This window comes from Thiomonas bhubaneswarensis (assembly GCF_001418255.1).
In the GTDB taxonomy this organism is placed as follows: Bacteria; Pseudomonadota; Gammaproteobacteria; order Burkholderiales; family Burkholderiaceae_C; genus Thiomonas; species Thiomonas bhubaneswarensis.
The window spans coordinates 219,591-276,811 of record NZ_LIPV01000003.1 but is presented as its reverse complement, the minus strand read 5'-3'; the positions used below and the strand labels follow the sequence as shown (position 1 = coordinate 276,811).

Below are 57,221 nucleotides of genomic sequence, written 5' to 3'. Positions count from 1 at the left end.
CAAAGCGAGCCGCCATAGCTGCTGTAGCGACCACGCTCGCGCGCCAGTTCGCTCGACGCCCAGTAAGCCTCAAAGCACACCGCCTCCATCGAACGGTCGGCAAACTCCATCGCTTTCTGCGAGCCGTAGGGGATGCGCAGTTGGTACAGGCAGTCCTGAAAGCCCATGATGCCCAGGCCCACCGGACGGTGCTTCATGTTGGCGTTGCGCGCCTTCGCCACGGCGTAGTAGTTGATGTCGATGACGTTGTCGAGCATACGCATGGCGGTCTGCACGGTACGCTTGAGCTTGGCCTGATCGATGACCTTGGCACCGCCCTCGCCATCCTTCAGGTGGGCGACGAGGTTGACCGAGCCGAGGTTGCATACCGCGATCTCGTGCTCGTTGGTGTTGAGCGTGATCTCGGTGCAGAGGTTGCTCGAGTGCACCACGCCGACATGCTGCTGAGGGCTTCGCACATTGCACGCATCCTTGAAGGTGATCCAGGGATGGCCGGTTTCGAACAGCATCGACAGCATCTTGCGCCACAGTTGCACGGCGGGCACGGTCTTGAACAGCTTGAGCTCGCCCAATGCGGCCTTCTGCTCATAGCGGGCGTAGGCCTGCTCGAACGCCTTGCCGAACTTGTCGTGCAGATCGGGCACGTCGGAGGGGCTGAACAGCGTCCAGTCACCGCCCTCCATCACCCGCTTCATGAACAGATCGGGCACCCAGTTGGCGGTGTTCATGTCGTGCGTGCGGCGGCGGTCGTCGCCGGTGTTCTTGCGCAGCTCCAGAAACTCTTCGATGTCCAGATGCCAGGTCTCCAGATAGGCGCAGACCGCGCCCTTGCGCTTGCCGCCCTGGTTCACCGCCACGGCGGTATCGTTGACCACCTTGAGGAAGGGCACCACCCCCTGGCTCTTGCCATTGGTGCCCTTGATGTGGCTGCCCAGCGCGCGCACGCGGGTCCAGTCGTTGCCCAGCCCGCCGGCGAACTTGGACAGCAGGGCGTTTTCCTTAATGGCTTCATAGATGCCGTCGAGGTCGTCGGCCACGGTGGTCAGGTAGCAGCTCGAGAGTTGCGAGCGGCGGGTGCCGGAATTGAACAGCGTGGGCGTGCTCGACATGAAGTCGAAACTCGACAGCAATTCGTAGAACTCGATGGCGCGCGCCTCGCGGTCGATTTCATTGAGCGCCAGGCCCATGGCCACGCGCATGAAAAAGGCCTGCGGCAACTCGATGCGGCGGCCGTCCTTGTTGACGCGGGTGTCGGCACGATTGGCGAGGAAGTAACGGTCGTACAGAGTTTGCAGGCCGAGGTAGTCGAACTGCAGATCGCGCTCGGCCTTGAGCGCCGAGCCCAGGCGAGCGAGATCGAACTGGGCCAGCCGGTCGTCGAGCAGTTCAAGCTCGACCCCTTCCTTGATGCATTGCGGGAAATACTCGGCATAGCGCTGGCTCATCTGCGCCTGGGAAATGTCTTCGTGCAGGGTTTCGCGGCGCATGGTGTGCAGCAGCAGCCGCGCAGTGACCTTGGAGTAATCGGGGTCGCGCTCGATCAGGGTGCGCGCGGCGAGGATGGCGGCCTTGTAGACCTCCAGCATGGGCACGCCGTCGTAGAGGTTGCGCAGCGTTTCGGCCACGATGGGCGCCGCCTTCACGTCGGCGCTCAGATTGGCGCAGGCCGACTCGATAAGGCCGACGAGCGCGGCTTGATCGAGAGGTTTGCGCACACCATCGTCGACCACATGCAGCACGGGCGCGGCGGTCTGTTCGGCAACGGTCGCCTTCTGCTTGGCACGCTCCTGCGCGCGGCGCTCACGGTAGAGCACGTAGGCCCGGGCCACTTCATGCTGGCCGGTGCGCATCAACGACAGTTCGACCTGGTCCTGAATATCCTCGATATGAAAGGTGCCGCCGCTGGGCCGACTGCGGAGCAGCGCGCGCACGACGTTTTCGGTCAGCGCATTCACGGTCTCGCGCATGCTTGCCGAGACAGCCCCCTGACCGCCCTGCACGGCGAGGAAGGCCTTGGTCATGGCCACGGCAATCTTGCCCGGCTCGAAGCCCACCACCGCACCGTTGCGACGAATGATCTTGTAATCCGAAAAATCACCCGATGCGGCCTGCCTCTGCGAGTCCGCTTCTGGATGGGTGAAGTGTGGCGCGACGGGGGTCGGTTCGGTCGTGGGGGCTGTCTGGGACATCAAGTACTCCTCGGGGCAGAAGGTTCGGCGGTGCATGTCCGGCGACGCATGAAGGCGCACGGGCATGGCACGAATGAGCAATGGGGCAGCATCGGAAAACGCACATGACCAAGCCATGCTCAAGCACTGACTGGCTGCGTCACCCGAAGCTCAAAGACACTATATCTAGTGGTCATTTGAAATTCAACCACTATTTGTAGCGTATTTGCAATCGACAGCTCACCCACAGCTTATGCACAGAGTCATGCACAAGCTCAGCATCCGGGAAGACCCGGATCGCGGTCAGAACGACTGAAAGGGAAAGGCTCGCGCGGGCAGGGCCAGGCCGTTCTTCAAGCGCCGCCAATCGAAGCCCGAGCCGGGGTCGGTCTTGCGTCCCGGCGCGATGTCGCTGTGGCCCGCGACCGCGCGCAGGGGATAGCGCGCTAACAGCTCGGCGCCCAGTGCGGTCAGGGTCTCGTACTGCTCTGGTTCGAACGGTTCGTCATCGCTGCCTTCGAGCTCGATGCCGATGCTGAAATCATTGCAACGGTCTCGCCCGGCGAAATGCGAGACGCCCGCATGCCAGGCGCGTTGGTCGCACGAGACGAACTGCGTGAGCACGCCGTCGCGCCCAACGACGAAGTGGGCCGACACCCTGAGGCCTTCGAGTGCAGCAAAGGTTGGATGCGCGAGCGGATCGAGGCGGTTGCAGAACAACTGCTCGATCGCATCGCCGCCGTACTGGCGCGGCGGCAGCGCGATGCAATGAATCACCAGCAGGTCGATCGGCATGCCGACGGGTCGGTCGTCGCAGTTGGGCGAAGGCATGTGGCGGGCATGGGGCATCCATCCCGGCCCTGCCGCGTCGGCTTCGGTGACTGCGGCCATGATCAGGCAGAGCCATCCGGCGCATCCGCCGGATCACGGATGTCCAGTCGTTCCATGCGGTAGCGGATCTGGCGCAGGTTCAGGCCCAGCAATTGCGCGGCTGCGGTGCGATTGAAGCGGGTGCGTCGCAAGGCCTCGCACAGAATGCTGCGCTCGACCTGGTCGAGATAGGCGCCGAGATCGGGCGGCAGCGGCGTCTGGGCGACGAACTGCGCCATCGGAATCTGCGCGGACTGCTGCGAATCATCAACGACAGGCTCGGGCTTGAGGACGGGCGGTGCCGAAGCTGTTGGCAGCGCCGCAGTCGAACTTACCGAAGCGGCTGGCTCGGCAGCGACGGGCGCGGGTGCGCCGCTCTGCAGCTCGATGTCGTCCGGCCCGAGCAGATCCTGCGCCGCCAGGGCCGCCGCGCGATGCAGCAGGTTCTCGAGTTCACGCACATTGCCCGGGAACCGATGTTGACGCAGGTGCTGCAGCGCCGCCGGGCTCAGCCGCAGGCCGGGCCGGGCGTTGTCGCGGCGGATGTCCGCCAGCAAGGCCTCGACGAGCACGGGAAGATCGTCCAGACGCTCGCGCAGCGGAGGCAGCGACACGGCAATGACGTTGAGGCGGTAAAACAAATCCTGCCGGAACTGGCCCTGCTCCACCATCCGCTCAAGATGGCGGTGCGTGGCGCTGACCAGCCGCACATCCACGGCCACTTCGGCGGTCTCGCCCACCGGACGGACACGCCGCTCCTGCACCGCGCGCAGCAGCTTGGCCTGCATCGCCAACGGCAGCTCGCCGATCTCGTCGAGAAACAGCGTGCCGCCCTGCGCTGCGGCAAAAAAGCCGGCATGGTCGGTCATCGCCCCGGTAAACGCACCTTTGCGATAACCGAAAAACTCGGCCTCCAGCAATTGCTCGGGTATGGCGCTGCAGTTCACCGGCACGAAGGGCCCACCGGCGCGGGCGCTGCATTCGTGCACGGCCCGGGCGGCCAGCTCCTTGCCCGTGCCCGACTCGCCGTGAATCAGCACCGGCGCCATGCTGCGCGCCACGCGCTGCAGCGTCTGCTTGAGCGCGCGCATCACGCCGGACTCGCCCACCATGCGTTGCAGCGCACTGCTGGTCGGCGCCTTGACCTCCACGTCGGCCGTGGCAAGGGCCGCATGCACGGTGCGGCGCAGCGCGGCCAGATCGACCGGCTTGCTCAGGTAATCGAACGCGCCCGCCTTGAGTGCCGCCACTGCGTTTCCGGCACTGCCGTAGGCGGTGATGACAATGGACTTCTCGTGCCGATCGGGCTGGGCCTCCAGCCAGCGCAACAGATCCAGACCCTCGCCGTCAGGAAGCCGCATGTCGGTGAGCATGAGCGCATAGTGCCGCCTCAACAAAAGATCGCGCGCCTGCGCAACGCTTGCCGCCACGTCGATCTGCCAACCTTCATGCACCAGGCTCAAGGTGTAGAGCTCGCGCAAGTCGGGTTCATCGTCGACGATGAGAATGCGCACATCCGCTGAATTCATGCTTCGGGGCCCGGTGCGATCTGGATGACAAAGGCGCCGCGCGCCTGGGGCGTGCCTTCGCGCTCGATGCGATAGACCAGGCGCGCGCCATTGCGCAGACACAGTTCGTGGGAAATATACAGGCCCAGCCCCACGCCGCGGCTGCTGGTGGTGCGAAACGGCTCGAACAACTGCGCGCGCAGTTCGGCGTCGATCAATGGGCCGTCGTTGGAGACCTGGATTTCACGCACCCGCTCGGCGCCCAGTTGCCGGATCTCGATGGCCCGCGGCTGGTTGCTGGCGTAGCGCCGGGCATTGCTCAGCAGATTGACCAGAATCCGGCGCAGGTGCAGGGCATCGAAGCGGATCTGCGCCGCATCATCCTGAATGAACAGACCGATGCGACCTTCGTCGGGCTTGTCGAACTCGGCGTGAAGCTCGCGCATCAGCGGGGCGCAGGGCATCAGGCCGATGTCGCGCGGCGCGGTGCGTCCGAGCTCCAGCACATCTTCCACGGTCCGGTTGATGCGCTCCACGTTCTGGCCAATGAGGTGGTGTAGCCGTTCGAGCTGCGCCGGATCGGCCGCGTACTCGCGGGCCAGCTGGTTGGCCTGACCGATCGCTCCCAATGGGTTGCGGATCTCGTGCGCCACACTGGCCACCAGCCGGCCCATGGCCGCCAGCTTCTCCTGCTGGATGCGGGCATCGATTTCGCGCAGGTCCTGAAGCACGATGAGGTAGCCTGTGCCGCCGGGCAGATTGTCCAGCCTCGATAAACGCAGCAGCAGCTTGCGCCCCGCCGGGGTGCGCACCTGCACTTCCAGTTCGTCCTCGCCGTCGATGGCCATGCGCTCGACCTCCTGCCGCACCGCCTCGGCCGCCGGCAGCTCGCGCAGCGCCTTGCGCCCCCCCAGCCAGCGCGCCGTGACCGCATCGCTCCACGGCAGATCGAGCAGATGCTGCGCCGCCGGATTGAGCGCCTCCAGCACCATGTGTCCATCGACGACCATGACGCCGTCGCGCTGTGCCTCGATCACCCGCTGGTTCAGCGCCATCTGACGCCGTGCGATGGACTCACTGGCCGTCGCCCTCGCCTCCTGGCGGGCGAGACGTTGCGACAACTGCCAGGTCAGCACCGCCACGGCGAAATAGGCGATGCCGACAAAGGCCGCGTTGAGCATGCGCTGCTCGGCCTCCGCCACGCCGCCCATCATCGCGAACGCGGCACCGCCCAGCAGGATCAGTGTCACCAGAGCCGCGACGAACATCGTGAGCGACAAAGTGCCATAGATGCCAGCGGCCAGCACCGGCAAGGCATAGATCAGCGCGAATTCGCGCGCCGGGTAGCCCGCGGTGAACTGCAGGGTGCTGAACGCCAGAAGATCAACGGCGATCGCAATCAACACCTGCCAGGCCAGACCGCCCGTGCGAAAAAAACTCCACCACAGACTCAGGGCGGTCAGCACCAGGTAGGCCAGCGCAACCCAGTAGCCAAGGCCGGAGGTGGGTTCGCCTTCGCCATGCCCTTTGGCCTGCAGCATGGGCAGCAACACCAGCCAGGCCAGCAGCATCAGCGCCATGACCACCCGCGCCGCGGCCAGGACGCGAAAGGTGCGCAAGCGCTCGCGTCCCAGGCGGGACGACGGCACCAAAGCCGAGCCCGACGAAGCACCTGTCGGCGCAAACATGGACCGCGCGAACGCGCTCTCGGCGGTAGGCGCCGCGGGCGATTTACGACCCCAGACGGGCATGCTCTTCGCTGCAGTACGGCTTGCCATCTCGCCAGACGCAGCGGCTGGCGGGAGAGTGCACCCCGCAGTGCGAGCAGGGCAGCATCGCTTCAGGAATTTTCGGCTTGGGAGGCGGTTGCGGAGGGCGCACACTGCGGGGCTGCTGCGCCTTCTTGATGAACATCAGCCCGACGATCACCACCACGAACAGAACAAGGTACTTCATCGCTGCAAAATCACCTGCAGCACAAAGCGCGAGCCGACGTAGGTGAGCATCAGCAGCACCGTGCCGCCGAACAGCCAGCCCAGGGCGCGCGTTCCACGCCATCCCAGGAACACCCGGCCGAACATCAGCACCGCAAAAATGAGCCACGAAGCGATGCCGAACACCGCTTGGTGATTGAACTCGAAGGGCTTGCCGAACAATTCCTCACTGAACGTGGCGGCAAACACGAGCGAGGCCGTCAACAGCACAAAGCCCACGCCGGCCAGCCGATAAGTCAGCTTTTCGAGGGTGAGCAAGGGCAGGCTGCGTGACACCCCCGACACCGCCCCCTTGCCCCGGTGCAGCGAGCGCTCGGCCGTCCACAGCAGAATGCCATGCAGCACCGCGGCGCCGAACAGGCCGTAGGCGGCGATGCCCATCGCCCAGTGCAGGGCAAAGGTGGGGCCGGCGCCATACGGCGGCGTGAAGGTGCCCGGAAAGACCCAGCTCAGAAGAATGGACATGGCCGCCAGCAGGCAGATCCAGCTCCGCAGCTTCTGCAAGGGGTAGTAGAGGCTTTCCACCCAATACACCGCCGCGACCAGCCAGAAGGTGACAGAGAGCGCCTGCGCGAAGCCGAAATGCGGCTGCAGCTCGCCGTGCAGCACCATGGCGAAAGTGATGGTCTGAGCGATCCAGGCCAGCGCCATCACCCAGGTCGACCAGCGCTCGGGCCGTGGTTTCGCCCCAGGCTCGCCGCCCTGCGCGTCACCCGACGCCATGGCGGGCACGGGACGCGACAACACCGCCGCCAGCATATAGAAGGCGAACGCGAGGCTATTCACTAAAATCGACATATTCCAAGTTTAACCGACCCCCCTGCGGCCAGCCGACGCCACGCAAGGCAAAACCAGACCGGTAGAAGGCTCTGCGTCTGCCCTGCACCCGAACTCTCCACGCCTCATGCTCAACAACCTCACCCAACGTCTGTCCCGCGTGGTCAAGACCCTCAAGGGCGAAGCACGCATCACCGAGTCCAATATTCAGGACATGCTGCGCGAAGTGCGGCTCGCACTGCTCGAAGCCGATGTGGCACTGCCGGTCGTGAGGGAGTTCACCGCCCGCGTCAAGGAAAAGGCGCTAGGGCAGGAAGTCGTCGGCTCTCTCACCCCTGGGCAGGCGTTGGTGGGGGTGGTGCAGCGCGAACTGGCCGATCTCATGGGCGGTGATGCCGTGCCGCTCAACCTCGCCACTCAGCCTCCGGCCATCGTGCTCATGGCCGGTCTGCAGGGCGCGGGCAAGACCACGACCACCGCCAAACTGGCGCGGCTGCTGACCGAGCGGCAGAAGAAAAAGGTGCTCACCGTCTCGTGCGACGTGTACCGGCCGGCGGCCATCGCCCAGTTGCAGACGGTCACGGCGCAGGCGGGCGCGGAGTTCTTTCCGTCTTCGCCGCAGGACAAGCCGCTGGACATCGCCCGCCGCGCGGTCGATTACGCGCGCAGCCACCACTTCGACGTCCTCCTCGTCGATACAGCCGGTCGCCTGTCGGTGGACGAGGCCATGATGCGCGAGATTCAGGAACTGCACGGCGCGCTCAAGCCCATCGAGAGCCTGTTCGTGGTCGATGCCATGCAGGGCCAGGACGCTGTGAACACCGCACGGGCCTTCCACGACACCCTGCCGCTGACGGGCATCGTGCTGACCAAGCTCGATGGCGACGCCCGCGGCGGTGCGGCGCTGTCGGTGCGTCAGGTCACCGGGGCGCCGATCAAGTTCGCCGGGGTGTCGGAGAAGATCGACGGCCTCGAGCCCTTCGACCCGCGCCGCATGGCAGACCGCATTCTGGGCATGGGCGACATCCTCGCGCTGGTGGAGCAGGCGCAGCGTCAGGTCGACATCGACGCCGCGCAGCAACTCGCCGCCAAGGTGAAGTCGGGCGCCCAGTTCGATCTCAACGACTTTCTGATGCAACTGCAGCAGATGAACAAGATGGGCGGCCTGCAGGGCATGCTCGACAAACTGCCGGCCGAAATGCAGGCCAAGGCCGGACAGGCCGACATGAACCGCGCCGAGCGCGACATGCGCCGCATGCAAGGCATCATCCACAGCATGACCCCGCAGGAACGCCACAAGCCCGAAGTCATCAAGGCCACGCGCAAGCGCCGAATCGCCGCCGGCGCCGGCGTTCAGGTGCAGGACGTCAACCGCCTGCTCAAACAGTACGAGCAGATGCGCGACATGATGAAAAAAATGAAGGGCGGCAAGATGTTCAAGATGATGCAGCGCATGGGCGGCATGATGCCGCGCTGAACCGGCTCACGCCGAGACGTGCAAAGTCTTCAACCCGAACCACCCGCCACCAGCCAGCGTTGGCGTGCGGCAAGCACCGCATCGGGATAGGCGGCCCGGCCGCGCGAGCCGTTGTAGCGGCCCAGGGCGTAGAACAGGTTGCCGTTCTCGATGTTCAGATAGTGCCGCAGGATCACGCAGCCGTAGCGAAGATTGACCTGCATGTGAAACAGGCTGGTGATGTCGCCATTGCCGATCTGTTTAGTCCAGAACGGCATGACCTGCATATAGCCCATCGCGCCGGCCGATGAGATGGCGTACTTCTTGAACCCGCTTTCCACCTGGATTAAGCCCAGGATCAGCGCGGGTTCCAGTCCGGCGCGGTGAGATTCATACCAGACGGTCTGTAGAAAATCGCGGCGTACCGAAAACCCGGGAATCCGGTACTGCAGTCGTGCCGATTCGGTCGCCAGCCACACCCAGTACTGGGCAAAATGATCGGCGTCTCGAAAGTGCGGCTGCGGCGGCGGCGCCTCGGCGATCTGCGCCGCCAGCGCAGTGCGCACGGCGTCGCTGAGCTGCTCTTCCTTCTGCGCACCGGCCCAGGCCGGGGCCGCTGGCAGCCCCCAGCCCGAAACGACGGCAGCCCCGAGCCCTGCCATCCGCACCAGACAATGGCGGCGGGAAAGACGCCTCATACACCCCGGCCTTGTCGAAAACAGACTCAGCGCTTGAGCCGGGCCTGCAATTGCGCTGATGCTTCGGCCAGTGGCAGCAAGGTCGGCGCGGCATCGCGGCGATGCTGGTATTCCACCGTGCCGTCCTTGAGCCCACGATCGGACACCACCAGACGATGCGGCACGCCGATCAGTTCCCAGTCGCCGAGCATCACCCCGGGACGCTCGCCACGATCATCCAGCGCCACATCCACGCCGGCCGCCAGAAGCTCGGTGTGGAGTGCATCCGCCGCCTCGCGCACAGCCTCGCTGCGGTCGTAGCCGATGGGGCAGATCACCGCGGTGAACGGCGCGATCGCATCGGGCCAGATCATGCCCTTGGCGTCATGGTTCTGCTCGATGCAGGCGCCGAGAATGCGGGTGATGCCGATGCCGTAGCAGCCCATTTCCAGCGTCTGCGATTTGCCCTTGTCGTCAAGAAAGGTCGCGCCCATCGCGGCTGAATACTTGGTGCCGAGGTAGAACACATGCCCGACCTCGATCCCCCGGCAGATGGATAGCAGGCCCTTGCCGTCCGGACTCGGGTCGCCCGCCAGCACATTGCGGATGTCGGCCACTTCGGGCTCGGGTAGGTCGCGCCCCCAATTCACGCCGGTGTAATGAAAATCGGCGGCATTGGCGCCGACGACGAAGTCGCTCATATTGGCAACGGTGCGGTCGGCGATCACTCGAACCGGCTGCAGGGTGCCCAAAGGCCCCAGATAGCCCGGAGGCGTGCCGAAGGCGGCCACGATCTCGGCTTCGGTCGCCATGCGGGTGTTGGCCAGACCGGCAAGCTTGCCCACCTTGACCTCGTTGACCGCATGATCGCCGCGCACCAGCAGCAGCACGAGCGACGGCTGTTGCCCTGGCTTGTCGGCATCGACTGCCAGCACCACCGATTTGATCGTCTGCTGCAACGGGATGCCCAGCAACGCGGCGACATCCTCGCATTTCGCCGCGCCCGGCGTGGGCGTCTTGCGCAGGTCTTGGGTGGGCTGGGCACGCGTGGCGATCAAGGAGAGCGCCTCGGCCTTTTCGATGTTGGCGGCATAGTCGGACGCCTCGCAGTACGCGATGGCGTCTTCACCGGTCTCGGCGATGACGTGAAACTCATGGCTGAGCGACCCGCCGATGGCGCCCGAATCAGCCGCCACCGCGCGGAACTCGAAACCAAAGCGCTGAAAGATGCGCACATAGGCATCGAACATCGCGCGGTAGCTGACCTGTGCCGACTCAAAATCGCGGTCGAAGGAGTAGGCATCCTTCATGGTGAATTCGCGCGCCCGCATCACACCAAAGCGCGGCCGACGTTCGTCGCGAAACTTGGTCTGGATGTGATAGAAGTTCAGCGGCAACTGACGCCAGCTACGCACCTCGCTGCGCACCAGATCGGTCACGACCTCTTCTGAAGTCGGCTGGATCACGAAGTCGCGGTCATGGCGGTCCTTGATGCGCAGCAGCTCGGGGCCGAACTTGTCCAGTCGGCCCGTTTCCTGCCAGAGCTCGGCGGGCTGCACCACCGGCATGAGCAGCTCGATGGCGCCCGCCCGATTCATTTCCTCGCGCACAATGGCCTCAACCTTGCGGATGCTGCGCAGGCCCAACGGCAGGTAGCTGTAGAGCCCGGCGGCGTGTTTCTTGATCATGCCCGCGCGCAGCATCAGCGCCTGGCTGCGAACATCGGCATCGGCCGGATCGTCTTTCTGGGTGGAAATGAAAAAGCGGGAAATTTTCATGCGTAGCGGCGTGTGCGCCGACATTGTGGAGACATCGAGAGGTGGACTGAACGGGCCAGCGCCCGGGGCGCATCATCAGGCCTCTTCGACCTGTGGAAATCCCCCCTGCAACGGCGGCGTCGCTGCCTATAATCGGATTGAGAATTCTAAAAGATCGAGGATCAGGCGATGTTGGATCGCGAAGGCTACCGTCCCAACGTGGGCATCATCCTGCTCAACGCCAGAAATCAGGTGTTCTGGGGCAAGCGTGTACGGGCGCATTCCTGGCAGTTTCCCCAGGGCGGCATCAACCCGGGCGAAACCCCCGAGCAGGCGATGTACCGCGAACTGCACGAGGAGGTTGGCCTCGACCCTTGCCACGTCCGCATCATCGCCCGCACCCGGCACTGGCTGCGCTACGACGTGCCCAGCCACTTCGTTCGCCGCGACAGCCGCGGCATCTACAAAGGGCAGAAGCAGATCTGGTATCTGCTGCGCCTGACCGGCCGCGATTGCGATGTCTGCCTGCGCGCCACCGAGCACCCCGAGTTCGATGCCTGGCGCTGGAACGAATACTGGGTTCCGCTCGACAACGTGATCGAGTTCAAGCGAGAGGTCTATCAACTGGCGCTGACCGAACTCGCCGCTTTCCTGCCCAAGGCCGAGCCACGCACGCGTTTCCTGCGCGCCAATCTACGCCATCGTCATGATGGGCCGGCAGCGGTTGCCGAGAACGGCGCTCCGCCCTCCCCCACCTCTCCCCTAACCACCCCGGATCCGGCATGATGGTCTCGCGATCCGAGTCCGTGCGCATCGCCCTGCTGGCCTTTCTGGGTTGCATGCTCACCCTGGCGCCCCGTGCCCATGCGCAGTCCAGCAGTGACGAAGGCTGGTTCGGCGCCAAGACCGCCGCAGCCGAGGCCCCCGTCTCCCTTCCCGCCGCGCCCACAGACCTCGTGCACGTGCACATCACCGCCAGTGGCTCGCTGCAGTTCTATGTCGACCGGGCTTCGGTCTCGGTGGAGCCGGGTCAGACCGTGCGCTACACCCTGGTCGGAAAAACGCCCAATGGCCCGAGCAACATCACCTTCGAGGGCATCAACTGCGTCACGCGCCAGTGGAAGCTCTATGCGCTCTGGAACGACGTCAGCAAGCAGTGGGTCAAGGCAACCTCAAGCGAATGGCAGCGCATACCCGAAAGCGGCGCGACGCGTGTGCATTCCACCCTGTACCGCGACGATTTCTGCCTTAACCAGTCGGTCAGAGGCTCTGCCGCCGACTTGGTGCGTCGCATCGAACTGGGGCTGCACGCCCCGTCTTCACTCTCGAACTGAACCAGGGCCGAACCGCCTCACAGAAACACCATGTTGTCGCGGTGGATCAGTTCGGGCTCCTCGCTGAATCCGAGTATGGCCTCAATGTCCGAAGACGGACGGCGCATGATGCGCCGGGCCTGCGACGCGGCGTAATTGCTCAACCCCCGGGCGATTTCAGCACCGCCGCTGTCTTGCACCGCAATGACATCGCCCCGCTCGAAGTCACCCTGAACCTCGACGACGCCCACGGGCAGCAGACTCGCACCCTGCGCACGCAGTCGGCGGGCGGCGCCATCGTCCACCCTCACCCAGCCGCGCAGTTGCAGGTGATCGGCCATCCACTGTTTGCGCGCCGCGAGTTTGGCATGTCCGGCCAGGAGCTGGGTGCCGACGATTTCGCCCTGCGCCAGCCGTATCAGTACATCGGGCTCGCGGCCACTCGCAATGACGGTATGCGCGCCACTGCGCGCCGCGCGCCGTGCTGCGGTGACCTTGGTAGCCATACCACCGGTGCCTATGCCCGTGCCGGCACCGCCGGCCATGGCCTGCAAGGTGGCGTCCTCGGCGTCGGCCTGGGCGATGAGCGTGGCGTCGGCATGTTTGCGCGGGTCGGCGCTGTAAAGACCAGACTGGTCGGTGAGGATGATGAGCACATCGCCCTCCACCAGATTCGTGACCAACGCACCCAGGGTATCGTTGTCACCGAACTTGATCTCGTCGGTGACCACCGTGTCGTTCTCGTTGATGACGGGCACGACACCCTGCTCCAACAGGGTCAGCAGAGTCGTGCGGGCGTTGAGGTAGCGCTGGCGATCGGCCAGATCGGCGTGGGTCAGCAAGACCTGCGCAGCGACCATGCCGCGCTGCCGAAACGCTGTTTCGTAGGCTTGCGCCAGCCCCATCTGACCCACGGCCGCCGCAGCCTGCAATTGATGCATTTCACGCGGCCGCTGCGACCAGCCCAGACGGCGCATGCCTTCGGCGATAGCGCCGCTGGAAACCAGAATCACATCTTTGCCTGCCGCGCGCAATCCGGCAATCTGCCCGGCCCAGCGAGACACGGCCTCGAGATCGACGCCGCGCCCCTCATTGGTCACGAGACTGGAGCCGACCTTGATGATGATGCGTCGCGCGGCTTGCACGACGGAACTCGATGGCTTCAATTCAGGGGCTGACATCGTCGAGGGAATCATTACGGAAGCGGGGATCGGGTTCGACGGTTTCGACCGGCTTGCTCTGCCCAATGTGTTCGGCAATCGCATGCAGCAAAGGGTCGAGGCCCTCGCGCGCCAGCGCCGAGATCGGGAATACCGGGCCCTTGTAGCGCAAGCGACGCACCAGGTTTTTCACCGCCGTCTCACGTTCACCCTCGGGCAAAAGATCGAGTTTGTTGAGCACCAGCCAGCGCGACTTGGCCGCCAACTCGGCATCGTATTTTTTCAGTTCGGCCACGATGGCGCGCACATCCTTGACCGGATCGGCACCCTCTTCCACGGGCGCCATATCCACGATGTGCAGCAGCAGCTTGGTGCGCTGCAAATGGCGCAAAAACTGGTGCCCGAGCCCCTGCCCCTCCGCCGCGCCTTCGATCAACCCGGGAATGTCGGCAATGACGAAGCTCCGGCCAGGCCCCAGACGCACCACGCCAAGATTGGGATACAGCGTGGTGAAGGGGTAGTCGGCAATTTTGGGCCGGGCGTTCGACACCGCCGCGATCAAGGTACTCTTGCCCGCATTGGGCATGCCTAGCAAACCCACGTCGGCCAGCACCTTCAGTTCCAGGCGCAGTTTGCGGTGTTCGCCCTCTTGTCCCTTGGTCGATTCGCGCGGCGCCCGATTCACGCTCGACTTGAAGTGCAGATTGCCCAGGCCGCCCTGGCCACCGCGAGCGATGATGATCTCCTGTCCGTCCTGAACCAGATCGGCGATCAGTTCGTTCGTTTCCGCGTCATAAATCAGGGTGCCGACTGGCATGCGCAGCACCTTGTCGTCGCCACCCGCGCCATACTGATCCGCACCGCGCCCATGCTCGCCATTGCGGCCGCGATGCAGCTTGGAAAATCGGAAATCCACCAGGGTGTTGAGATTGACGTCGGCACGCGCAATGACATGCCCGCCACGGCCGCCATCACCGCCGTTCGGGCCGCCAAAGGGAATGAATTTTTCACGGCGAAACGACACGCAGCCGTTGCCGCCGTTGCCGGCGTGCGCTTCGATCACGACTTCATCGACAAATTTCACGGTGCACTCGTTTCGCAGAAAAAACAGAAAACCCCGGCAGGTGATGCAGGCACACGCGTCGCGTGCTTTGCGTCACCATGCCGGGGCGTGGGTGGGGTTTTCACCCCGATCCGGCCACAGAAGTGCCGGATCAGTCGATCGGACCAGACGATCGAGCCGAACGATTAATTGGCCACGACGGAAACCGTCTGCCGATTGAACGCGCTCTTCACCTCGAATTCAACGCGGCCATCGACCAGCGCGAACAGAGTGTGGTCTTTGCCCATGCCGACATTGTGACCGGCGTGGAACTTGGTGCCACGCTGGCGCACGATGATGCCGCCGGCCGAAATGCCCTGGCCGCCATACACCTTCACGCCAAGCCGTTTGGCTTCTGAGTCGCGACCGTTGCGCGTCGAGCCGCCGCCCTTTTTCTGTGCCATGTCTGCTACTCCTTAGGCCGAGATCGTTTCGATCTGAAGCTCGGTGTAATTCTGCCGATGCCCCTGATGCTTCTGATAGTGCTTGCGGCGACGCATCTTGAAAATGCGCACCTTGTCGTGCCGCCCGTGCGACAGCACCTTGGCCGTCACCTTTGCACCGTCGACCAGGGGGGTGCCGAACTTGGCGTCTTCACCGTTGACCACGGCAAGCACCTCTTCCAGCACAATGTCCTGACCTACGTCTGCCGGCATCTGTTCTACCTTGATTTTTTCGCCAGCTGCAACACGGTACTGCTTGCCGCCGGTTTTTATGACCGCATACATAGTTCACCTCTGAAAAATCGTGCGTGCCGACTGCCGACCCATTCGATCGACCCGTCAGCCTCAGCACGGACCACCGGACACTCGCAAGGCCAACCACCGCCCTGCTTTTGAGTATGGCCGCATTTGCCGCCACGCAATGTCCGGAAAAAGCCCACAATTCTAGCATCCATTGCGAGTTTCGCCAGACCTGCACCAACATCGTTGCCCGGGTGCCATCGAACAGAGCGTGAAGACGGCAGACCGTGCGCGCTCCTTCTTAGAATGGCTGCACGTCGCAAAAGATCAAAAACTGTCAACCAGCATTCGATTCGCAACTGGCCCATTCATGCCGTTCCCATCCACGCAAACACCCGACATGGCCCGTGCGCCGACGATTCATGACGTCTTTGCGCCGATCAAGGACGACATGGCCTGCGTCGACCAGGCCATTCACGCGCATCTCGCCTCCGAGGTCGCGCTGATCAACACCATCGGCGGCTACATCGTCGCCGGCGGTGGCAAACGGCTGCGCCCTGCGCTGCTTCTGCTCGTGGCCCAGGCATTGGGCTTTCGCGGCACCCAACAGCATGTCATGGCCGCTGTCGTGGAATTGATCCATACCGCCACACTGCTGCACGATGACGTGGTGGATGAGTCATCGATGCGCCGTGGACGTGAGACATCCAACGCGCTTTTCGGCAACTCGGCGAGCGTGCTGGTGGGCGATTTCCTTTATTCGCGCGCATTCCAGATGATGGTTTCCGTCGGCAATATGCGCATCCTCGACATCCTGGCCGACGCCACCAACGTGATTGCGGAGGGCGAAGTCCTGCAACTCCTCAACATGCACGACCCCGAGGTCGACGAGCAACGCTACCTTCAGGTCATCCGGTTCAAGACGGCGAAACTGTTCGAGGCCGCCGCTCGCATTGGCGCCGTGCTGGCCGACTCAACAGTGCAGACGCAAGAACAGTTGGCCCTGGCCGGGCGCAGTTTCGGCACCGCCTTCCAACTGATCGACGATCTACTGGATTACAACGGCAATTCCGCTGAACTTGGCAAGAACATCGGCGACGACCTGCGCGAAGGCAAGCCGACACTGCCGCTGATCATCGCCATGCGTCAAGGCACCACCCCGCAACGCGCCCTCATTGAAAACGCCATTCGCCAGGGCGACACCTCCGTTCTCGATGACGTCATGGACATCGTCCAGAGCTGTGGCGCGATGGAAGCGGTGCGCAAGGCTGCGCAAGACGAAATTCGCATCGCAGAACAAGCGCTCCACCCCTTGCCCGCTAGCCCTGCCCGGCAGGCTCTGCTAGACTTATGCGCTTACTCTTTGGGACGCACGGTCTGATCTCGTTGAAGCAAGATGAGAGCTGTTGCGATTCATTCACGAGATCGGGGTGTAGCTTAGCCTGGTAGAGCGCTACGTTCGGGACGTAGAGGCCGGAGGTTCGAATCCTCTCACCCCGACCAAGATTCAGAAAACGGCCGCCATCGTGTTCACGGTGGGCGGCCGTTTTTATTGGTCGTGTCGCCCGCGCCATCAAGACCGCCACAATCGTGCCGTTACACCTCTAAACTGTGGATTTTTCACGCCATCCACCTTGCGAGGGCGGCGTGAAGGATTTACAAACCCGCTCGGTCGCCCGCATCATGAGGGGCCTATTCTCTGCAGCGCCATGTCAGCCACCACGATTGCCGCATCTGCCTCACCGCCGTCCAAGGTCCTGCCCGGCCTTGCGCACGCTTTGGTGCAGGCCGAACTGCTGCCGCGGACGCTGGTTGAGCAGATTCATCAGCGCAGTCAGGAGACGCGCAGCAGTTTCATTGCCACGCTCATCGGCAGCGGCTCCATGAATGCGCCCGATCTGGCGCACTGGGTGAGCAAGACTTTTTCATTGCCGCTGCTCGACTTGGACGCCTACGACCCGACCCGCCTGGCGACTGGCGCGATCGACTCCAAGATCATCCAGGGCTACAAGGTGCTGCCGCTGCTCAAGCGCGGCAACCGTCTGGTGGTGGCGACCGCCGATCCCGCCGATCACGAGGCCGAGGACAAGATCAAGTTTCAGTCGCAGGCGCAGATCGAGCTGGTCGTCGTCGAATACGACAAGCTGACTCGCATCATCGATCAGGCCGGACAGTCGGCCAACAGCCAGATTTCGGCACTCGTTGGCGAAGACTTCGATCTGGGCGACCTCAGCGACGGCAGCGAAGCCACGGAAACCAAGGACCAACAAGCCGCCGAGGTCGACGATGCACCCGTGGTGCGGTTTCTGCAGAAGATGCTGATCGACGCCATCAATATGCGGGCTTCCGATCTGCATTTCGAGCCCTTCGAGCATTTCTACCGCATCCGGTTTCGTGTCGATGGCGAGCTGCGCGAAATCGCCCAGCCGCCGGCCTCGATCAAGGAAAAGCTCGCCTCGCGCATCAAGGTCATTTCCAAGCTCGACATCGCCGAACGCCGCGTGCCGCAGGACGGGCGCATGAAACTGCGCGTCAGCCCGGAGAAGTCCATCGACTTTCGTGTCAGCACCCTTCCCACCCTGTATGGCGAGAAGATCGTGATGCGGATTCTCGATTCGTCCGCCGCCAAGCTGGGTATCGATGCGCTGGGCTACGAGCCCGAGGAACGCGAAAAACTGGTGCGCGCCATTCACCGACCTTACGGCATGATTCTGGTAACGGGGCCAACGGGCAGCGGCAAGACCGTCTCGCTTTACACCTGCCTGAACCTGCTCAATCAGCCAGGGGTCAACATCTCCACCGCTGAAGACCCCGCGGAAATCAATCTACCCGGCGTGAATCAGGTCAACGTCAACGAAAAAGCCGGTCTAACCTTTGCCAATGCGCTGCGTGCCTTTCTGCGGCAGGATCCGGACATCATCATGGTCGGTGAGATTCGCGATCTGGAAACCGCCGACATCTCCATCAAGGCGGCGCAGACTGGTCACCTGGTGCTCTCCACGGTGCACACCAACGACGCGCCGACCACGCTGACCCGGCTTATGAACATGGGTGTGCCCGCGTTCAACATCGCCTCCAGCGTGATTCTCATCACGGCGCAACGCTTGGCGCGCAAGCTTTGCAGTCAGTGCAAGACGCCGGCCGATCTGCCCGCCGAAACCCTGCTCGAAGCCGGTTTCCAGGAGGAAGACCTCGATGGACGCTGGAAGCCCTACAAGGCCGGCAAATGCAATGCCTGCGGCGGCACCGGCTACAAAGGACGTGTCGGCATCTACCAAGTCATGCCGATTTCCGAGGAAATACAACGCATCATCCTTAATCACGGCACAGCCATGGACATTGCAGAGCAGGCGCGCAAGGAGGGCGTGCGCTCGCTGCGCGAGTCCGGGTTGCTCAAGGTGAAACAGGGGGTCACCTCCCTGGAAGAAATCATCGCCGTGACCAACGAGTAAACGGGGGAAGCACCATGGCTACAGCGACGGCGCGAACGGCGAAGGAAGCGCTTTTCGAGTGGGAAGGCAAGGACCGGCAAGGCAAGCTCCAGCGCGGAGAATTGCGCGCAGGCAGCGAAGCCATCGTTTCGGCCGCGCTGCGACGCCAGGGCATTCTGGTCACCAAGGTCAAGAAGCGTCGGCTGACCAGCGGCAAGGCGATCAAGGCCAAGGACATTTCCACCTTCACGCGGCAGATGTCCACCATGATCAAGGCCGGCGTACCGCTGCTGCAGTCCTTCGACATCGTCGGGCGGGGGCACCCCAACCCGAACATGGCCCGGCTGATCATGGACATCCGCAGCGACGTGGAAACCGGCACCAGCCTGTCCAACGCCTTCCGCAAGCATCCCAAATACTTCGATGCGCTCTACTGCAACCTGGTCGAGGCTGGTGAAACGGCCGGTATGCTCGAACTGGTGCTCGACCGTCTGGCCACGTATCAGGAGAAGTCGCTGGCCATCAAGAGCAAGATCAAGAGCGCGCTTACCTACCCGATTGCGGTGATGGTCGTGGCCTTCGTGGTCGTGTCCATCATCATGCTGTTCGTCGTGCCGGTGTTCACCGAGGTGTTCTCGCAGTTCGGCGCCAGCCTGCCCGCCCCCACCCTGATGGTGGTGGCCATGTCCAATTTCTTCGTGCATTACTGGTACATCCTGTTCGGCACCATCTTTCTTGGCGGGTACTTTTTCCTGCAGTCGTGGAAGAAGTCGGTCAAGATGCAGGAAACCATGGATCGCCTGCTGCTGCGCGTCCCCGTTTTCGGCAAGCTGGTTCGGCTGGGCGCTCTGGCACGCTGGACCCGCACCCTGGCCACGATGTTCGGCGCCGGCGTGCCCTTGGTCGAAGCGCTCGACGCCGTGGGCGGCGCTGCGGGCAATATCGTCTATTTGCGCGCCACCGAAAAGATTCAGCAGGATGTGTCCACCGGCACCAGCCTAACCACGTCGATGCAGACGCAGGGGGTGTTTCCGCCCCTGGTCATTCAGTTGACGTCCATCGGTGAAGAATCCGGCTCGCTCGATTCCATGTTGAGCAAGGCCGCCGATATCTACGAAGCCGAAGTGGACGAGCTGGTGAAAAACCTCTCCGCCCTGCTCGAGCCCATCATCATTGTGTTTTTGGGCGTCATCATCGGCGGCCTGGTGGTGGCGATGTATCTGCCGATCTTCAACCTGGGCAAGGTCGTCGGCTGATGCCCGATTTCAGCGCCGTACCCGTGAGTTTCTGGATCGTGGCCGCCGGGCTGATCGGCCTGGCGGTGGGCAGTTTCCTCAACGTGGTCATCTACCGTCTGCCGGTGATGATGGAGCGGCAGTGGCAGGCCGATGCCCGCGCCACCTTGCAGCCCGATGACCCAGCCCCACCCACCGAACGCTTCGACCTCGCCGCGCCGCGCTCGCGCTGTCCGTCCTGCGGCCATGCCATCACCTGGTGGGAGAACATCCCCGTTCTGAGCTTTTTGTTTCTGCGCGGCAAATGTTCGGCCTGCGGATCGGCGATTTCCTGGCGGTATCCGCTGGTCGAGCTGATCACCGCCTTGCTTACCGCGGCCGTGGTGGTGCGATGGGGCGCAAGCTGGGACAGCATGGCCTACATCGTCTTGCTCTGGGCGCTCATCACCCTGGCCCTAATCGATTTCGACACCACCCTGCTGCCCGACAGCATCACCCTGCCGCTGCTCTGGCTCGGGCTGCTTTGGCATGTGACCCTGCACCCCGCGCAACTCCCGGGCGCGGTGTGGGGCGCGATCGTCGGTTATCTGGCGCTGTGGACGGTGTATCAGGGCTTCAAGCTGCTCACCGGCAAGGAGGGCATGGGCTTTGGCGATTTCAAGCTGCTGGCCGCGCTGGGCGCCTGGTTTGGCGTTGCGGCACTCCTGCCCATCATCCTGCTGTCGAGCATCTGCGGCGCGGTGATCGGCATCGCGCTGCAAATGCTCAAGCTGACCGAGCGCGGAAGGCCTATTCCCTTTGGCCCTTTCCTGGCCGCAGCCGGCATTCTTCTGCTCTTGATCGGACCGGATACGCTGGTGGCGATGCTGCTGCCCCGTGCCGGGGCATGATGAATGCGGCGCGGCTGCGCATCGGTCTCACCGGCGGCATAGGTTCGGGCAAATCGGCGGCGGCCGATTTCTTCTCCCTTCATGGCGCGGCCATCATCGACGCCGACGTGATCGCGCACGAACTCACCGCCCCCGGCGGCGCGGCCATGCCCGCGCTGGTCCAAGCCTTCGGTGCTGATATCCGCAACGACCTTGGCGCCCTGGATCGCGCAGCGATGCGGCAGCGCGTCTTCGCCGACCCGGAAGCACGCAGGCTGCTGGAGTCCATCCTTCATCCCCTCATCGGAGCCGCCATGCGCCAGGCAGCCGCCGAGCGCCCCGGCGACTATCTGGTATTCGTCGTGCCCTTGCTGGTGGAGCATCTGGATCGCTGGCGGCCGCAGATCGACCGGCTCTGCGTGGTCGACTGTCCGCCTGCGCTTCAGCTGGCGCGTGTGCAATCGCGTTCAGGCTTGGCGACCGAGATGATCGAAGCCATCATGGCCACGCAAGCCACGAGCGCGCAGCGTCTGGCCGCGGCCGACGATGTGCTCGACAACAGTGGCGATCTGGCGCACCTCGCACGCCAGGTCGAGGCACTGCATGCGCGCTACCTTTCCTTCGCGCACAAAAATTGAGTTCGGGCGCTGCTTGCATGACAATGCATAGAGTTGCCGCCCGGACTGGCGGCTGGCCAATGGCTGTGTGCCTCTCCTGGATCGGCCCGTGATTCTGTACGAATACCCCCTGCATGAACGTGTGCGCACTTTGCTCAGGCTGGAACATCTTTTCCGCCGTGTCGATGTGCTGCAGCAAAGCGCGCTGCCGGAGCATCATCATTTCGCCCTGATCACCCTGTTCGAAATCCTGGATGTCGCCGCCCGTCAGGACCTCAAGGCCGACATTCTCAAGGAGCTCGAGCGTCAGCGGCAGACCTTCATGGCCTATCGGGGCAACCCGTCGGTGGCCGAGACGGTGCTCGACGCCGTTCTCGGCGAAATCGAACAGGCCTTTCAGTCGCTCAGCCAGCAGCAAGGCAGGGTCGGCCAGAACCTGCAGGACAACGAGTGGCTGATGGCGATCCGCAGTCGCGCCAATATTCCTGGCGGCACCTGCGAGTTCGACCTCCCGGCTTATTACGCCTGGCAGCACCTGCCCCAGCAGCAGCGCCAGAGCGATCTGGCGCGCTGGTTGCAGGGATTCGCGCCGCTTGCCAGCAGCGTCGAGCTGCTTCTGCGTCTGCTGCGCGACGCCGGCAGCACGCGCAAGCTCCAGGCCGTGGGTGGCAGCTATCAGCAGCAGCTCGCGGGCAAGACTTACCAGCTGCTGCGGCTGCGCATCGATGGCGCGCTCGGCCTGGTGCCCGAAATCACCGGCCACCGCCTCATGGTTTCGGTGCGCTTCATGCAGCCCGATTCCGATTGGCGCATGACGCCCAGCACGGGTGAGGTGCCCTTCGACATGACCCTCTGCCCGTGACATGACCACGCCTTCGACCAAGCCCTCGTCGACCACCCAACGCAAGGTGCCCTGCCCGCACTGCGGCACGCTCACGGTGTACAGCACGGACAATCCCTGGCGCCCCTTTTGCAGCGAGCGCTGCAAATCGCTTGACTTCGGCGCCTGGGCCAGCGAGAGCTACCGGGTGCAGGCGAGGCCCGATGCCGCCGATATCGAAGCGATGGAGCAGGAACTGGAGCGCAGCGCCCAGGCCCCGAAGCAACGTCACTGATCTGGCTCAGAGCGTTTCAAACGCTCCTCGGCCAGCCACTCCAGCACCGGCAGAGCACCCGGCAGCACCGGGCCGACCGTGACGGGCAGGGACTGCCACGACAACTGTTGACCCTCGAGGCCCAGCGGCTCGCCGTCCCATGCGGTGATGCGGCAGAACTGCAGATCGACCAGGGCGTGGGGATAGTCCACCCGCAGGCTCTTCCAGAACTGGGCCTCGCGCACGCGCACCCCGAGTTCCTCCTCGAACTCACGCGCCAGAGCGTGCTGCAGCGATTCACCGGCTTCGAGCTTGCCGCCTGGAAACTCCCAATATCCGGCATACGGCTTGCCCTGCGGACGTGAGGCCATGAGAAAGGCTCCGTCCTGCCGCAGCATCAGCCCGACCGCAACCGCGACGGGCTCGCGCTGCGCCTTGGGCTGACCGCTCACTTGCCGCCGCGCCCTGCCCAGTCGCGGGCGAACTGCCAGGCCACGCGGCCCGAACGCGAACCGCGCTCCAGCGCCCAGACCAGCGACTCCTGCAAGGCCTTGTCCATCTGCCTGTCGCTCACGCCGAAGGCGCGCAGCCAATGCTCGGCGATGCGCAGATACTCGTCCTGGCTGTAGGGATAGAAACTCACCCACAGCCCGAAGCGCTCGGACAGGGAGATCTTTTCCTCGACCACCTCGCCGGGATGGATCTCGCCATTTTCCAGATGCTTGTAGCTCAGGTTTTCCTGCAGGTATTCGGGCATCAGGTGCCGTCGGTTGGAGGTCGCATAGATCAGCACGTTGTCGGCAGTCGCGCTCACCGAGCCGTCGAGCACCGATTTGAGCGCCTTGTAACCCGGCTCGCCTTCCTCGAATGAAAGGTCGTCGCTGAACACGATGAAACGCTCGGGCCTGGCCGCGAGCAGGTCGGTAAGCTCGGGAAGGTCGACCAGATCGGCCTTGTCCACCTCGATCAGCCGCAGGCCCTGGCGGGCGAACTTGTTGAGACTGGCCTTCACCAGAGACGACTTGCCGGTGCCGCGCGAGCCGGTGATGAGCACATTGTTGGCCGGCTTGCCCTGGACAAACTGGCGGGTATTGCGCTCGACCTTGCGGCGCTGCTCGTCGATGCCGATCAGGTCGTCATAGGTGATGGGCGAGAGCTTGCGCACGGGCACGAGCTGCTTGCGCCCGCTCTTGCTGATCCAGCGGAACGCGACCGAGTCCTGCCAATCCGGCTCGGACAGGGGCGCGGGCAGCAGCGTTTCAAGCCGGTTCAGCAGGTCGTTGGCCCGCTGGAACACCGCGAGCAGCGGGCCGCTCAGGTCGGCGGGCGTCGACGGCTGATCGCCTGTTTTGGGCGCCTGGGGTCGGGTGGAAGCGGTGCGTCGAGTCGCTGCGGGCATGGTTCGATTCAGGAACGGTAATCAGCATTGATGGACACGTAGTCGTGCGACAGATCGCAGGTCCACACCGTCGCCGCAACGTCGCCGCGGCCCAGCACGATGCGCACGGTGATCTCGGCCTGTCGCATCACCCGCTGGCCGTCTTCCTCGCGGTAATCGGGATGCCGACCGCCGCTAGTAGCCACATGCACGTCGTCGAGATAAAGATCGACGCCATCGACGTCCAGATCGTCCACCCCCGCATAACCCACCGCCGCGAGAATGCGCCCCAGGTTGGGGTCGCTAGCGAAAAAGGCGGTTTTCACCAGCGGCGAATGCGCCACGGCATAAGCCACCTTGCGTGCCTCGTCGCGGCTGCGCGCACCCTCGACCCGCACCGTGATGAACTTGGTCGCGCCTTCGCCATCGCGCACGATGGCCTGCGCCAGCCGCTGCGCCAGCGTGGTGAGCGCGGCCTGCAGCGCCTTGGCCTGAGGGCTGTCGGCGCGCGTGATCGGGGGCAGGGAGGATTTGCCCGTGGCGATGACGATGAGCGAATCGTTGGTCGAGGTGTCGCCGTCGATGGTGATGCTGTTGAACGAATCGTCAGCCGCGGCGCGGGTGAGCTGCTGCAGCACTTCGGGGCTGACGGCGCAGTCGGTGGCGATGAAGCCGAGCATGGTCGCCATGTTCGGGCGAATCATGCCAGCCCCCTTGCTGATGCCGCTCAGCGTCACGGTCACCCCATCGATCACCACCTGAAGGCTGGCGGCCTTGGGCAGGGTGTCGGTGGTCATGATGGCCTGGGCGGCATCGGCCCAACCCTCGCTGCGGGCAGCGGAAATCGCCGCGGGCAAGCCCGCGAGCAGACGCTGCATCGGCATAGGCTCCAGAATCACCCCGGTGGAAAACGGCAGCACCTGCTCGGGACGCACACCCAGCAGGCTGGCCAGTTCCACGCAGGTCTGCCGCGCATCTATCAGACCCTGGGCGCCCGTGCCCGCATTGGCACAGCCGGTATTGACGACCAGGGCGCGCATGTCATGGCCGCCGGTGGTCTGAAGATGCTCCCGGCAGACCTGAACCGGGGCGGCGCAGAAGCGATTGCGGGTGAACACGCCGGCCACGCTCGCACCGGGCGCAATCTGCACCACGGTGAGGTCTTTGCGTCCGGGCTTGCGGATCTGCGCCTCGGCGACGCCCAGCAGAACGCCCTCGATGGCCAGCAGCTGGCTGGGTTCAGGGGCTTGAAGGTTCACGGCCATGACAGACTCTCCACAGGGTGAGGGAAGTGAGGGTGGGCAGCGTGCAGCCCCGCAGCCGGACTGTTGAGGTCAGCTCAGCTTGCCGTGGCAATGCTTGTATTTTTTGCCGCTGCCACAGGGGCAGGGGTCGTTGCGGCCGACCTTGGGGTAGGGGTTGTCCTGCGGCGTGGCGCCTGCCGCGGCCGCGCTTACGGCCATGCCGGCCAGCGCCGCCTCGGTGGTGTCGAGCACGGAAATGCCCGAAGCTGCCTCGGCATGCTGGAAATTGACGTGCAGACGCTGGGCTTTCTGCTCCAGCCCCTCGGCGGCCTGCTCGGCCTGCTCCGGGCTTTGCACCTGCACCGTCATCAGCACGCGGGTGACGTCGGTTTTCACCGAGTCGAGCATCATGCCGAACAGCTCGAAGGCCTCGCGCTTGTATTCCTGCTTGGGCTGCTTCTGCGCGTACCCACGCAGGTGAATGCCCTGACGCAGATGGTCGAGTGCCGAAAGATGCTCGCGCCATTGCTGGTCGAGCGTCTGCAGCAGTACCACGCGCTCGAACTGCGCGAAATTCTCTTTCCCGACGAGTTCGACCTTGGTGGCGTAGGCGCTGTCGGCGGCTTCGAGCACGCGCTCGAGCACGTCTTCGTCGGTCATGTTTTCGTCCGACTCCAGCCAGGCCTTGAGCGGCAGGTCGATCTGCCACTCGTCTCGAAGCACCTGTTCAAGGCCAGGAATGTCCCACTGCTCTTCCATGCTCTGCTCGGGCACATAGGCTCGCACCAGATCGGCAAACGCGCCCTGGCGCAGCGAGGTGATCTGTTCGCCGACCTCCTTGGAATCGAGCAATTCGTTGCGCTGCTGGTAGATGATCTTGCGCTGCTCGTTGGCGACGTCGTCATACTCCAGCAGTTGCTTGCGGATGTCGAAGTTGCGCGCCTCGACCTTGCGTTGCGCCGATTCGATCGAGCGCGTCACCATGCCGGCCTCGATGGCTTCGCCTTCGGGCATTTTCAGGCGTTCCATGATGGCCTTGACCCGGTCGCCCGCGAAAATGCGCATCAGCGGATCGTCGAGCGACAGGTAGAACCGCGTCGATCCCGGGTCGCCCTGGCGACCGGAGCGGCCGCGCAACTGATTGTCGATACGGCGGCTCTCGTGGCGCTCGGTACCGATGATGTGCAGCCCACCCGCGGCGATCACCTTGTCGTGCAGCGACTGCCATTCGCTTTTGAGAGTGTTGACCTTCGCTGCTTTCTCGTCCGCGGACAAGTTGGGGTCGGCCTCGATGATCTCGCACTGTTTCTCGACATTGCCGCCGAGCACGATGTCGGTGCCACGGCCTGCCATATTGGTGGCGATGGTGATCATGCCGGGCCGTCCGGCCTGGGCCACAATCTCGGCTTCGCGCGCGTGCTGCTTGGCATTGAGCACCTGGTGCGCGAGCTTTTTCTGATGCAGCAGCGAAGACAGTTTTTCGCTGCTCTCGATCGAGGTCGTGCCCACCAGCACCGGCTGGCCGCGCTCGAAGCAGTCGCGGATGTCCTCCACCACCGCCAAGTCGCGCTCGTGCGCCGTCTTGTAGACTTTGTCCTGCGCATCCTTGCGGCGGATGGGCTTGTTGGTCGGGATGACCACGGTTTCCAGCTTGTAGATTTCCTGGAACTCGAAGGCCTCGGTATCGGCGGTGCCCGTCATGCCGCCGAGCTTGGCGTACATGCGGAAGTAGTTCTGGAAGGTGATCGAGGCCAGAGTCTGGTTCTCGCTCTGGATGTCCACGCCTTCCTTGGCCTCCACCGCCTGGTGCAGGCCGTCTGACCAGCGGCGGCCCGCCATGATGCGGCCGGTGAACTCGTCGACGATGATGACCTCGCCGTTCTGCACCACGTAATGCTGATCGCGGTGATAGAGATGATTGGCGCGCAGGGCTGCATACACGTGGTGCATCAGCAGGATGTTGGCCGGGTCATACAGCGTGGTGCCCGGCGGAATCAGCCCCATCTCGCTCAGGATAGCCTCGGCCTTCTCATGGCCCGATTCGGTGAGAAAGACTTGATGCGCCTTCTCGTCGACGGTGAAATCGCCCGGCTTTTCCACGCCCTTGCCGGTGATCGGGTCTTCCTCGCCGATCTGGCGCTCCAGCCGCGGGACGATGACATTGATCTTCTTGTAGAGCTCGGTGTTGTCGTCGGCCTGGCCGGAGATGATGAGGGGCGTGCGCGCCTCGTCGATGAGGATGGAGTCGACTTCGTCGATCAGGGCATAGTTCAGGCCGCGTTGCACCCGCTCGCCCGGCTCGTACACCATGTTGTCGCGCAGGTAATCGAAGCCGTATTCGTTGTTGGTACCGTAGGTCACGTCGGCGGCGTAGGCGGCCTGTTTCTCCGGCTTGGTCATGTTGGGCAGGTTGATGCCCACCGTCAGGCCCAGGAAGTTGTAGAGCCGACTCATCCATTCGGCGTCGCGCCGCGCCAGATAGTCGTTGACCGTGACCACATGCACACCCTTGCCCGACAGCGCGTTGAGGTAGACGGGCAGCGTGCCCACCAGGGTCTTGCCCTCACCGGTGCGCATTTCGGCAATCTTGCCGTGATGCAGCGCCATGCCGCCGATCAGCTGCACATCGAAGTGGCGCATCTTCAGCGCGCGCTTGCCGCCCTCGCGCACCACGGCGAAGGCTTCGGGCAGAAGATCGTCGAGGCTGCGGCCGCCTGCGACATGCTGACGAAACTCCGCCGTCTTGGCCCTCAGTTCATCGTCGCTGAGTTTCTCAAATTGAGGTTCCAGGGCATTGATGCGATCGACCACGCGTCGGTACTGGCGCAGCAGACGCTCATTGCGGCTGCCGAACAGACTGGTGAGGAATTTGACTGGCATGGGAAGGCGGACTCCAGGCCCGCGGTCTTGAGTGTGTTTGAGGGAATACCGCCGCAACGCACGCGCGGCCGGTCCTCCGAGAACATTTCATTGTATGCGTGCGGTTTTGGCGCACACTGAATGGCACAATGGGGCTTGATTCGCCGATTGCCAGTCCGTTCCCTGCGCTCCATGTCCGCCCCACGCCCTTTCGCAGCCTCGACGACCACCGCATTCGCCCCCAGGGGCGCGGCGTCGCTCTCGGCCTGGGCGCGGGTGACGCAGCCCATCGCCGCTTTGCAAGATGCCGCGACCGAGTCGCATCAGATGTGGCAGTGCGTGCAGCCGTTGCTGCCCGTGGCGCTTTTGGGCGGCATCAGGGCCGGGCGCTGGCAGGACGGGGTTTGGAGCCTGACGGCCAGTTCCAGCGCGGTCGCCGCCAAGCTCAGCCAGTTCAAGCCGACGTTGCTGCAACGGCTCGGCGCGCAGGGCCACGCTGTGCGCGACATTCGCATCCGGGTGCAACCGCTGCCTGCTCAGGGCGTGCCAGTCGCTGCTGATGAACCGCAAAACCTCTGTCCGCCTGCGGTCAGGACGCGGTTGCAGGAACTGCTGCATCGCAGCGGTTGAAGCTCCACGCCATCAGAACGCGAGCGCGGGAACGGTACGGAACCCCGGCGGGGCGTGGCTGGCGTCGTCGAAGCTGACGATCTCGTAGCTGGATTCATCGGCGAAGAGCTCGCGCAGCAGCAGATTGTTGACCGCATGGCCGCTGCGGAAGGCGCTGTACGCCCCGATCAGCGCCTTGCCCGCCACGTACAGATCACCGATGGCGTCGAGGGTCTTGTGTTTGACGAATTCGTCGTCGAACCGCAGACCCTCCTGGTTGAGGACGCGGTACTCGTCCATCACGATGGCGTTTTCCATGCTGCCGCCCAGGGCGAGTCCGCGTTCGCGCAGGGTCTCGACGTCGCGCATGAAGCCGAAGGTACGGGCACGCGCAATGTCTTTCACATAGGAATCGCGCCCCAGGTCGAACACGGTGGACTGCGCGGTCTGGTCGACGGCGGGGTGATCGAAATCGATGTCGAAGCTCAACTTGAAGCCATCGTAAGGCTCCAGGCGGGCCCATTTTTGGTCGGCGCCCTGACCCAGTCGGAGTTCCACCGGCTTGCGCACGCGGATGAATCGTTTGGGCGCGTTCTGCAGCGCAATGCCCGCCGACTGCAGCAGATAGACGAAGGAGGATGCCGAGCCGTCGAGGATGGGGATTTCCTCGGCGGTGACGTCGATGTACAGATTGTCGATACCCAGCCCGGAACAGGCCGAGAGCAGGTGCTCGACGGTGTGGATCTTCACATCGTCACGACCCAGGGTGGTGGCCATGCGGGTATCCACCACGGCGAACGGATTGAGAGGAATCTCGACCGGCTCACTCAGATCGATGCGGGTGAAGACGATGCCGGTATCGGGCGGAGCTGGGCGCAGGGTGAGTTCCACCCGCTCGCTGCTGTGCAGGCCCACGCCGACAGCGCGATTGACGGATTGAAGGGTGCGTTGCGCCAACATGGCCATTAGTTATTGAAACGGTGTTTCTGATTGCGAGGTTCTATGCATTTTAGACGCCCGGACCAAATCCTGCTGCCAGCCCGACGAAGACGGCGCCGCGAGCGCCCTGACAGGGAGGTGATCTGTCAGGGCGTTGCAGCGCGCCGTTCTCTGGCGCGGCGGCGACAGCGTCACGCGGAGTCGGGTCACTCCGTGGAGGGCGGAACGGCGCTGCGGCACGGCGCAAGCCGTGGCAGTGCGTCACCGCGTCCGGTCGCGGTCGCGTCTGGATGATGACTCAGTCGGCCTGCTTGCGCAGGAAGGCCGGAATCTCCACTTCGTCCATCCCGCTTTGCATCAGTGCGTTGACATGCGCCGACGGCGCGCCCCGTCCGCTGCGCCAGATAGCGGGAGACTGCAGCGGGTCTGCACCGCCCTGCATGCCGTAAGCCGCGGTCATCACCGGGCGGTTGTCGGTGCCGGTGCGAATGACGGTCAGTTCCGGCGCTGCCTTTTCCGCCTTGCCGCTCAGGCCGGTGGCCAGCACGGTGACGCGCAGCGAGTCGCCCATGCTGGGGTCGTTGACGGTGCCGAAGATGATGTTCGCATCCGGCGAGGCATAGGCACGGATGGCGTTCATCGCCTCGCGGGTTTCGCCCAGACGCAGCGAATCGTCAGCGGTGATGTTCACCAGCACGCCCTTGGCACCCGAGAGGTCCACGCCGTCGAGCAGCGGGCAGACCACGGCCTGCTCGGCCGCCAGACGGGCGCGATCGGGGCCGCTGGCCACCGCGGTGCCCATCATGGCCTTGCCGGGCTCGCCCATCACGCTCTTCACGTCCTCGAAGTCGGCGTTGATCAGGCCGGGCACGTTGATGATCTCGGCAATGCCGCCGGTGGCGTTCTTCAGCACATCGTTGGCTTTGGCGAAGGCCTCCTTCTGGCTGATGTCTTCGCCGTAAACCTCCAGCAGCTTCTCGTTGAGCACGACGATGAGCGAGTCGACGTTGGCCTCCAGCTCGGCCAGGCCCTGTTCGGCGTTGGTCATGCGCTTGGAGCCCTCGAAATCGAAGGGGCGCGTGACCACGGCCACGGTGAGGATGCCCATCTCGCGGGCGATCTTGGCGATCACCGGGGCAGCGCCCGTTCCCGTACCCCCGCCCATGCCAGCGGTGATGAACAGCATGTGCGCGCCTTCGAGCGCGTCGCGGATCTGGCCGCGCGCCTGATCGGCCGACTCGCGTCCGACCACCGGCTTGCCGCCTGCGCCCAGGCCCGTCTTGCCCAGTTGCAGGAACTGATGCGCGCTGGAACTCTTGAGCGCCTGGGCATCGGTATTGGCGCAGATGAACTCCACGCCACGCACGCCCGAGGCGATCATGTGTTCGACGGCGTTGCCGCCGCCACCTCCAACACCGATGACCTTGATGTTGGTTCCCTGGTTGAACGCGCTCTGAGCGTCGTTCTCGATCATTTCAAAAGCCATGTCACACCTCCGTTGAAAACCAGCTGACGCACCCTACGCCCGCCGAACACACTCTGCGCACCCGACTGCGGACCCTCCGCAGCCCGATGCCCAGATCAAAAATTGCCTGCAAACCACTCCTTGATGGGGCCGAACCATCCCTTGACCGAACTGGACTTCTGCGCAATGCGCACACCGCGCTGGCGCTGGTGCAGGGCCTCGGCCAACAACCCCATGACCGTGGCCATGCGCGGATTGCGCACCATGTCGGCCAGCGGACCGCTGTAGCTCGGCGCGCCCACGCGCACCGGCTTGAGAAAAATGTCTTCGGCCAGTTCGACCATGCCGGGCATCTGCGCCGAACCGCCGCACAGCACCACGCCGGAGGACAGCACCTCCTCGTAATGCGAATCGCGGATGACCTGCTGCGCCAACGCGAAGATCTCTTCGGCGCGCGGCTCGATCACGCTGGCGAGCACCTGCCGCGACAACATGCGCGGGCCGCGGTCGCCCAGTCCCGGCACCTCGAGCGTCTCCTCTGGATTGGCCAGCACCTGCTTGGCGATGCCGTGTTCGATCTTGATGTCCTCGGCGTCGCGCGTGGGTGTGCGCAACGCCATCGCGATGTCGCTGGTGATGAGTTCACCGGCCACAGGAATGATGGCCGTGTGGCGGATGGCGCCTCCGGTATAGATGGCGATGTCGGTCACGCCGGCGCCGATGTCCACCACGGCCACGCCGAGTTCCTTTTCGTCATCGGTCAGCACGGCATGGCTTGAGGCCAGCGGATGCAGTACGAGCTGCTCGACCTCCAGGCCGCAGCGGCGCACGCACTTGATCACGTTTTCAGCCGCGGTCTGCGCGCCGGTGACGATGTGCACGTTCACGTCCAGCCGCACCCCGCTCATGCCCACCGGCTCTTTCACTTCCTGGCCGTCGATGATGAATTCCTGCGGCTCGACCAGCAGCAGGCGCTGATCGGCCGGAATGTTCACCGCCTTGGCAGTTTCGATCACGCGCGTGACGTCGGCCTGCGTGACCTCGCGATCCTTGATGGCCACCATGCCATGCGAGTTCTGCCCGCGGATGTGGCTGCCGGTGATACCGGTGATCACATGGGTGATCTTGCAGTCGGCCATGATCTCGGCCTCTTTCAGCGCCGCCTGGATGGACTGCACCGTGGCCTCGATGTCCACCACCACCCCGCGGCGCATGCCTGCCGTGGGCGCCTGCCCCATGCCGACGATCTTGAACCCCGCTGCCGGGTTGTCGCGGTCGGCCAGCATTTCGGCCACGACCACCATCACTTTGGACGTGCCGATGTCCAGCGCCACCACCAGATCCTTGTAGTCCTTGGCCATGTCAGTCTTTCCTCCCCGCAGGTCGCGGTGTCGTCGTCTTGTTCGTGGTTGGGTTCATGCCCGGCAGATCCACGCCCTGCAGATGCACGGCGAAGCCATTGGGGTAGCGCAGATCGGCGCTGTCGATGGCGCGGCCGTAGCGCGTTTCCAACTGCGGCATCAGCGCCAGGAACTGCGTCAGCCGTGTCTGCGTCGCCGCGCTGTCGGGCGCACTGCCCAGGTCGATGCGCAGGCCCGATCGGGTCTGCACGCGCCAGTTGCCGCCGCTGCCCAGATCGAGCGTGGTCAGGGTCTGATGCGCTCGCGCCAGCAGAGGCTGCAAGGTCTGACTCATCTGCAGCACCTGCGCGCTCGTACCCGCCGGGCCGCTGAATTGCGGCAGCCCCAGCCCCTGCACCTCGCCGATGTTGGCGGAAAAGGTCTGGCCTTCGGCGTTGACCAGTTGCGTCGCGCCGCCGGGCTCGTGCCACAGCGCCACGGGCTGCTGTGCCTGTAGCGTGACGGCAAGACGCATGGGCCACAGCCGCTGCACGACCGCAGTACGCACCCAGGGCACGTCCTCGAACACCCGCTGCGCCTGGGCCAGATTGATGGTGAGAAAGTTGCCCTGCAGCTTGGGAAGGGCCTCGGCGCGCACCGTCACCGGACTGATGCGCTGCAGATCGCCCTGAAGTTGCACCGCGCGGATATCCCACCAGTTGCGCTGCATCAGCCAGTGCCCGGCCGCGACCACGCAGCCCAGGGCAAACAGCCAGATCAGGGCACGCGAGGTGCCCTGCATCAGCCGGATGTCCAGCGGCAGTTCGTGCGCGGCCGTGCTGCTCATCGGCTCACGCTCCTGTGGGGTTGATCGAGCGCGGCCATGCTCAGGATGAGCAGGCACAGGTCGGCGTATTCCAGCCCTGCGACGCGCGCGGCCATGGGCACGAGCGAGTGTCCGGTCATGCCCGGCGAGGTGTTGATCTCCAGCAGAAAGGGCTGGCGGTCGGTCGCGCGGATCATCACGTCGGCCCGCGCCCAGCCACGGCAGCCCAGGGTGCGATAGCTGCGCAGCACCAGATCCTGGATGCGGGCCTCTTCGTCGGCGGGGAGTTCCGAGGGGCAGATGTAGCGCGTGTCGTCGCTGAAATACTTGTGTTCGTAGTCGTAGTTGCCGCCCGGCGCGACGATGCGAATCAGCGGCAGCGCCCGGGCTTCTGCCCCCGAGCCGATCACGCCGCAGGTGACTTCATCGCCCTCGATGAACTGCTCGACCAGCACGCGGCTGTCGTAGCGCGCGGCCTCGATGTAGGCCGCTTCGACCTCATCGGGGCCATCGGCGCGCTTGAGGCCCAGGGTCGAGCCCTCGTGCGTGGCCTTGAAGATCAGCGGATAGCCCAGCGACAACGCGGCCTCCCGTGCTTCGTCGATGGAGGCAGCCTCGCGCCATTGCGGCGTGGGCAGGCCCTCGTAGTGCCACAGCCGCTTGGTCATGGTCTTGTCGATGGCCAGCGCCGAGGCCAGCACGCCGGGCCCGGTGTAGGGAATGCCCAGCAGTTCCAGCGCGCCCTGCACCGTGCCGTCTTCGCCCCAGCGGCCGTGCAGATTGATGAAGGCGCGCTGCGCGCCGAACGACCGCAGCGCGCCGATGTCATCCACCGCAGGATCGAAAGCGAAGGCATCGACGCCGCGCGACTGCAGCGCCGCGAGCACGCCCTTGCCCGACATCAGCGACACCTCGCGCTCGGCGGAGATGCCACCCATGAGCACGGCGACGCGGCCCAGGCCGCGCGGATCGATCTTGGGCCAGGCTGTCATGCCGCGTTTCCCTTCGTTGCCGCCGCCAGCGCCACGACCTGCGCGGCCACGGCGCCGATCGAGCCCGCGCCCATGCAGATCACCACGTCGCCGTCGCGTGTCATGTCCAGAATGGCCTGCGGCATGTCGCCGATGGTTTCGACAAACACCGGCTCGGTCTTGCCGGCCACGCGCACCGCGCGTGCCAGGCTGCGCCCGTCGGCGGCCACCAGCGGCGCCTCGCCCGCGGCGTAGACCTCGGCCAGCAGCACGGCGTCGGCATCGCCCAGCACCTTGACAAAGTCTTCGAACAGGTCGCGGGTGCGGGTGTAGCGGTGCGGCTGAAAGGCCAGTACCAGCCGCCGCCCCGGAAACGCGCCGCGCGCGGCGGCCAGCGTGGCGGCCATCTCGGCTGGGTGGTGACCGTAGTCGTCGATCAGGGTGAACTGCCCGCCATGGGCGGCACGAACTTCGCCGTAGCGCTGAAAGCGCCGACCCACGCCGGTGAAGCCGGCCAGCGCGCGCTGAATGGCGGCGTCGTCCACATTCAGCTCAGTGGCGATGGCAATGGCCGCCAGCGCGTTCTGCACGTTGTGACGCCCCGGCAGGTTCAGGGTGATGGGCAGCGGCGGCAGTTCCACGCCATTGCGCCGCAACACGGTGAAGTGCATCTGCGCACCCTCGGTGCGCACGTCGATGGCGCGCACCTGCGCGTCCTCGGCAAAGCCGTAGCTGGTGATGGGCTTCGAGATGAAGGGCATGATGCCGCGCACCGCCGCGTCGTCCACGCACAGCACAGCGGCGCCGTAGAAGGGCAGACGGGCGATGAAATCGACGAAGGCATGGCGCAGCCGGGCAGGGTCGTGGCCGTAGGTGTCCATGTGGTCGGCGTCGATGTTGGTGACCACGGCCATCACCGGCAGCAGGTTGAGGAAGGAGGCGTCGGATTCGTCGGCCTCGACCACGATGTACTCGCCCTGCCCCAGCTTGGCATTCACCCCGGCGCTGTTGAGCCGCCCGCCGATGACGAAGGTCGGATCGAGCCCGCCCTCGGCCAGCACGCTGGCGACCAGGCTGGTGGTGGTGGTCTTGCCGTGCGTGCCCGCAATGGCGATGCCGCGCTTCAAGCGCATCAGCTCGGCCAGCATGACCGCGCGCGGCACGACTGGAATATGGCGCGCGCGCGCTGCCAGCACCTCGGGGTTGTCGGCGCGCACCGCGGTGGAGATCACCACGGCGTCGGCGTCCTGCACATGAACGGCGTCGTGTCCGATGGCCACGCGCAAACCAAGCTCGCGCAGGCGGCGCACGGTGGCGCTCTCGCTCAGGTCGGAGCCGCTGACGCCGTAGCCCAGGTTGTGCAGCACCTCGGCGATGCCGCTCATCCCGGCGCCGCCGATGCCGACGAAATGAATGTTGCGAATGGCGTGTTTCATCGCCCTTGTCCTTGCATGGAAGTGCGACCTGGCAGCAACGCGTTGCAGCCGTCCACCACGGCCCGCACCGCGTCGGGCTGAGCCAGCGCGCGCGCGCGCTGCGCCAGTTGCAGCAGGCGCGTGCGGTCCAGGCCCTGCAGCAGATCGGCGAGCTTTTGCGCGCTCAGGTCGCGTTGTTGCACCAGCAGCGCCGCGTCGCGGCCTGCGAGAAATTGCGCGTTCACCGTCTGGTGATCGTCCACCGCGTGGGGGAAGGGCACGAACAGCGCGGCCACACCGGCGCAGGCCACTTCGGTCACGGTGGAGGCCCCGGCGCGGCAGATCACCAGATCGGCCTGGGCGTAGGCCGCGGCCATGTCGTCGATGAAGGCCACGCAGTCGGCCTGCACCCCGGCATCGGCATAAGCCTGCTGCAAGGCAGGCAGTTGCTTGGCCCCGCTTTGATGACGCACCTGCGGGCGCGAGCCTGCGGGCAGCAAGGCCAGAGCCTGCGGCACCAGGGTGTTGAGCGCCTGTGCTCCCAGGCTGCCGCCGACCACCAGCACCTGCAACGGCCCGCTGCGAGCGGCATAGCGCTGCTCGGGCGCGGGCAGCGCACAGATTTCGGCGCGCACCGGGTTGCCCACCCAATGTGCCGTGGGCAGCACGTCGGGGAAGGCGGTGTAGCTGCGATCGGCCAGCCGCGCCAGCACCTTGTTGGCCAGACCGGCCACCGCGTTCTGCTCATGCACCACCAGTTTGGCCCCGGCCCACACACTCATCAGGCCGCCGGGAAAGGCGATGTAGCCGCCCATGCTGACGACCACGTCGGCGCCGACTCGCCGCAGCGCGCGCAGCGCCTGCCAGAAGGCGCGCAGCAGATTGACCGGCAGCAGCAGTTTGGTCACAAGCCCCTTGCCGCGCAGCCCGCCGAAGCGCACCCACAGCATCTCGAAGCCGTGACGCGGCGCGAGCTGCGCCTCCATCCCGGTGGGCGCTCCCATCCAGTACACCGTCCAGCCCGCCGCACGCAGCCCCTCGCCCACGGCAATGCCGGGAAAGATGTGACCGCCGGTGCCTCCAGCCATGATGACCGCAACGGGAGCGCGCGCCAGCGCCGCATCGCGGCGGTTCCGGGAGGGACTCATGCTCATACGTGACCTCCACGCATCAGCACCCGGTTCTCGAAATCGACCCGCAGCAGCACGGCGATGGCCATGCAGTTGAGCAGCAGCGCCGAGCCGCCATAGCTCATCAACGGCAGCGTCAGGCCCTTGGTCGGCAGCAGGCCGAGGTTCACGCCGATGTTGATGAAGGCCTGACCGCCGATCCACACGCCCACGCCCTGCGCCACCAGCGCGCTGTACATGCGGTCGAGCACCAGCGCCTGACGGCCGATGTCGAAGGCGCGGCGCACGATCCAGTAGAACGCGAAGATCACCACGCCCACGCCCACCAGCCCGAGTTCCTCGCCGATGATGGCCAGCAAGAAGTCGGTATGCGCCTCGGGCAGGTAATGCAGCTTTTCGATGCTGCCGCCCAGGCCGACGCCGAACCATTCGCCGCGCCCCATGGCGATGAGGGCGTGCGAGAGCTGGTACGCGCTGCCCAGGGCATTCGACTCGGACCAGGGGTTGAGGTAGGCGAAGATGCGGTCGCGCCGCCAGGGCGAGAGCACGATCATCAGCACGAAGGCGCCGATCACCGCCACGCTGGACACCGCGAACAGCTTGCCGTTGGCGCCACCGAGAAACAGAATCGCCATGGTCAGCGAAGCGATGACGAGGAAAGCCCCCATATCCGGCTCGGCCAGCAGCAGGATGCCCACGAGCATCATCACCGCCATCATCGGCAGGAAGGTCTTGACCAGGCTTTGCTTCACGTCCTGCTTGCGCACCATGAAGTCGGCGGTGTAAAGCAAGGCGGTGAGCTTGACCAGTTCGGACGGCTGAAAGTTGAGCCCGCCGGGAAACACCACCCAGCGCTTGGAGCCGTTGACGTCCTTGCCGATATGCGGCAACAGCACCAGCACCAGGCCGATGAGCGAGAGGAAGAACAGCCGCATCGACCAGGTCTGCAGCACGCTCATCGGAATCTGCACCACGATCCAGCTCGCCAGCAGCGCCGCGGCGATCGAGAACAGATCGCGCACGAAATAGTGATAGGGCGACCACTGCGCGTAGCGCGGCGAATCGTGGAAGGAGATCGTGGCCGAATACACCATGACCAGACCGTAGGCCAGCAGCAGCAGGGTGACCCAGACCAGGTTCTGGTCGTACTCCAGCATGCGCGAGTTGCGCGGCGCCATGTGGCCGACGCGCACCGGCAGATCGGCCGCCGCCTTGCCGCGCTTGCGTCCGAACCAGGGCAGCACGCGCTCAAGCATGATCGCTCCCTTCGTTCCAGACCTGGCCGCGGCCTTCCGCGAGCTCCCGCACCGCCGCCACGAACACTTCGGCGCGGTGGGCGTAGTTGCGGAACATGTCCAGGCTGGCGCAGGCGGGTGACAACATCGCCGCATCGCCGGTCTTCGCCAGCGTGGCGGCGCGTTGCACAGCCTGCTCCATGGACTGTGTGCGTTCGACCGGCACCAGATCGCCGAGCTGTTCGGCAATGGTCTGGGCATCACGGCCGATGAGCACGGCCGCGCGCAGACGGGTTGCCTGCGCGCGCAGCGGCGAAAAATCCTGGCCCTTGCCGTCGCCTCCGGCGATCAGCACCACCGGCGCGTCCATGCCCGCGAGAGCCGCCACCGTGGCGCCAACGTTGGTGCCCTTGCTGTCGTCGATCCAGCGCACGCCGTCGATCACCGCCACCGTCTGCATGCGGTGCGGCTCGCCGCAATAGTCGCGCAGCGCGTGCAGCATCGGCGCCAGCGGCGCGCCCACGGCGTCGCCCAGGGCCAGCGCCGCCAGCGCATTGGCCACGTTGTGCGCACCCTGGATGCGCAGCGCCTCCGCGGGCATCAGACGCTGCACATGAAGTTCGGCCGGCTGCGGCGCAGCGACTCGGCCACGGCGTGCGGGCTTGTCCGCCAGCAGCGCGGATTCGGCCTCGGCGTCGGGCGTGGCGCGCACCAGCCAGTCGATGCCGCCTTCGCGTGCCACCCCCCAATCACCGGGCTGCTGTGGCGCTGACAGGCCGAATCGCCGCAGCCTGCGCCCGGGGCGCTGCATCGCCAGCACCTGCGCGTCGTCGCGGTTGAGCACCATGACCCCGCGTCCGTTCTGGTTGCCAAAGATGTTGCTCTTGTCCGCGGCATAGGCCGCCATGTCACCGTGCCAGTCCAGATGATCCTGGGTGAGGTTGAGCACCGTGGCGGCGTCGGCGGCGAAGTCGTCCATGCCGTGAAGCTGGAAGCTGGAGAGTTCCAGCACCCAGGCCTGCGGCAGCGCGTCCTGCGCCAGCCTTTGCTGCAGCACGTCGAGCATGGAGGGCGAGATATTCCCGGCCACTGCCACGGTCCACCCGGCTCGCTCCAGCATCAAGCCGGTCAGGCGGGTGACGGTGGTCTTGCCGTTGGTGCCGGTGATGGCCACGACCTTGGGTGCGTAGCCCTGCTGCGCCCGCAGGTCGTCGAGCGCCCACTGAAACAGATGCAGTTCACCCGCCAGCGGCACGCCACGCTCGGCGGCAAGCCGAACGATGGCGGCAAACTCGCCCGCATGCGGCGCGATGCCCGGGCTGCGCAGCACCAGTTGCGCGTCGCCCAGCAGATCGGCGCTCAGGTCGCCACAATGCACCTGCACCGCGGGCAGCTCTTGCCGCAGCGCGGCCAGCCCCGGAGGCTGGGTGCGGCTGTCGGCCACGCGCACGCTGGCGCCTTGCGCCGCGCACCAGCGCGCCATCGCCAGGCCGGACTCTCCCAGGCCGAGCACCAGAACGGAGCGATCTTGCAGCTTCATCGCAGCTTCAGGCTCGCGAGCCCGACCAGACAGAGGATCATGGTGACGATCCAGAACCGCACGACCACCTGCGACTCTTTCACCCCGAGCTGCTCGAAGTGATGGTGCAGCGGCGCCATCTTGAAAATGCGCTTGCCGACGCCGTATTTCTTTTTCGTGTATTTAAAGTAGGTCACCTGGATCATCACCGACACGGTCTCGGCGACGAACACCCCGCCCATGATGGCCAGCACGATTTCCTGCCGCACGATCACGGCAATCGTCCCCAGCGCGCCGCCCAGCGCCAGCGCGCCCACGTCGCCCATGAACACCTGCGCCGGATAGGCGTTGAACCAGAGGAAGGCCAGCCCCGCGCCCACCATGGCGCCGACGAAGATCAGCAGTTCGCCCGTGCCCGGAATGAAGGGAAACAGCAGGTATTTGGAATACACCGCATTGCCTGCGACATAGGCGAACACGCCCAGCGAACTGCCCACCATGACCACGGGCATGATGGCCAGGCCATCGGCGCCGTCGGTGAGGTTGACCGCGTTGCTGCTGCCCACGATGACCAGATAGCTCAGGACGATGAAGCCGACCACCCCCAACGGATAACTGACCGATTTGAAGAACGGCACGATGAGGTCGGAGGCCGGCGGCAAGGGCATGGTCATGCCGCTGCGCAGCCACTCGACGAACAGATGCCACACCGCGGCATTGCTCTTGCCCGACACCGCGAAGGCCAGATAGAACGCCGCGGCCACGCCGATGAGCGTCTGCCAGAAATACTTGTCGCGCGAGCGCATGCCGTTGGGGTCGCGGTACACAACCTTGCGGTAGTCGTCGGCCCAACCGATGGCGCCGAAACCCAGCGTCACCAGCAGCACCAGCCAGACGAAGCGGTTGCTCAGATCCATCCATAGCAGGGTGGACACGCCGATGGCCAGCAGGATGAGCACCCCGCCCATGGTGGGCGTACCAGTCTTGATGAGGTGGGTCTGCGGGCCGTCCTGGCGCACCGCCTGGCCGACCTTCATCGCGGTGAGCTTGCGAATCACCGCAGGCCCGGCGAGCAGGCCGATGATCAGCGCCGTGAGCGTGCTCATCACCGCGCGAAAGGTGATGTAGTTGAACACCCGGAAAAAGCCCAGCTCGGGCGACTGGGTCATCAACCACATCGCCAGGCTATGCAGCATGGGATACCTCCTGATCGCGGGCGCCGTTGCCGTTCGGGGCCAGTGCCGCGATGGCCTGCACCGCGCACTCCATGCGCATGAAGCGCGAGCCCTTCACCAGCACGGTGTCGAAGCCGTCCAGGTCGGGCCACTGCAGGGCCAAGGCCGCCGCATCGGGCTCATGGCGGGTGGCTTGCAGACCGGCGGCCTGCGCCGCGGCCACCGTGTGCGCGGTCATCTCGCCACAGGCCCACAGGGCAGAGACGCCGCGCTGTGCGGCGTAGGCGCCCACTTCGGCATGAAACGCCGGTCCCTGGTCGCCCACCTCGCCCATGTCGCCCAGGATCAACAGGCTGCGTCCGGGCAGCTCGGCCAGCACGTCGATGGCCGCGCGCACCGAGTCGGGATTGGCGTTGTAGCTGTCGTCGATCAACAGCAGCGCCCGGCCGTCAGCCCATTTCAGACGATGAGGCACCAGCCGTCCCGCCACCGGAGCAAAGCTCTCGAGACCGCGGCAGATGGCCTGAAGCGGCGCCCCTGCGGCCAAGGCCGCGGCGGTGGCCGCCAGCGCGTTGCGGGCGTTGTGCCGCCCGAGCAAGGCCAGGCCGACTTCGGCGTGACCGGCAGGCGTGGCCAGTTGCAGGCGGAGTTGACCCTCCCGATAGAAGGCGCGCCCGCTGACTTCGGCTTCGGGTTGAGGCGCATCGTCCTCGCGCAAGGCGAAGCGCAAGACCTGCCGACCCTCGCTTTGCGCGACCCAGACCTGCGCCTGGGCGTCGTCGGCCGGAAACACGGCCACGCCGCTAGGCGGCAACGCTTCGAGCACGGCACCGTTCTCGCGCGCGACGGCCTCGACGCTCTGCATGAATTCCTGATGCTCGCGCTGGGCGTTGTTCACCACCGCCACGGTGGGCTCGGCCAGACCGGCCAGCCAGGCGATCTCGCCCGGGTGATTCATGCCCAGTTCCACCACGGCGGCCTGATGCTGCGGGCGCAGCCGCAGCAAGGTGAGCGGCACGCCGACCTCGTTGTTGAAATTGCCCCGTGTCGCCAGACGCCGGTCTTCGCCATGCCACGCGGCGAGGATGGCGGCGAGCATCTGCGTCACCGTGGTCTTGCCGTTGCTGCCGGTCACCGCGATCAGGGGCAGGGTCTGCTGCCGCCGCCAGCCGCGCGCCAGCAGGCCGAAGGCGCGCAGGCTGTCGGCCACCTCGATGCCCGGCAGGCCGGTGTCTGCAATGCCACGCTCGGCCAGCAAGGCGGTGGCGCCCGCGGCCCTGGCCTGGGGCAGAAAGTCATGGGCGTCGAAGCGCGCGCCACGCAGCGCGACGAACAGGGCGCCGGGTGTGAGCTTGCGGCTGTCGCTCTCCACCGCAGTGGGGGCGGCTTGGGCATCGCCGATGAGCCGGGCACCCGACCCGATCCAGTCGCGCGCTTCGCCCAGGGTGAACAGGCCGACACCCCGCGCAGCCAGCGCCATGCGAGCGTGGAAGGCATCGCTGAAAGGCTGTTTGTGCCCGGCGATCTCCTGGGTATTCTCGTGGCCCTTGCCTGCGATCAGCACCACGTCTTCAGCGGCGGCATGGGCGAGAGTCTGGGCGATGGCCAGCGCGCGATCTTCGATCAGCAGCGCCTGCGCGGGGCTTTGCAAGCCGGCAAGCAAATCCTGCAGGATGGCGCCCGGCGCTTCGCTGCGCGGGTTGTCGCTGGTGAGCACCACGCTGTCGGCCCGGGCTTCGGCGGCCTGCGCCATCAGCGGGCGTTTGCGCGCGTCGCGGTCGCCACCGGCACCGAACACGCACCACAGCTTGCCCTGCCGCGCCGCGGTCACAGGGCGCAGCGCCTGGAGCGCCTTGTCCAGCGCATCGGGCGTATGGGCGTAGTCGATGACGGCCAGCGGCGCGCCATGACCGCCGAGCGTCTGCATGCGCCCGGGCACCGCGCGCACGGTGCGCAGCGCAGCGGCTATGGCGGTGTCATCCATGCCCGTGGTCTGCAACAGCGCCGCCACGACCAGCAGGTTGTGCAAATTGAAGACGCCGAGCACCGGCAGATCGAAGGCATGACGGACGTGCCCATGCGCCAGGGAGAAGCGCTGGCCCGCAAGGCTCTGCTCGATGTTCTCGGCGCGCCAGTCCGCCGGGGCATTGAGCGCGACCCTCTGCACCAACAGGCCACGGCTGCGGCAGTCTTGCAGCAGGGTCGAGGCGCCGAAGGGGTCGTCGATGTCGATCACGGCATGGCGCAGCCCCGGCCAGGCGAACAAGGCCTGCTTGGCGCGCGCATAGGCGGCCATGTCGCCGTGGTAGTCGAGGTGATCCTGGGTCAGGTTGGTGAAGGCCGCGGCGTGCAGTTCGCAGCCCGCCAGACGATGTTCGGCCAGGCCGATGCTCGAGGCCTCGATCGCGCACCACTGCGCACCCTGTTCCCGCAAGGTGGCGAGCAGGGCCTGCAGACGCACGGGGTCGGGCGTGGTGAATCCGGTGGACTGCAGCGCATCGGGCCAGCCGGCGCCGAGGGTGCCGATCACGCCGCAACGCTGCCCAGCCGCGTTCAGCGCCTGAGCCGTCCAGAGGGCGCACGAAGTCTTGCCATTGGTGCCCGTCACCGCCAGCAGCTTGACCTGCCGCGACGGATGGCCGTACCAGGCGGCCGCGAGCGGCCCAGCCAGGGCCTTGAGCCCCTGCACCGCCAGAATGCGCCGATCGGAAAAGCCGAAGTGCTGCGCGCCCTCGGCCTCGACCAGCGCGGCCGCCGCGCCTGAAGCCAGCGCCTGCATGACGAACTGGCGCGGATCGCGCGCGGCGCCCGGCCAGGCGACGAACACCTCGCCCGAGCGAAGATGCCGCGTATCGGTCGTCCACGGCGCCTTCGGCCCGACCCGCAGATCGCGCAGCGCTTGCAGCACGGCATCGACCGTGTTCATGCGCCCCCCTTCACGGCCCGGCCGGCCGGGAGCTGCAAGGCCTGCGCCGTCTGCGCGGGCACCAGATCGGGCTTGACCGGCAGATCGGGCTGCACGCCCAGGATGCGCAGCGCCTGCGGCACCACGGCACCGAACACCGGGGCCGACACCTGCCCGCCGAAATGCTTGCCCGCCGAGGGCTGATCCACCGAGACCGCCATGACCAGCACGGGATGGTTGATCGGCGCCAGACCGACGAACTGGGCGCGGAACAGCTTCTTGTCGTACCTGCCGTCCTTGGCGATCCAGGCCGTGCCCGTCTTGCCGCCGGTGGAGTAGCCCGGCACCGCAGCTGCGGGCGCGGTGCCGCCGGGCTGCGTCACCAGCGCCAGCATGCCGCGCATTTCGCGCGCCACGGTGGGCGAGACGACCTGCACGCCTTCTGGTGCCTGGTCGTGCTTGAACAGGGTGACCGGGAAGATGCGCCCCCGGTCGGCGAAGATCAGGTAGGCATGCGCCAGCTGCAGGGTGGAGATGCCCAGGCCGTAGCCGAAGCCCATGGTGATGCGGTCGATCGGACGCCAGCGTTTCATCGGTCGCATCAGACCGCTGGTGGCGCCGGGAAATTCGATCTGCGGGCGCTGGCCGAAGCCGACCGCGGTGTACATGTCCCACTGCACCTGGGCCGGCATCTTGCTCACGACCTGCGAGGTGGCGACGTTGCTCGAATACTGGATGACCTGCGGCATCTCGATGTCGCCATTGTTTTCATCGTCACAGATATTGGCGCCATAGAACTGCTGGCAGCCCGGCGCGGTGTGGAACACCGTGGTCGGGGTGACGATGCCGGCCTGCAGCGCCGCGCTGAGAGTGATGGGCTTGAGCACCGAACCGGGCTCGAAGGCATCGGTCACCGCGTAATTGCGAATGTCCGACTCGGTCATGTTGCGGCGGCTGTTGGGGTCGAAGCTCGGGTAGTTGGCCATAGCCAGAATCTCGCCGGTCTTGGCGTCGATCACCACGGCGCTACCGTTCTTAGCCTTGTTGTCCACCACGGCCTGCTTGAGCGCCTGGTAGGTGAGGTACTGGATCTTGCTGTCGATCGACAGGCGCACATCCTGCCCGTCCACCGGCGGCACGCCGCCCGACACGTCCTCGATCACATTGCCCAGCCGGTCCTTGACCACCTTGCGCACGCCCGGGTGGCCTGCCAGGCGCGACTGCAACGCCAGCTCCATGCCGTCCTGGCCCTGGCCTTCGATATTGGCAAAGCCGATGAGCTGCGCTGCGGCCGACCCCTCCGGGTAATAGCGCTTGTAGCTGGGCGACTCGTAAATGCCCTTGATGCCCAATGCCTTCACCTGCTTGGCGATGTCGATGTCCACCTGCCGCTTGAGGTAGACGAACTGCTTGTCGGAGTCGAGGCGACGCTTCAGAGTCTCGGCGTTCAGGCCGAGCAGCCGCGCGAGTTCCTGCACCTTGCCGTTGTCGGACTCGACCTGGGTCGGGTCGGCCCAGATGGTCTTGGCCGGAATGCTCGACGCCAGGATGTTGCCGTTGCGGTCAAGAATGCGCCCGCGCATGGCCGGCAGCTCGATGGTGCGCACAAAGCGCAGCTCGCCCTGGTTCTGATAGAACTGAGTCGTCCAGACCTGCACCCAGAAGGCGCGCAGCGCCAGCGCGGCAAAGGCGGCGAACAACAGCCCCTTGACCAGCCAGGCGCGCCCCGGCGGCAGCTTGACGTTCAGCAGCGGGCTTTTGCCGTAGCTGGCGGCCGGCACGTGAGGTCGCAGCGCAGGGTTTTTCATCGCCGCGCTCCCTGATGGCCCGCCGAGCGGGGCTGAGACTGCGGCACCACGGGCAGCGGCGGCAGCGTCGACTGGCCCTCCTGCACGAACACGGTACGCGCTGCGGTGATCGGGCGCATGTCGAGCTGCGTCTGCGCCAGTTTCTCGATGCGGCCCGGCGCGCTCATGGCGCGGTATTCCACCTGCAGACGATCCCGGTCCATCTGCAACTGCTCGGCCCGCTGCTGCGCCACATCCAGCGCCGCGAACGTGCGCCTGCCCTGGTACTGCGCGCGCACCACCGACATGGCGCACAGCACCACGACGAATAGGAGCACGAGGTTGATGCGGGTCATGGCGGCTCCTCAGGCCCGTTGCGCCACGCGCAGAATGGCCGAGCGCGATCGCGCGTTGGCGGCGACTTCGGCCGCCGAGGGTCGCAGCCGTGCGACCTCGGTCAGGTCGGGCCTGAACTCCGCGGACACGCCGGGCACGAAGGGCTGGCGCCGATCGACGGCAGGCGCGCGCGAGTGACTCTGGATGAAGCGCTTGATCAGCGCATCTTCGAGCGAATGAAAGCTGATCACAGCCAGCCGCCCGCCCGGCTTCAGGCAGTCGAGCACCTGGCTCAACGCCGCTTCGATCTGCGCAAGCTCGGCATTGACGTGAATCCGAAGAGCTTGAAACGTGCGGGTGGCCGGATCCTGGCCCGGCTCACGGCTCTTGACTGCGGAGGCAACGAGCGCGGCGAGTTCGCCGCTGCGCGCAACGGGCGCTCCGGCATCGCGGCGAGCCACAATCTTCTTTGCAATCTGGACAGCCGCCCGTTCGTTTCCATAATCCCTCAGCACGGTTGCAATCTCATCCTGACTTGCCGATGCCAGATACTCAGCGACGGTGGGCCCGCTGCTGGTGTCCATGCGCATGTCCAGGGGCCCGTCAGCGCGAAAACTGAATCCGCGCTCGGGTTGATCGAGCTGCGGCGACGACACCCCCAGATCGAACAGCAGCCCATCGGCCTTCGACACGCCCTGCTCGCGCAACACCCGCCCAAACTCGGCAAACGGCGCGTGCACGATGACAAAGCGCGGATCGCGGATCTCGCCCGCCGCTTCGATGGCCTGAGGATCGCGGTCGATCGCAATCAGCCGTCCGGCAGGCGACAGGCGACGCAGGATTTCCCGGCTGTGCCCGCCACGCCCGAAGGTCGCGTCGAGATAGATCCCCTCGGGGTCGGTGATCAGCTGGTCGACCGCTTCGTGCAGCAGCACGGTGCGGTGCGCCGTTTCGGCGCTGGTCTTGGGAGCTTGTTCGCGCATACACGATCACAGCACGATGTCGCGCACGGCATCGGGCATGCCTTGCTCGATCACCGCAGCCTCTTGCGCCTGATGTTTGGCGCGATCCCAGATTTCGAAATGCCTGCCCATGCCGATCAGATCGACCTCGCGCTCCAGACCTGCGGCCTGACGCAGTTCGGGCGAGATCAGCACCCGCCCCGTGGCGTCCATTTCGGTTTCGGTGGCGTGGCCGAGATAGATGCGCTTCCAGCCCTGCGCCGACATGGGCAACTGCAGCACCTTGTCGCGAAAAGTCGCCCACTCGTCATCGGAGAACATCAGCAGACAACCGTCCGGGCTTTTCGTCAGGGTCAGCCTGCCTTGGGCACGCGCCATCAGCATGTCTCGATGCCGGGCAGGCACGGTCATACGACCCTTGCCGTCCAGATTGAGTGCCGAAATGCCAATGAACATGAATTCGCCCGCGGTTGCCGTGCCCAGGTGGGAGCCTTGAATGCGCAGAGCCCTGCACAATTCCCCACTTTTTTGCACTATTCGCCACTTTAGGTGATGGCGATGGCCGCGGTCAAGCCGGAAACCCTGAAAATTCTTTTACAAAACAAGGACTTACATACTGTTTATGAAACCAGTAAATAAGCTCGTTTCCATTAAAAAATAATGGTTTAGAGAGTTTCGTGAAAGTCTTTTCTAGAAAAGTGGCGACATCGCGACCATGCGGGAATGCCACGCAATACGTGACGAACCGTCCGGGGGAGAGGGAGAAGAAGGGAAAGTGCGAAGCGGAGCTATAAGCCGGATTCTGTGCAGCGCAGGCTTATCGCCGACGCCGTGGCAGCCATTCCTCTAGGCCCAGCATTGCTGCGGGGCTCAAGCCACCTACCCGCAGACTCGCGCGGGCCGCGCTGTGCCAGCGTTGCCGCTGGCGCGTCTGCCTATTTGGTGTTGCTCCAGATGGAGGTTGCCGCGTTTCACGTCCACACCGGTCGCCCGGTGCTTACTCGTCTCTGTGGCCCTGTTCGTCACGTCACCGTGCACGGCCGTTAGCCGTCATCCCGCCCTATGGAGTCCGGACCTTCCTCGATGCGGCAAGCGCACCGCGACTGCCCACTCCACTTCGCAATGTGGATTATCGTGGATTCGGGTGCCACCCGACTTTTGACGCCCGATGGCCTCGGCATCGGCCCGCAAAGGCGTTGCGCCTTGACCCAGAGCAATTGCACAACGCATTCAAAAGACTAGATTCTTTCGCCTTACAGTTTTTGCATTTCGATGAAAGGCCCAGCCCGTGGCGACAGAACTATTCAACAATGGCAAGCACCTCTGCCTCATGTTCAGCGATCTGGTCGAGGAGGACGCCGACGCGGTTCAGGCCAACCAGTTTCTCATCATCGATCATGGTCACGGCGCGCTCATCGATCCGGGTGGCAATATGACCTTCAACGAGCTGACGCTCACGATGCGCAAATACATGGCGCCGCAGGATCTGCACTACCTGCTGGCCTCGCACGCCGACCCGGACATCATCGCCTCGCTCGACCGCTGGATGACGGCCTCCAAGGCCGTGCTGGTCATTTCCCGTCTGTGGGCTCGTTTTGCCCCCCATTTCTGCAAGCTGGGCAAGACCGACAAACGCATCATCGGCGTGCCCGATGCCGGAGGCACGCTGCGCCTGGGCCAAAGCGATCTGGTGCTCCTGCCCGCGCATTTCCTGCACGCCGAGGGCAATTTTCAGTTCTACGACCCGATCAGCAAGATTCTGTTTTCTGGCGACCTCGGGGTGTCGCTGGTCAGCGGCGAGCAGGCACGCCATCCCTACACGCATTTAAACGACGCCCTGCCCCATATGGAGGCTTTTCATCGCCGCTACATGGTGTCCAACAAAATCCTGCGCTATTGGGCCAGCATGGTGCGCACCCTGGACATCGAGATGATCGTGCCGCAGCACGGCGCACCCATTCGCGGCAAGGCCGCCGTGGCCCAGTTCATCGACTGGGCCGAAAGCCTGAGTTGCGGCATCGACCTGATGACGCAGAACGCTTACCGCGTGCCCGATCAGCCCATTGCCCTGGCTGTTTAGACGACTCAAGGAGCCGTCTGCACCTGCCACTCCATGACTTCGCCCGCATGCAGCGGCACGATGTCGGTGTCGGCGTAGGGCAGGTGTTCGGGCATGTTCCACCGGGTGCGGTGGAGGGTGATGGTGCCGCTGTTGCGGGGCAAGCCGTAGAACGCCGCGCCGAATCGGCTGGCGAAATCGTCGAGTCGGTGCAGCGCGTAGCGCTGCTCGAACGCGGCGCAATACAGCTCCAGTGCATTCGCGGCGGTGAAGCAACCGGCGCAGCCGCAAGCCGCCTCCTTGGTGTGGCGCGCATGCGGCGCTGAATCGGTGCCGAGAAAGAAACGATCGTCGCCGCTCGTGGCCACGTCGAGAAGCGCCTGGCGGTGGGTCTCGCGCTTTAGCACGGGCAGGCAGTAATAGTGAGGCCGCATGCCGCCCTTGAACATGGCGTTGCGGTTGTGCAGCAGATGGTGCGCAGTGAGCGTCGCCGCCTGCAGCGGCACGCCGCGGCTGTCGCGTTCGTGCGACTCGCTCACGAACTGCGCCGCCTGCGCTGTGGTGATGTGCTCAAGCACGATGCGCAGTTCCGGGAAGGCCCGGCGCAGAGCGATGAGGTGCCGTTCGATGAACACGGCCTCGCGGTCGAACACGTCCACTTCGGGATCGGTGACCTCGCCATGGATGAGCAGCGGCATGCCCAGGCTCTGCATCGCTTCAAGCGCGGGATAGACGCGCCTGAGCTCGGTCACACCGCTGTCGGAATTGGTCGTCGCCCCGGCGGGATACAGCTTGAACGCATGCACCACCCCGCTGCCCTTGGCCTCTTCCACCATCGCCGGTGTGGTGTCGTCGGTGAGGTAGAGCGTCATCAAAGGCGTGAAATCGCTGCCTTCGGGCAAGGCGGAAAGGATACGCTCCCGATACTCCAGCGCCTGCTGCAGCCGCACCACCGGCGGCTTGAGATTGGGCATGACGATGGCCCGCGCGAACTGCCGCGCCGTCCAGGGCAAGGCGTCGCGCATCGCGGCGCCGTCGCGCAGATGCAGATGAAAATCGTCGGGACGGGTGAGGGTGAGGATCTGAGTCGAGGTCATGTCGGCAGCAAGAACGGCAACGACGACATGCTACGTCGGCTTCAGTGCTGCAGGATCTTGGCGAGGAAATGCGCGGCGCGCTCGCTGCGCTGCTCGGAGGGTGAGAAAAACTGCGACGTGGGACAGTCCTCGACGATGCGCCCGGCATCCATGAACACCACGCGGTGCGACACCTTGCGGGCGAATCCCATCTCGTGCGTGACCACCATCATGGTCATGCCCTCCTCGGCCAGCTTGACCATGACGTCGAGCACTTCGCCCACCATCTCGGGGTCGAGCGCCGACGTGGGTTCGTCGAACAGCATGGCGATCGGGTCCATCGACAGCGCACGGGCGATGGCCACGCGTTGCTGCTGACCGCCGGAGAGTTGCCCAGGAAATTTGTCCTTGTGCATCGACAGGCCGACCCGGTCGAGATAGAACAGGCCCTTCTCCCGCGCCTCGGCCTTGCTGCGGCCGAGCACCTTGATCTGCGCCAGCGTGAGGTTGTCGGTCACGGTCAGGTGCGGGAACAGCTCGAAGTGCTGAAACACCATGCCCACGCGCGCGCGCAGCTTGGGCAGATCGGTCTTTGGGTCGGCAATCGACGTGCCATCGACCACCACATCGCCCTTCTGGAACGGCTCCAGTGCGTTGACGCACTTGATCAGCGTGGACTTGCCCGAACCCGACGGCCCGCACACCACCACGACCTCGCCGCGCGCGATCTGCGTGGAGCAATCGGTGAGCACCTGAAAGTCGCCATACCACTTGCTGATCTGGCGAATGTCGATCATGGGCGCTGCCGCGCTCTGAACTGGGGTCTGATTCATGGATGGATTCATGGAGTTAGCGCACGATGGCGATGCGCCGATGCAGGCGCTTGACGCCCTGCGACAGCAGGAAACTGAGCACGAAGTACACCACCGCGACCAGGGTGTACATCTCCACCACGCGGCTGTCTCGCTGCGCGATTTTCATCGCCGCGCCGACGAAGTCGGTGACGTTGAGCAGCGCCACCAGCGACACGTCCTGAAACAACACGATGGTCTGGGTGAGCAGCACCGGCAGCATATTGCGCAGAGCCTGCGGCAGGATGATGAGGCGCATCGATTGCGCATAGGTCAGGCCCAGTGCGTACGCGGCACCCAACTGACCCTTGGGAATGCTCTGAATGCCGGCGCGCACGATCTCGGCGAAATAGGCCGCCTCGAACAGAATGAAGGTGACATAGGCCGAGCGCTCGGCACCGATCTTCGGCGGATAGTCTGCCCCGGTGAGCGACTGCAGCATGACCGGCACGAGGAAGTAGAACCAGAAGATCACCAGCAGCAGCGGAATCGAGCGCATCAGATTGATGTAGCCCGCAGCCAGCATCGACAGCCACTTCAGATGCGACAGCCGCGCCAGCGCCAGCAGGATGCCCAGCAGCGTGCCACCGATGGCCGCCACCACGGTGAGCTGCACGGTATAGGCCAGCCCCTTGAGCAGAAAGGGCAGTACCGAGACGATGGAGGAAAAGTCGAATCCGCCCATCACTTGCTCCCGCCCATATAGCCGGGCACGGCCGTGGCGCGCTCCACCCAGGCCATGATGCGGTTGATGGAAAACGCCACGGCAACATACAGCACCGTCGCAGCGCCGAAGGCCGCGAAGTAACGGAAGGTCATCTCGCCCATTTCGCGGGTGCGGAAGAACAGCTCGGTCAGGCCGATGGAGTAGGCAACCGCCGAATTCTTCACCAGGTTCATCGACTCGGAGGTGAGCGGCGGAATGATGATGCGGTACGCCATGGGCAGCAGGACGTAACGGTAGGTCTGCACCGGCGTCAGGCCGAGCGCCAGACCGGCAAAGGTCTGCCCTCGCGGCAGCGACAGAATGCCCGACTTCACCTGTTCGGCGATACGCGCCGCGGTGAACAGCCCGAGGCAGACGACAGCGGTCAGGATCTGAAACGTACCCGGATCAACCGCATTGGCAAAGCGCTTGAGCGGCGGAATCACGCTGGGCAGCACGAAATACCAAATGAAGAACTGCACCAGCAAGGGAATATTGCGGAACAGCTCGACATAGGCATTGCCCAGTGTGACCCAGAAGCGGCTCTTGGTCGTTCGCACCACACCCAGCACCGACCCCAGCGCCATGGCGATGACCCAGGCGCACACCACGAGGATCAGGGTGTACTCAAGCCCCGAGAGCAAGGACATGCCCCAGGTCGTGTCGCCATCGGGCGTGTCTTCAAGAAATATGCCTAAGCCCAGCATGTCATCCTCACGACGGAATTCTTGGCGCACGTGAAAAAAAGCCGGCAGGACTGCCGGCTTGGCTTCGTGTGCGCAAGATGCAGCTTATTCCACGCCCTTGTCGTTCGGATGGGCGAAGGCTTCCTTGATCGCCGGGGTTTCCGGGAAGTTCAGGTTGATGCCCTTGGGCGGAATCGGGCTGGTGAACCACTTGGCGTAGATCTTGTTGATCTCGCCCGACTTCATCACGCCGTCGATGGTCTTGTCGACCAGCGCCTTGAACTGCGGATCGTCCTTGCGCAGCATCATGCTGTAGGGCTCCTGGCGCAGCGAGCCGGGCAGGATCTTGTAAGCCGCCGGATCCTTGGAGTTGGCGATCTGGCCCGCCAGCAGGATGTCGTCCATCACGAAGGCGGCTGCGCGGCCATCAGCCATCAGCAAGAAGCTCTCGGCGTGATCCTTGCCGTAGATTTCCTTGAACTCCATGTCCTTGGTCTTTTCGTACTTCTTCAACAGCGGCACCGCCGTGGTGCCGGAGGTGGTGACGATGGTCTTGCCGTTGAGTTGGGCGAAGTCGTTGATGCCCGAATCCTTCTTCACCGCGGCGGTCACGTTGATGACGAAGTAGGTCGGCCCGAAGGACACTTGCTTCTGGCGTGCCACCGAATTGGTGGTGGAGCCGCACTCCAGATCGATGGTGCCGTTTTCCAGCAGGGGAATGCGGTTACTGGAGGTCACTGGGGCGTAGTTGACCTTCAGATCGGGCATTTTCAGATCGGCCTTGACGGCATCGACCACCTTGCCGCAAAGCTCCATGGCGTAGCCGATGGGCTTGCCGTTGTTGTCGAGATAGGAGAAGGGAATCGACGACTCGCGGTAGCCGACGGTGATGCTGCCGGTGTCCTTGACTTTTTTCAGTGTGCCGGTGAGCTCGGCCGCCTGCACGCTGGACAACGCCGCTGCGGCCAGAACGGTCAAAGCAAACAGTTTCTTGATCATGGGAATCTCCGTGGGAACGACCATTGTGTGAACGAATCCGGCAAGTGTAACTGCTGGTCACAAATCCGCAATAACAAGCCACCCTGTGTTCAGGCCGCCTCGCTTGCACGCTCTGCCGTTTGTTGCTGCAGCGCCCACATGCGCGCGTAAGGGCCTGCCGCCCGCAGCAGTTCGGCATGGGTGCCGCGCTCGACCACGCGGCCATGGTCGATGACCAGAATCTGGTGTGCGTCCACAACCGTGGACAGGCGATGCGCGATGACCAGCGCGGTGCGGTCGCGCGAGGCGGCGCGTATCTCGGCCTGAATCGCCTTTTCGTTGTGCGAGTCGAGCTGCGAGGTGGCTTCGTCGAAGATCAGGATGGGCGGGTTCTTCAGCAGCGCACGGGCGATCGCAACCCGCTGCTTCTCGCCGCCCGACAGCTTCAGCCCACGCTCGCCAACCTGGGTGTCGTAGCCCTGGGGCGTGCTGGCGATGAAGTCGTGGATGTGCGCAGCACGCGCCACCGCTTCCACCTCGGCGGCGCTGGCGCCCGGCTTGCCGTAGGCGATGTTGTAGCCGATGGTGTCGTTGAACAGCACCGTGTCTTGCGGCACGATGCCGATGGCGCGGCGCACGCTGGCTTGCGTCACCTGTGCAATGTCCTGCCCATCGATCAGGATGCGCCCAGACTGCGGCGCGTAAAAGCGAAACAGCAGCCGCGCCAGCGTGGACTTGCCCGCACCGGAAGGCCCGACGATGGCCACGGTCTTGCCCGCAGGAACGACAAAATCCAGACCGTCGAGGATGAGGCGATCGGGCTGATAGCCGAAACGCACGTTTTCGAAGCGAACTTCGCCCCGCCCGACCTGCAACGCTGGCGCCTGCGGCGCGTCGCTGATGTCCTGATGCTCTTCCAGAATGGTGAACATGCGCTCCAGATCGGTGGTGGACTGCCGGATCTCGCGGTAGATCACGCCGAGGAAATTCAGCGGCACATAGAGCTGCAGCATGAAGGCGTTGACCAGCACCAGATCGCCCAGATTCATGCTGCCGTTCACCACGCCAACCGTGGCGCGCCAGACCAGCAGCGTCACCGCCGTGGCGATGATCAGACTCTGCCCGAGGTTGAGCAGCGACAGCGAGTTTTGCGACTTGATCGCCGCGCGCATCCAGCTCCTGAGGTTGTCGTCGTATCGTGCCGACTCCAGCGCCTCGTTGCCAAACATCTTGACCGTCTCGTAGTTGAGCAGGGCGTCGATGGCACGCTGATTGGCGCGCGAATCCTGGGTGTTCATGTCGCGGCGCAACTGGGTGCGCCACTCGGTCACGGTGATGGTGAAACCCACATACATCACCAGGGCGAGCAGCGCGATGCCTGCGAACCAGATGTCATACTTCACCAGCAGAATGCCGATGACCAGCGCCATCTCCACCAGCGTGGGCAGAATGCTGTAGAGCGTGAACGACACCAGACTGGAAATGGCGCGAGTGCCACGCTCCATGTCGCGCGACATGCCGCCGGTCTGGCGTTCCAGGTGATAGCGCATGCTCAGGCTGAACAGATGGTCGAAGACCTGCAGTGCCACCTTGCGCACCGCCCCTTGCGTCACCCGCGAAAACACCACTTCGCGCAGCTCGGTGAAAAGCGACACGCTCAGACGCAGCAGACCGTAGGCGACCAGCAGCGCCACCGGCACGACGAGCACGGCGCGTGGGTCGCCCGGCTTGAGGTCGAGCGCGTTGACGATGTCCTTGAGCACGATGGGCACACCCACGTTGGACAGCTTGGCAGCGATCATCATCACCAGCGCCAGGACCACGCGGACGCGGTACTCCCAGAGGTAAGGCCAGAGCGCAGCGATCACCGCCCAGCGCGAACGCGTGGGGCTGGCGGCGGAGGACGGCTCCGGCGCCGCGGAGGAGCTTCTTGCATGCATGGGGGACGAAAGATGAGTGGCGGCGTTTTCCGCCTGGAGCAGAGTTCAGCGTTGGCTGAACGAGCTTTTTAAACTATGAATCTCAATGATTATCTGCGCCGTCACGGCGCTCTGCTCGGAGCCTTTCATGACCTCTGTTCCCCAACTCCCCGACCGCGTGCCTACGCTGCGCATTCAGGCTCGTCCTGCCGACGTCAATATGCATGGCGACATCTTCGGCGGCTGGATCATGGCGCAGGTCGATATCGCCGGCGGCATCACCGCGGCCTGGCGCGCCAAGGGTCGTGTCGCCACCGTGGCGGTGAAGGAGTTTCTGTTCAAGCAGCCGGTGTTGGTGGGCGATGTGCTGTCGTTCTTCACCGAAATCGACCATATCGGCCACACTTCGATCACCGTGCGGGTGGAGGTCTACGCGCAGCGCACGCCGTCCAACGTCGAGGTTATCAAGGTCACCGAGGCCCTGCTAACCTATGTCGCCGTTGGCGATGATCGCAGGCCGAGGCCGGTGGATCAGCCCTGACCCTGTAAGCCAAAAACGATAAGGCCGCCCAAAGGAGATCCTGGGGCGGCCTTGTCTTTCTGCGGGAGGCTGGTTACTTGCTTTCGCCCTCGGCGGCAGCGGCACCTTCCTCGCCCACGCCACCCGGCGGCGGGCTGACCGTGACCACGGCGGGATTGTCGACTCCGTGCGTGAGCACTGACACGCCCTTGGGCAGCTTGAGGTCGTTGACGTGCACGCTCTGATGCAGCGTCAGACCGCTGAGATCGACCTCGATGAACTCGGGCAGGTCAGCCGGCAGGCAGGACACTTCTACTTCGTTCATCACATGGTTGACCAGGCCGTGGCTGAGCTTGACCGCAGGCGAATTTTCCGCGCCAACGAAGTGCAGCGGCACCTTCATCGAAATCTTGTGCCCGGCGTCGACGCGCTGGAAGTCGATGTGCAGCACCAGTTGCTTGTAGGGGTGCATCTGATAATCGCGCAGCAGCACCTGGCTGGTCTTGCCGGCCACTTCCATCTCCAGCACGGAGGAATGGAACTGCTCTTTTTTCAGCGCATGGAACAGCGCGTTGTGATCGAGCTCGATCATCTGGGGCGCTTGTTCGCCACCATAAATGATGCCGGGGGTCTTCCCGGCGCGACGCAGGCGGCGGCTCGCACCAGTGCCCTGCAAACTACGTTCGAATGCGACGACTTTCATGTCGACTCCTGAAAATGGGGCCATGCCCCGTGGTGAACGGCGCCTGCGACCAGCGCCGTGAGAACCCGCCGGAATCGGCGGACAAAAGAATCAGAACAGGGTTTCCTGCTCATTGAAGAGTTGCAGCACCGAGCCGCCGTAGGCAATGCGCTGAATGGTCTGCGCGATCAGCGATGCGGCGGAGAGCTGGCGAATCTTGCTGCATTCGCGCGCTTCCTGGCGCAGCGGAATGGTGTTGGTGACGACCAGTTCGTCGATGGCGCTGTTCTGCAACCTCTGAATGGCCGGGCCGGACAGCACCGGGTGCGTGCAATACGCCATGACGCGCTTGGCACCGCGGGTCTTGAGCACTTCGGCGGCCTTGGTCAGCGTACCGGCGGTGTCGACCATGTCGTCCATGATGATGCAGTTGCGCCCGTCGATCTCGCCGATGACGTTCATCACCTCCGACACGTTGGGCTTGGGGCGGCGCTTGTCGATGATGGCCAGATCGCAGTCCATCAGTTTGGCCAGTGCACGGGCCCGCACCACGCCGCCGATGTCGGGCGAGACCACGATGAGGTCGCTGTAATTCTTCTCGCGCAGATCGGTCAGCAGGATGGGCGAGGCATAGATATTGTCGACCGGAATGTCGAAGAAGCCCTGCACCTGATCGGCATGCAGATCCATGGTGACCACCCGCGCCACACCTGCGGCCTGCAACACGTTGGCCACGACTTTCGCTGTGATCGGCACGCGGGCCGAGCGAGGGCGCCGATCCTGGCGCGCGTAACCGAAATACGGGATGACGGCCGTGATGCGCTCGGCCGAAGCGCGCTTGAGCGCGTCGACCATGATGAGCAGTTCCATCAGGTTGTCATTGGTCGGCGCACAGGTGGACTGAACGATGAACACCTCGCGCGCACGGACGTTCTGCT

Annotated in this window: 52 protein-coding genes, 1 tRNA gene and 1 other RNA gene (2 of these 54 cut by a window edge); 14 read left to right on the top strand and 40 right to left on the bottom strand. The window is 64.8% G+C overall.

From position 1 onward, the window contains the following. The 6 genes from ASC45_RS05755 to ASC45_RS05730 all read right to left on the bottom strand — a co-directional run. A protein-coding gene (locus tag ASC45_RS05755; RefSeq protein ID WP_055450064.1) for a ribonucleoside-diphosphate reductase subunit alpha crosses the window boundary here: on the bottom strand, positions 1-2,189 show its 5' portion. The gene continues 736 nt to the left of window position 1, outside the view; only the first 2,189 of its 2,925 coding nucleotides appear in the window; the start codon lies at positions 2,187-2,189; its stop codon lies beyond the left edge, outside the window. 282 nt (positions 2,190-2,471) lie between these two features. Beyond that, the gene (gene ampD / locus ASC45_RS05750) at positions 2,472-3,059 is read right to left on the bottom strand and encodes a 1,6-anhydro-N-acetylmuramyl-L-alanine amidase AmpD (RefSeq protein ID WP_055450063.1); all 588 of its coding nucleotides are present in this window, start codon (positions 3,057-3,059) and stop codon (positions 2,472-2,474) included. Positions 3,060-3,061: 2 nt separating this feature from the next. Further along, positions 3,062-4,567, bottom strand: a complete 1,506-nt coding sequence (locus ASC45_RS05745) for a sigma-54-dependent transcriptional regulator (RefSeq protein WP_055450062.1) — start codon at positions 4,565-4,567, stop codon at positions 3,062-3,064. Next, positions 4,564-6,234, bottom strand: a complete 1,671-nt coding sequence (locus ASC45_RS05740; protein ID WP_055450160.1) for a sensor histidine kinase — start codon at positions 6,232-6,234, stop codon at positions 4,564-4,566. Before ASC45_RS05740 ends, ASC45_RS05745 begins: the two co-directional genes overlap by 4 nt. 43 nt (positions 6,235-6,277) lie before the next feature. Continuing rightward, entirely contained in the window at positions 6,278-6,502 is a 225-nt protein-coding gene (locus tag ASC45_RS05735) for a PP0621 family protein (RefSeq protein ID WP_055450061.1), read from the bottom strand. Then, on the bottom strand, positions 6,499-7,326 hold the full coding sequence (locus tag ASC45_RS05730; RefSeq protein WP_245609965.1) for a cytochrome C assembly family protein: 828 nt from the start codon (positions 7,324-7,326) through the stop codon (positions 6,499-6,501). The genes ASC45_RS05735 and ASC45_RS05730 overlap by 4 nt, the downstream gene beginning before the upstream one ends. Positions 7,327-7,444: 118 nt before the next feature. Between ASC45_RS05730 and ffh the strand changes: the two genes are divergently transcribed. Beyond that, on the top strand, positions 7,445-8,794 hold the full coding sequence (gene ffh, locus ASC45_RS05725; protein WP_055450059.1) for a signal recognition particle protein: 1,350 nt from the start codon (positions 7,445-7,447) through the stop codon (positions 8,792-8,794). Between the two features lie 29 nt (positions 8,795-8,823). On the opposite strand, the gene ASC45_RS05720 is transcribed toward ffh, so the two are convergent. Both ASC45_RS05720 and ASC45_RS05715 read right to left on the bottom strand, forming a co-directional pair. Beyond that, positions 8,824-9,471, bottom strand: a complete 648-nt coding sequence (locus tag ASC45_RS05720; RefSeq protein ID WP_055450058.1) for a lytic transglycosylase domain-containing protein — start codon at positions 9,469-9,471, stop codon at positions 8,824-8,826. A gap of 26 nt (positions 9,472-9,497) precedes the next feature. Further along, the gene (locus ASC45_RS05715) at positions 9,498-11,228 is read right to left on the bottom strand and encodes a proline--tRNA ligase (RefSeq protein ID WP_055450159.1); all 1,731 of its coding nucleotides are present in this window, start codon (positions 11,226-11,228) and stop codon (positions 9,498-9,500) included. Between the two features lie 168 nt (positions 11,229-11,396). Here ASC45_RS05715 and ASC45_RS05710 point away from each other — a divergent pair, with 168 nt between their 5' ends. Further along, positions 11,397-11,993 carry an RNA pyrophosphohydrolase gene (locus tag ASC45_RS05710; RefSeq protein ID WP_055450057.1) on the top strand — a complete coding sequence of 199 codons (597 nt, stop codon included), beginning with the start codon at positions 11,397-11,399 and terminating at the stop codon, positions 11,991-11,993. Next, entirely contained in the window at positions 11,990-12,541 is a 552-nt protein-coding gene (locus ASC45_RS05705; RefSeq protein ID WP_055450056.1) for a CNP1-like family protein, read from the top strand. Before ASC45_RS05710 ends, ASC45_RS05705 begins: the two co-directional genes overlap by 4 nt. 17 nt (positions 12,542-12,558) lie before the next feature. On the opposite strand, the gene proB is transcribed toward ASC45_RS05705, so the two are convergent. The 4 genes from proB to rplU all read right to left on the bottom strand — a co-directional run bounded on the left by proB (position 12,559) and on the right by rplU (position 15,510). Then, entirely contained in the window at positions 12,559-13,701 is a 1,143-nt protein-coding gene (gene proB, locus ASC45_RS05700) for a glutamate 5-kinase (RefSeq protein WP_055450055.1), read from the bottom strand. Continuing rightward, a complete protein-coding gene (cgtA, locus tag ASC45_RS05695) occupies positions 13,688-14,764 on the bottom strand; it encodes an Obg family GTPase CgtA (protein ID WP_055450054.1) in 1,077 nt (358 codons plus the stop codon). The genes proB and cgtA overlap by 14 nt, the downstream gene beginning before the upstream one ends. Positions 14,765-14,928: 164 nt before the next feature. Then, positions 14,929-15,186: a 50S ribosomal protein L27 gene (rpmA, locus tag ASC45_RS05690; protein WP_055450053.1), complete on the bottom strand. Its 258-nt coding sequence runs from the start codon at positions 15,184-15,186 to the stop codon at positions 14,929-14,931. Between the two features lie 12 nt (positions 15,187-15,198). Next, positions 15,199-15,510, bottom strand: coding sequence for a 50S ribosomal protein L21 (rplU, locus tag ASC45_RS05685; protein WP_013104730.1), 312 nt, complete (start codon positions 15,508-15,510; stop codon positions 15,199-15,201). Positions 15,511-15,865: 355 nt separating this feature from the next. On the opposite strand from rplU, the gene ASC45_RS05680 reads away from it, so the two are divergent. The 8 genes from ASC45_RS05680 (at position 15,866) to ASC45_RS05645 (ending at position 22,732) form a co-directional block, all read left to right on the top strand. Continuing rightward, a complete protein-coding gene (locus tag ASC45_RS05680; protein WP_055450052.1) occupies positions 15,866-16,846 on the top strand; it encodes a polyprenyl synthetase family protein in 981 nt (326 codons plus the stop codon). 45 nt (positions 16,847-16,891) lie between these two features. Beyond that, positions 16,892-16,968, top strand: a tRNA-Pro gene (locus ASC45_RS05675). 206 nt (positions 16,969-17,174) lie between these two features. Continuing rightward, positions 17,175-18,917, top strand: coding sequence for a type IV-A pilus assembly ATPase PilB (gene pilB, locus ASC45_RS05670; protein ID WP_055450051.1), 1,743 nt, complete (start codon positions 17,175-17,177; stop codon positions 18,915-18,917). A 14-nt stretch (positions 18,918-18,931) separates the two neighbouring features. Continuing rightward, entirely contained in the window at positions 18,932-20,152 is a 1,221-nt protein-coding gene (locus ASC45_RS05665) for a type II secretion system F family protein (RefSeq protein WP_055450050.1), read from the top strand. Continuing rightward, entirely contained in the window at positions 20,152-21,021 is an 870-nt protein-coding gene (locus ASC45_RS05660) for a prepilin peptidase (RefSeq protein WP_055450049.1), read from the top strand. Before ASC45_RS05665 ends, ASC45_RS05660 begins: the two co-directional genes overlap by 1 nt. After that, on the top strand, positions 21,018-21,638 hold the full coding sequence (coaE, locus tag ASC45_RS05655) for a dephospho-CoA kinase (RefSeq protein WP_055450048.1): 621 nt from the start codon (positions 21,018-21,020) through the stop codon (positions 21,636-21,638). The genes ASC45_RS05660 and coaE overlap by 4 nt, the downstream gene beginning before the upstream one ends. 88 nt (positions 21,639-21,726) lie before the next feature. Beyond that, complete coding sequence (gene zapD / locus ASC45_RS05650) at positions 21,727-22,479, top strand: cell division protein ZapD (RefSeq protein ID WP_055450047.1); 753 nt, start codon at positions 21,727-21,729, stop codon at positions 22,477-22,479. A 1-nt stretch (position 22,480) separates the two neighbouring features. Next, complete coding sequence (locus ASC45_RS05645; RefSeq protein ID WP_055450046.1) at positions 22,481-22,732, top strand: DNA gyrase inhibitor YacG; 252 nt, start codon at positions 22,481-22,483, stop codon at positions 22,730-22,732. On the opposite strand, the gene ASC45_RS05640 is transcribed toward ASC45_RS05645, so the two are convergent. From ASC45_RS05640 to secA, 4 genes are all read right to left on the bottom strand, one after another. Then, positions 22,726-23,163 carry an NUDIX domain-containing protein gene (locus tag ASC45_RS05640; protein WP_055450045.1) on the bottom strand — a complete coding sequence of 146 codons (438 nt, stop codon included), beginning with the start codon at positions 23,161-23,163 and terminating at the stop codon, positions 22,726-22,728. The two genes, ASC45_RS05645 and ASC45_RS05640, sit on opposite strands and share 7 nt — an antisense overlap. Continuing rightward, positions 23,160-24,029, bottom strand: coding sequence for an ATP-binding protein (locus tag ASC45_RS05635; protein WP_055450158.1), 870 nt, complete (start codon positions 24,027-24,029; stop codon positions 23,160-23,162). The genes ASC45_RS05640 and ASC45_RS05635 overlap by 4 nt, the downstream gene beginning before the upstream one ends. An 89-nt stretch (positions 24,030-24,118) precedes the next feature. Continuing rightward, positions 24,119-25,354, bottom strand: coding sequence for a bifunctional glutamate N-acetyltransferase/amino-acid acetyltransferase ArgJ (gene argJ, locus ASC45_RS05630; protein WP_055450044.1), 1,236 nt, complete (start codon positions 25,352-25,354; stop codon positions 24,119-24,121). A gap of 69 nt (positions 25,355-25,423) precedes the next feature. Continuing rightward, positions 25,424-28,213: a preprotein translocase subunit SecA gene (gene secA / locus ASC45_RS05625; RefSeq protein ID WP_055450043.1), complete on the bottom strand. Its 2,790-nt coding sequence runs from the start codon at positions 28,211-28,213 to the stop codon at positions 25,424-25,426. 171 nt (positions 28,214-28,384) lie between these two features. Here secA and ASC45_RS05620 point away from each other — a divergent pair, with 171 nt between their 5' ends. After that, entirely contained in the window at positions 28,385-28,822 is a 438-nt protein-coding gene (locus ASC45_RS05620; RefSeq protein ID WP_245609963.1) for a DciA family protein, read from the top strand. Between the two features lie 12 nt (positions 28,823-28,834). Here the strand turns inward: ASC45_RS05620 and lpxC are convergent, their stop codons facing one another. The 16 genes from lpxC to rnpB form a co-directional block, all read right to left on the bottom strand. Then, positions 28,835-29,761 (bottom strand): UDP-3-O-acyl-N-acetylglucosamine deacetylase, encoded by a 927-nt coding sequence (gene lpxC / locus ASC45_RS05615; protein WP_055450157.1) that lies wholly within the window; start codon positions 29,759-29,761, stop codon positions 28,835-28,837. Positions 29,762-30,038: 277 nt separating this feature from the next. Continuing rightward, entirely contained in the window at positions 30,039-31,226 is a 1,188-nt protein-coding gene (gene ftsZ, locus ASC45_RS05610; protein ID WP_055450042.1) for a cell division protein FtsZ, read from the bottom strand. A gap of 95 nt (positions 31,227-31,321) precedes the next feature. Continuing rightward, the gene (gene ftsA, locus ASC45_RS05605; RefSeq protein ID WP_055450041.1) at positions 31,322-32,566 is read right to left on the bottom strand and encodes a cell division protein FtsA; all 1,245 of its coding nucleotides are present in this window, start codon (positions 32,564-32,566) and stop codon (positions 31,322-31,324) included. Position 32,567: 1 nt separating this feature from the next. Next, positions 32,568-33,392, bottom strand: coding sequence for a cell division protein FtsQ/DivIB (locus ASC45_RS05600; RefSeq protein WP_055450040.1), 825 nt, complete (start codon positions 33,390-33,392; stop codon positions 32,568-32,570). After that, the gene (locus ASC45_RS05595; RefSeq protein WP_055450039.1) at positions 33,389-34,363 is read right to left on the bottom strand and encodes a D-alanine--D-alanine ligase; all 975 of its coding nucleotides are present in this window, start codon (positions 34,361-34,363) and stop codon (positions 33,389-33,391) included. The genes ASC45_RS05600 and ASC45_RS05595 overlap by 4 nt, the downstream gene beginning before the upstream one ends. Further along, positions 34,360-35,778, bottom strand: a complete 1,419-nt coding sequence (gene murC / locus ASC45_RS05590) for a UDP-N-acetylmuramate--L-alanine ligase (protein ID WP_055450038.1) — start codon at positions 35,776-35,778, stop codon at positions 34,360-34,362. Before murC ends, ASC45_RS05595 begins: the two co-directional genes overlap by 4 nt. Beyond that, positions 35,775-36,911 (bottom strand): undecaprenyldiphospho-muramoylpentapeptide beta-N-acetylglucosaminyltransferase, encoded by a 1,137-nt coding sequence (gene murG / locus ASC45_RS05585; RefSeq protein ID WP_425427602.1) that lies wholly within the window; start codon positions 36,909-36,911, stop codon positions 35,775-35,777. The genes murC and murG overlap by 4 nt, the downstream gene beginning before the upstream one ends. Continuing rightward, positions 36,908-38,143 (bottom strand): putative lipid II flippase FtsW, encoded by a 1,236-nt coding sequence (ftsW, locus tag ASC45_RS05580; protein WP_055450037.1) that lies wholly within the window; start codon positions 38,141-38,143, stop codon positions 36,908-36,910. Before ftsW ends, murG begins: the two co-directional genes overlap by 4 nt. After that, on the bottom strand, positions 38,136-39,662 hold the full coding sequence (gene murD, locus ASC45_RS05575; RefSeq protein WP_055450036.1) for a UDP-N-acetylmuramoyl-L-alanine--D-glutamate ligase: 1,527 nt from the start codon (positions 39,660-39,662) through the stop codon (positions 38,136-38,138). The genes ftsW and murD overlap by 8 nt, the downstream gene beginning before the upstream one ends. Beyond that, entirely contained in the window at positions 39,659-40,837 is a 1,179-nt protein-coding gene (gene mraY / locus ASC45_RS05570) for a phospho-N-acetylmuramoyl-pentapeptide-transferase (RefSeq protein ID WP_055450035.1), read from the bottom strand. Before mraY ends, murD begins: the two co-directional genes overlap by 4 nt. Beyond that, positions 40,827-43,742, bottom strand: a complete 2,916-nt coding sequence (gene murF / locus ASC45_RS05565) for a bifunctional UDP-N-acetylmuramoyl-L-alanyl-D-glutamate--2,6-diaminopimelate ligase MurE/UDP-N-acetylmuramoyl-tripeptide--D-alanyl-D-alanine ligase MurF (protein ID WP_055450034.1) — start codon at positions 43,740-43,742, stop codon at positions 40,827-40,829. The genes mraY and murF overlap by 11 nt, the downstream gene beginning before the upstream one ends. Then, positions 43,739-45,529 carry a peptidoglycan D,D-transpeptidase FtsI family protein gene (locus tag ASC45_RS05560; RefSeq protein WP_055450033.1) on the bottom strand — a complete coding sequence of 597 codons (1,791 nt, stop codon included), beginning with the start codon at positions 45,527-45,529 and terminating at the stop codon, positions 43,739-43,741. Before ASC45_RS05560 ends, murF begins: the two co-directional genes overlap by 4 nt. Continuing rightward, positions 45,526-45,864, bottom strand: a complete 339-nt coding sequence (ftsL, locus tag ASC45_RS05555; protein WP_055450032.1) for a cell division protein FtsL — start codon at positions 45,862-45,864, stop codon at positions 45,526-45,528. The genes ASC45_RS05560 and ftsL overlap by 4 nt, the downstream gene beginning before the upstream one ends. 9 nt (positions 45,865-45,873) lie before the next feature. Next, the gene (gene rsmH / locus ASC45_RS05550) at positions 45,874-46,827 is read right to left on the bottom strand and encodes a 16S rRNA (cytosine(1402)-N(4))-methyltransferase RsmH (RefSeq protein ID WP_055450031.1); all 954 of its coding nucleotides are present in this window, start codon (positions 46,825-46,827) and stop codon (positions 45,874-45,876) included. 6 nt (positions 46,828-46,833) lie between these two features. Further along, positions 46,834-47,262, bottom strand: coding sequence for a division/cell wall cluster transcriptional repressor MraZ (gene mraZ / locus ASC45_RS05545; RefSeq protein ID WP_055450155.1), 429 nt, complete (start codon positions 47,260-47,262; stop codon positions 46,834-46,836). A gap of 319 nt (positions 47,263-47,581) precedes the next feature. Then, positions 47,582-47,925, bottom strand: an RNA gene (rnpB, locus tag ASC45_RS06110) — RNase P RNA component class A. 169 nt (positions 47,926-48,094) lie between these two features. On the opposite strand from rnpB, the gene ASC45_RS05540 reads away from it, so the two are divergent. After that, entirely contained in the window at positions 48,095-48,886 is a 792-nt protein-coding gene (locus ASC45_RS05540) for an oxygen-binding di-iron domain-containing protein (protein WP_055450030.1), read from the top strand. Positions 48,887-48,891: 5 nt separating this feature from the next. Here the strand turns inward: ASC45_RS05540 and pyrC are convergent, their stop codons facing one another. From pyrC to ASC45_RS05510, 6 genes are all read right to left on the bottom strand, one after another. After that, positions 48,892-49,962: a dihydroorotase gene (pyrC, locus tag ASC45_RS05535; RefSeq protein ID WP_055450029.1), complete on the bottom strand. Its 1,071-nt coding sequence runs from the start codon at positions 49,960-49,962 to the stop codon at positions 48,892-48,894. Positions 49,963-50,003: 41 nt separating this feature from the next. Next, positions 50,004-50,738, bottom strand: a complete 735-nt coding sequence (locus tag ASC45_RS05530) for an amino acid ABC transporter ATP-binding protein (RefSeq protein WP_055450154.1) — start codon at positions 50,736-50,738, stop codon at positions 50,004-50,006. A 52-nt stretch (positions 50,739-50,790) separates the two neighbouring features. After that, complete coding sequence (locus ASC45_RS05525) at positions 50,791-51,477, bottom strand: amino acid ABC transporter permease (protein ID WP_055450028.1); 687 nt, start codon at positions 51,475-51,477, stop codon at positions 50,791-50,793. After that, the gene (locus ASC45_RS05520; RefSeq protein ID WP_055450027.1) at positions 51,477-52,205 is read right to left on the bottom strand and encodes an amino acid ABC transporter permease; all 729 of its coding nucleotides are present in this window, start codon (positions 52,203-52,205) and stop codon (positions 51,477-51,479) included. Before ASC45_RS05520 ends, ASC45_RS05525 begins: the two co-directional genes overlap by 1 nt. A gap of 84 nt (positions 52,206-52,289) precedes the next feature. Continuing rightward, positions 52,290-53,183, bottom strand: coding sequence for a transporter substrate-binding domain-containing protein (locus ASC45_RS05515; RefSeq protein WP_055450026.1), 894 nt, complete (start codon positions 53,181-53,183; stop codon positions 52,290-52,292). An 89-nt stretch (positions 53,184-53,272) separates the two neighbouring features. Continuing rightward, on the bottom strand, positions 53,273-55,102 hold the full coding sequence (locus tag ASC45_RS05510) for an ABCB family ABC transporter ATP-binding protein/permease (protein WP_055450025.1): 1,830 nt from the start codon (positions 55,100-55,102) through the stop codon (positions 53,273-53,275). 127 nt (positions 55,103-55,229) lie between these two features. Here ASC45_RS05510 and ASC45_RS05505 point away from each other — a divergent pair, with 127 nt between their 5' ends. After that, entirely contained in the window at positions 55,230-55,622 is a 393-nt protein-coding gene (locus ASC45_RS05505) for an acyl-CoA thioesterase (RefSeq protein ID WP_055450153.1), read from the top strand. A gap of 73 nt (positions 55,623-55,695) precedes the next feature. Here the strand turns inward: ASC45_RS05505 and ASC45_RS05500 are convergent, their stop codons facing one another. Both ASC45_RS05500 and ASC45_RS05495 read right to left on the bottom strand, forming a co-directional pair. Next, on the bottom strand, positions 55,696-56,304 hold the full coding sequence (locus tag ASC45_RS05500; protein WP_055450024.1) for a 50S ribosomal protein L25/general stress protein Ctc: 609 nt from the start codon (positions 56,302-56,304) through the stop codon (positions 55,696-55,698). A 90-nt stretch (positions 56,305-56,394) separates the two neighbouring features. Continuing rightward, on the bottom strand, positions 56,395-57,221 hold the 3' portion of the coding sequence (locus ASC45_RS05495) for a ribose-phosphate pyrophosphokinase (RefSeq protein ID WP_055450152.1). It continues 145 nt past the right edge of the window; 827 of the gene's 972 nt are visible here — the last part of the coding sequence; its start codon lies off the right edge, out of view; its stop codon occupies positions 56,395-56,397.

Coding starts and splice junctions, on each gene's coding strand:
- argJ (WP_055450044.1), bottom strand. CDS start 25,354: ATGGCCGTGAACCTTCAAGCCCCTGAACCCAGCCAGCTGCTGGCCATC.
- ASC45_RS05745 (WP_055450062.1), bottom strand. CDS start 4,567: ATGAATTCAGCGGATGTGCGCATTCTCATCGTCGACGATGAACCCGAC.
- ASC45_RS05520 (WP_055450027.1), bottom strand. CDS start 52,205: ATGCTGGGCTTAGGCATATTTCTTGAAGACACGCCCGATGGCGACACG.
- murD (WP_055450036.1), bottom strand. CDS start 39,662: ATGAAGCTGCAAGATCGCTCCGTTCTGGTGCTCGGCCTGGGAGAGTCC.
- ASC45_RS05710 (WP_055450057.1), top strand. CDS start 11,397: ATGTTGGATCGCGAAGGCTACCGTCCCAACGTGGGCATCATCCTGCTC.
- ASC45_RS05715 (WP_055450159.1), bottom strand. CDS start 11,228: ATGAAAATTTCCCGCTTTTTCATTTCCACCCAGAAAGACGATCCGGCC.
- ASC45_RS05680 (WP_055450052.1), top strand. CDS start 15,866: ATGGCCCGTGCGCCGACGATTCATGACGTCTTTGCGCCGATCAAGGAC.
- ASC45_RS05560 (WP_055450033.1), bottom strand. CDS start 45,529: ATGAAAAACCCTGCGCTGCGACCTCACGTGCCGGCCGCCAGCTACGGC.
- rpmA (WP_055450053.1), bottom strand. CDS start 15,186: ATGGCACAGAAAAAGGGCGGCGGCTCGACGCGCAACGGTCGCGACTCA.
- ASC45_RS05600 (WP_055450040.1), bottom strand. CDS start 33,392: ATGAGCAGCACGGCCGCGCACGAACTGCCGCTGGACATCCGGCTGATG.
- ftsZ (WP_055450042.1), bottom strand. CDS start 31,226: ATGGCTTTTGAAATGATCGAGAACGACGCTCAGAGCGCGTTCAACCAG.
- murF (WP_055450034.1), bottom strand. CDS start 43,742: ATGAACACGGTCGATGCCGTGCTGCAAGCGCTGCGCGATCTGCGGGTC.
- murG (WP_425427602.1), bottom strand. CDS start 36,911: ATGAGCATGAGTCCCTCCCGGAACCGCCGCGATGCGGCGCTGGCGCGC.
- rsmH (WP_055450031.1), bottom strand. CDS start 46,827: ATGCGCGAACAAGCTCCCAAGACCAGCGCCGAAACGGCGCACCGCACC.
- rplU (WP_013104730.1), bottom strand. CDS start 15,510: ATGTATGCGGTCATAAAAACCGGCGGCAAGCAGTACCGTGTTGCAGCT.
- ASC45_RS05735 (WP_055450061.1), bottom strand. CDS start 6,502: ATGAAGTACCTTGTTCTGTTCGTGGTGGTGATCGTCGGGCTGATGTTC.
- mraZ (WP_055450155.1), bottom strand. CDS start 47,262: ATGTTCATTGGCATTTCGGCACTCAATCTGGACGGCAAGGGTCGTATG.
- ffh (WP_055450059.1), top strand. CDS start 7,445: ATGCTCAACAACCTCACCCAACGTCTGTCCCGCGTGGTCAAGACCCTC.
- ASC45_RS05530 (WP_055450154.1), bottom strand. CDS start 50,738: ATGATCGACATTCGCCAGATCAGCAAGTGGTATGGCGACTTTCAGGTG.
- proB (WP_055450055.1), bottom strand. CDS start 13,701: ATGTCAGCCCCTGAATTGAAGCCATCGAGTTCCGTCGTGCAAGCCGCG.
- ASC45_RS05515 (WP_055450026.1), bottom strand. CDS start 53,183: ATGATCAAGAAACTGTTTGCTTTGACCGTTCTGGCCGCAGCGGCGTTG.
- ASC45_RS05660 (WP_055450049.1), top strand. CDS start 20,152: ATGCCCGATTTCAGCGCCGTACCCGTGAGTTTCTGGATCGTGGCCGCC.
- ASC45_RS05510 (WP_055450025.1), bottom strand. CDS start 55,102: ATGCATGCAAGAAGCTCCTCCGCGGCGCCGGAGCCGTCCTCCGCCGCC.
- ASC45_RS05645 (WP_055450046.1), top strand. CDS start 22,481: ATGACCACGCCTTCGACCAAGCCCTCGTCGACCACCCAACGCAAGGTG.
- ftsL (WP_055450032.1), bottom strand. CDS start 45,864: ATGACCCGCATCAACCTCGTGCTCCTATTCGTCGTGGTGCTGTGCGCC.
- mraY (WP_055450035.1), bottom strand. CDS start 40,837: ATGCTGCATAGCCTGGCGATGTGGTTGATGACCCAGTCGCCCGAGCTG.
- ftsA (WP_055450041.1), bottom strand. CDS start 32,566: ATGGCCAAGGACTACAAGGATCTGGTGGTGGCGCTGGACATCGGCACG.
- ftsW (WP_055450037.1), bottom strand. CDS start 38,143: ATGCTTGAGCGCGTGCTGCCCTGGTTCGGACGCAAGCGCGGCAAGGCG.
- ASC45_RS05720 (WP_055450058.1), bottom strand. CDS start 9,471: ATGAGGCGTCTTTCCCGCCGCCATTGTCTGGTGCGGATGGCAGGGCTC.
- coaE (WP_055450048.1), top strand. CDS start 21,018: ATGATGAATGCGGCGCGGCTGCGCATCGGTCTCACCGGCGGCATAGGT.
- lpxC (WP_055450157.1), bottom strand. CDS start 29,761: ATGTTGGCGCAACGCACCCTTCAATCCGTCAATCGCGCTGTCGGCGTG.
- secA (WP_055450043.1), bottom strand. CDS start 28,213: ATGCCAGTCAAATTCCTCACCAGTCTGTTCGGCAGCCGCAATGAGCGT.
- ASC45_RS05740 (WP_055450160.1), bottom strand. CDS start 6,234: ATGTTTGCGCCGACAGGTGCTTCGTCGGGCTCGGCTTTGGTGCCGTCG.
- ASC45_RS05505 (WP_055450153.1), top strand. CDS start 55,230: ATGACCTCTGTTCCCCAACTCCCCGACCGCGTGCCTACGCTGCGCATT.
- murC (WP_055450038.1), bottom strand. CDS start 35,778: ATGAAACACGCCATTCGCAACATTCATTTCGTCGGCATCGGCGGCGCC.
- ASC45_RS05705 (WP_055450056.1), top strand. CDS start 11,990: ATGATGGTCTCGCGATCCGAGTCCGTGCGCATCGCCCTGCTGGCCTTT.
- ASC45_RS05525 (WP_055450028.1), bottom strand. CDS start 51,477: ATGGGCGGATTCGACTTTTCCTCCATCGTCTCGGTACTGCCCTTTCTG.
- ASC45_RS05500 (WP_055450024.1), bottom strand. CDS start 56,304: ATGAAAGTCGTCGCATTCGAACGTAGTTTGCAGGGCACTGGTGCGAGC.
- ampD (WP_055450063.1), bottom strand. CDS start 3,059: ATGGCCGCAGTCACCGAAGCCGACGCGGCAGGGCCGGGATGGATGCCC.
- ASC45_RS05665 (WP_055450050.1), top strand. CDS start 18,932: ATGGCTACAGCGACGGCGCGAACGGCGAAGGAAGCGCTTTTCGAGTGG.
- pilB (WP_055450051.1), top strand. CDS start 17,175: ATGTCAGCCACCACGATTGCCGCATCTGCCTCACCGCCGTCCAAGGTC.
- pyrC (WP_055450029.1), bottom strand. CDS start 49,962: ATGACCTCGACTCAGATCCTCACCCTCACCCGTCCCGACGATTTTCAT.
- ASC45_RS05620 (WP_245609963.1), top strand. CDS start 28,385: ATGTCCGCCCCACGCCCTTTCGCAGCCTCGACGACCACCGCATTCGCC.
- ASC45_RS05595 (WP_055450039.1), bottom strand. CDS start 34,363: ATGACAGCCTGGCCCAAGATCGATCCGCGCGGCCTGGGCCGCGTCGCC.